Annotated in this window: 48 protein-coding genes (1 of these 48 running past the window's edge); 30 read left to right on the top strand and 18 right to left on the bottom strand. The window is 63.6% G+C overall.

Annotated elements, in window-relative coordinates:
- The first annotated feature begins 211 nt into the window (after window positions 1-211).
- Both JQ621_RS32600 and JQ621_RS32605 read left to right on the top strand, forming a co-directional pair.
- The gene (locus tag JQ621_RS32600) at window positions 212-1,108 is read left to right on the top strand and encodes a TauD/TfdA dioxygenase family protein (RefSeq protein ID WP_212241095.1); all 897 of its coding nucleotides are present in this window, start codon (window positions 212-214) and stop codon (window positions 1,106-1,108) included.
- The gene (locus JQ621_RS32605) at window positions 1,105-1,914 is read left to right on the top strand and encodes an N-acetylmuramoyl-L-alanine amidase family protein (RefSeq protein WP_212241097.1); all 810 of its coding nucleotides are present in this window, start codon (window positions 1,105-1,107) and stop codon (window positions 1,912-1,914) included. Before JQ621_RS32600 ends, JQ621_RS32605 begins: the two co-directional genes overlap by 4 nt.
- A gap of 27 nt (window positions 1,915-1,941) precedes the next feature.
- On the opposite strand, the gene JQ621_RS32610 is transcribed toward JQ621_RS32605, so the two are convergent.
- From JQ621_RS32610 to JQ621_RS32620, 3 genes are all read right to left on the bottom strand, one after another.
- Window positions 1,942-3,552, bottom strand: a complete 1,611-nt coding sequence (locus JQ621_RS32610; RefSeq protein ID WP_249125715.1) for a Na+/H+ antiporter — start codon at window positions 3,550-3,552, stop codon at window positions 1,942-1,944.
- A 48-nt stretch (window positions 3,553-3,600) separates the two neighbouring features.
- The gene (gene bla, locus JQ621_RS32615) at window positions 3,601-4,458 is read right to left on the bottom strand and encodes a class A beta-lactamase (RefSeq protein ID WP_212241099.1); all 858 of its coding nucleotides are present in this window, start codon (window positions 4,456-4,458) and stop codon (window positions 3,601-3,603) included.
- Between the two features lie 217 nt (window positions 4,459-4,675).
- Window positions 4,676-5,050: a nuclear transport factor 2 family protein gene (locus JQ621_RS32620; RefSeq protein ID WP_212241100.1), complete on the bottom strand. Its 375-nt coding sequence runs from the start codon at window positions 5,048-5,050 to the stop codon at window positions 4,676-4,678.
- Between the two features lie 394 nt (window positions 5,051-5,444).
- Here JQ621_RS32620 and JQ621_RS32625 point away from each other — a divergent pair, with 394 nt between their 5' ends.
- The 3 genes from JQ621_RS32625 to JQ621_RS32635 all read left to right on the top strand — a co-directional run bounded on the left by JQ621_RS32625 (window position 5,445) and on the right by JQ621_RS32635 (window position 8,995).
- A complete protein-coding gene (locus tag JQ621_RS32625; RefSeq protein ID WP_212241102.1) occupies window positions 5,445-7,220 on the top strand; it encodes a caspase family protein in 1,776 nt (591 codons plus the stop codon).
- A 193-nt stretch (window positions 7,221-7,413) separates the two neighbouring features.
- The gene (locus JQ621_RS32630) at window positions 7,414-8,328 is read left to right on the top strand and encodes a hypothetical protein (protein ID WP_212241104.1); all 915 of its coding nucleotides are present in this window, start codon (window positions 7,414-7,416) and stop codon (window positions 8,326-8,328) included.
- A 169-nt stretch (window positions 8,329-8,497) separates the two neighbouring features.
- Window positions 8,498-8,995, top strand: a complete 498-nt coding sequence (locus tag JQ621_RS32635; protein ID WP_212241106.1) for a hypothetical protein — start codon at window positions 8,498-8,500, stop codon at window positions 8,993-8,995.
- Between the two features lie 183 nt (window positions 8,996-9,178).
- Here JQ621_RS32635 and JQ621_RS32640 read toward each other — a convergent pair whose 3' ends face one another.
- Both JQ621_RS32640 and JQ621_RS32645 read right to left on the bottom strand, forming a co-directional pair.
- Window positions 9,179-9,856 carry a DUF1345 domain-containing protein gene (locus JQ621_RS32640; RefSeq protein ID WP_212241108.1) on the bottom strand — a complete coding sequence of 226 codons (678 nt, stop codon included), beginning with the start codon at window positions 9,854-9,856 and terminating at the stop codon, window positions 9,179-9,181.
- 177 nt (window positions 9,857-10,033) lie between these two features.
- Window positions 10,034-10,957 carry a polyprenyl synthetase family protein gene (locus JQ621_RS32645; RefSeq protein ID WP_212241110.1) on the bottom strand — a complete coding sequence of 308 codons (924 nt, stop codon included), beginning with the start codon at window positions 10,955-10,957 and terminating at the stop codon, window positions 10,034-10,036.
- 159 nt (window positions 10,958-11,116) lie between these two features.
- Here JQ621_RS32645 and mtgA point away from each other — a divergent pair, with 159 nt between their 5' ends.
- The 3 genes from mtgA to JQ621_RS32660 all read left to right on the top strand — a co-directional run bounded on the left by mtgA (window position 11,117) and on the right by JQ621_RS32660 (window position 12,939).
- Window positions 11,117-11,791 carry a monofunctional biosynthetic peptidoglycan transglycosylase gene (gene mtgA / locus JQ621_RS32650; RefSeq protein ID WP_212241112.1) on the top strand — a complete coding sequence of 225 codons (675 nt, stop codon included), beginning with the start codon at window positions 11,117-11,119 and terminating at the stop codon, window positions 11,789-11,791.
- 167 nt (window positions 11,792-11,958) lie between these two features.
- On the top strand, window positions 11,959-12,141 hold the full coding sequence (gene rpmF / locus JQ621_RS32655; RefSeq protein ID WP_007598106.1) for a 50S ribosomal protein L32: 183 nt from the start codon (window positions 11,959-11,961) through the stop codon (window positions 12,139-12,141).
- A gap of 153 nt (window positions 12,142-12,294) precedes the next feature.
- A complete protein-coding gene (locus JQ621_RS32660; protein WP_212241114.1) occupies window positions 12,295-12,939 on the top strand; it encodes a hypothetical protein in 645 nt (214 codons plus the stop codon).
- 91 nt (window positions 12,940-13,030) lie between these two features.
- On the opposite strand, the gene JQ621_RS32665 is transcribed toward JQ621_RS32660, so the two are convergent.
- A complete protein-coding gene (locus JQ621_RS32665; protein ID WP_212241116.1) occupies window positions 13,031-13,291 on the bottom strand; it encodes a hypothetical protein in 261 nt (86 codons plus the stop codon).
- A 218-nt stretch (window positions 13,292-13,509) separates the two neighbouring features.
- Here JQ621_RS32665 and JQ621_RS32670 point away from each other — a divergent pair, with 218 nt between their 5' ends.
- On the top strand, window positions 13,510-15,204 hold the full coding sequence (locus JQ621_RS32670) for a bifunctional diguanylate cyclase/phosphodiesterase (protein ID WP_212241118.1): 1,695 nt from the start codon (window positions 13,510-13,512) through the stop codon (window positions 15,202-15,204).
- 141 nt (window positions 15,205-15,345) lie between these two features.
- On the opposite strand, the gene JQ621_RS32675 is transcribed toward JQ621_RS32670, so the two are convergent.
- From JQ621_RS32675 to JQ621_RS32685, 3 genes are read right to left on the bottom strand one after another with little or no spacing between them, the layout of a single operon-like run.
- A complete protein-coding gene (locus JQ621_RS32675) occupies window positions 15,346-16,221 on the bottom strand; it encodes an acyl-CoA acyltransferase (RefSeq protein WP_212241120.1) in 876 nt (291 codons plus the stop codon).
- A 36-nt stretch (window positions 16,222-16,257) separates the two neighbouring features.
- Window positions 16,258-17,238: an amino acid--[acyl-carrier-protein] ligase gene (locus JQ621_RS32680; RefSeq protein ID WP_212241122.1), complete on the bottom strand. Its 981-nt coding sequence runs from the start codon at window positions 17,236-17,238 to the stop codon at window positions 16,258-16,260.
- Window positions 17,239-17,277: 39 nt separating this feature from the next.
- The gene (locus JQ621_RS32685; RefSeq protein WP_212241124.1) at window positions 17,278-18,495 is read right to left on the bottom strand and encodes an acyl-CoA dehydrogenase family protein; all 1,218 of its coding nucleotides are present in this window, start codon (window positions 18,493-18,495) and stop codon (window positions 17,278-17,280) included.
- Window positions 18,496-18,853: 358 nt separating this feature from the next.
- On the opposite strand from JQ621_RS32685, the gene JQ621_RS32690 reads away from it, so the two are divergent.
- From JQ621_RS32690 to mtnA, 3 genes are all read left to right on the top strand, one after another.
- Window positions 18,854-19,126: a phosphopantetheine-binding protein gene (locus JQ621_RS32690; RefSeq protein ID WP_212241126.1), complete on the top strand. Its 273-nt coding sequence runs from the start codon at window positions 18,854-18,856 to the stop codon at window positions 19,124-19,126.
- A gap of 273 nt (window positions 19,127-19,399) precedes the next feature.
- On the top strand, window positions 19,400-20,275 hold the full coding sequence (locus JQ621_RS32695) for an S-methyl-5'-thioadenosine phosphorylase (RefSeq protein ID WP_212241128.1): 876 nt from the start codon (window positions 19,400-19,402) through the stop codon (window positions 20,273-20,275).
- A gap of 30 nt (window positions 20,276-20,305) precedes the next feature.
- Window positions 20,306-21,415 (top strand): S-methyl-5-thioribose-1-phosphate isomerase, encoded by a 1,110-nt coding sequence (gene mtnA, locus JQ621_RS32700; RefSeq protein ID WP_212241130.1) that lies wholly within the window; start codon window positions 20,306-20,308, stop codon window positions 21,413-21,415.
- 91 nt (window positions 21,416-21,506) lie between these two features.
- On the opposite strand, the gene JQ621_RS32705 is transcribed toward mtnA, so the two are convergent.
- Window positions 21,507-22,142 (bottom strand): HAD-IA family hydrolase, encoded by a 636-nt coding sequence (locus JQ621_RS32705; protein WP_212241132.1) that lies wholly within the window; start codon window positions 22,140-22,142, stop codon window positions 21,507-21,509.
- 87 nt (window positions 22,143-22,229) lie between these two features.
- Here JQ621_RS32705 and JQ621_RS32710 point away from each other — a divergent pair, with 87 nt between their 5' ends.
- Together JQ621_RS32710 and JQ621_RS32715 are read left to right on the top strand one after the other, a co-directional pair.
- Window positions 22,230-22,988, top strand: a complete 759-nt coding sequence (locus tag JQ621_RS32710; protein WP_212241133.1) for a S1 family peptidase — start codon at window positions 22,230-22,232, stop codon at window positions 22,986-22,988.
- A 115-nt stretch (window positions 22,989-23,103) separates the two neighbouring features.
- Window positions 23,104-24,606, top strand: a complete 1,503-nt coding sequence (locus tag JQ621_RS32715) for a flavin-containing monooxygenase (RefSeq protein ID WP_212241134.1) — start codon at window positions 23,104-23,106, stop codon at window positions 24,604-24,606.
- A gap of 204 nt (window positions 24,607-24,810) precedes the next feature.
- Here the strand turns inward: JQ621_RS32715 and JQ621_RS32720 are convergent, their stop codons facing one another.
- Window positions 24,811-25,737: a response regulator gene (locus JQ621_RS32720; protein WP_212241135.1), complete on the bottom strand. Its 927-nt coding sequence runs from the start codon at window positions 25,735-25,737 to the stop codon at window positions 24,811-24,813.
- Window positions 25,721-29,092, bottom strand: coding sequence for a hybrid sensor histidine kinase/response regulator (locus JQ621_RS32725; protein ID WP_212241136.1), 3,372 nt, complete (start codon window positions 29,090-29,092; stop codon window positions 25,721-25,723). The genes JQ621_RS32720 and JQ621_RS32725 overlap by 17 nt, the downstream gene beginning before the upstream one ends.
- 177 nt (window positions 29,093-29,269) lie before the next feature.
- On the opposite strand from JQ621_RS32725, the gene urtA reads away from it, so the two are divergent.
- From urtA to JQ621_RS32770, 9 genes are all read left to right on the top strand, one after another.
- Window positions 29,270-30,529: an urea ABC transporter substrate-binding protein gene (gene urtA, locus JQ621_RS32730; protein WP_212241137.1), complete on the top strand. Its 1,260-nt coding sequence runs from the start codon at window positions 29,270-29,272 to the stop codon at window positions 30,527-30,529.
- Between the two features lie 134 nt (window positions 30,530-30,663).
- Complete coding sequence (urtB, locus tag JQ621_RS32735; RefSeq protein ID WP_212241138.1) at window positions 30,664-31,590, top strand: urea ABC transporter permease subunit UrtB; 927 nt, start codon at window positions 30,664-30,666, stop codon at window positions 31,588-31,590.
- Window positions 31,591-31,608: 18 nt separating this feature from the next.
- Complete coding sequence (gene urtC, locus JQ621_RS32740; RefSeq protein ID WP_212241140.1) at window positions 31,609-32,751, top strand: urea ABC transporter permease subunit UrtC; 1,143 nt, start codon at window positions 31,609-31,611, stop codon at window positions 32,749-32,751.
- A gap of 11 nt (window positions 32,752-32,762) precedes the next feature.
- The gene (urtD, locus tag JQ621_RS32745) at window positions 32,763-33,518 is read left to right on the top strand and encodes an urea ABC transporter ATP-binding protein UrtD (protein ID WP_212241142.1); all 756 of its coding nucleotides are present in this window, start codon (window positions 32,763-32,765) and stop codon (window positions 33,516-33,518) included.
- Window positions 33,519-33,710: 192 nt separating this feature from the next.
- On the top strand, window positions 33,711-34,400 hold the full coding sequence (gene urtE, locus JQ621_RS32750; protein WP_212241144.1) for an urea ABC transporter ATP-binding subunit UrtE: 690 nt from the start codon (window positions 33,711-33,713) through the stop codon (window positions 34,398-34,400).
- 28 nt (window positions 34,401-34,428) lie between these two features.
- Window positions 34,429-35,658, top strand: coding sequence for a formamidase (fmdA, locus tag JQ621_RS32755; RefSeq protein WP_018316778.1), 1,230 nt, complete (start codon window positions 34,429-34,431; stop codon window positions 35,656-35,658).
- Window positions 35,659-35,778: 120 nt separating this feature from the next.
- On the top strand, window positions 35,779-36,156 hold the full coding sequence (locus JQ621_RS32760; RefSeq protein ID WP_212241146.1) for an FmdB family zinc ribbon protein: 378 nt from the start codon (window positions 35,779-35,781) through the stop codon (window positions 36,154-36,156).
- A gap of 52 nt (window positions 36,157-36,208) precedes the next feature.
- Complete coding sequence (locus tag JQ621_RS32765; protein ID WP_212241148.1) at window positions 36,209-37,249, top strand: aliphatic amidase; 1,041 nt, start codon at window positions 36,209-36,211, stop codon at window positions 37,247-37,249.
- A gap of 315 nt (window positions 37,250-37,564) precedes the next feature.
- Window positions 37,565-40,417 carry an autotransporter outer membrane beta-barrel domain-containing protein gene (locus JQ621_RS32770; protein WP_312015469.1) on the top strand — a complete coding sequence of 951 codons (2,853 nt, stop codon included), beginning with the start codon at window positions 37,565-37,567 and terminating at the stop codon, window positions 40,415-40,417.
- A 3-nt stretch (window positions 40,418-40,420) separates the two neighbouring features.
- Here the strand turns inward: JQ621_RS32770 and JQ621_RS32775 are convergent, their stop codons facing one another.
- From JQ621_RS32775 to JQ621_RS32790, 4 genes are all read right to left on the bottom strand, one after another.
- The gene (locus tag JQ621_RS32775; protein WP_212241151.1) at window positions 40,421-41,254 is read right to left on the bottom strand and encodes an MlaD family protein; all 834 of its coding nucleotides are present in this window, start codon (window positions 41,252-41,254) and stop codon (window positions 40,421-40,423) included.
- Window positions 41,255-41,401: 147 nt separating this feature from the next.
- Entirely contained in the window at window positions 41,402-43,621 is a 2,220-nt protein-coding gene (locus tag JQ621_RS32780; protein WP_212241152.1) for an acetate--CoA ligase family protein, read from the bottom strand.
- Between the two features lie 144 nt (window positions 43,622-43,765).
- Window positions 43,766-44,335, bottom strand: a complete 570-nt coding sequence (locus JQ621_RS32785) for a class GN sortase (RefSeq protein WP_212241153.1) — start codon at window positions 44,333-44,335, stop codon at window positions 43,766-43,768.
- Between the two features lie 99 nt (window positions 44,336-44,434).
- The gene (locus JQ621_RS32790; protein ID WP_212241154.1) at window positions 44,435-46,708 is read right to left on the bottom strand and encodes a marine proteobacterial sortase target protein; all 2,274 of its coding nucleotides are present in this window, start codon (window positions 46,706-46,708) and stop codon (window positions 44,435-44,437) included.
- 185 nt (window positions 46,709-46,893) lie between these two features.
- Between JQ621_RS32790 and JQ621_RS32795 the strand changes: the two genes are divergently transcribed.
- Window positions 46,894-47,664 (top strand): helix-turn-helix domain-containing protein, encoded by a 771-nt coding sequence (locus tag JQ621_RS32795; protein ID WP_212241155.1) that lies wholly within the window; start codon window positions 46,894-46,896, stop codon window positions 47,662-47,664.
- Between the two features lie 85 nt (window positions 47,665-47,749).
- Here the strand turns inward: JQ621_RS32795 and JQ621_RS32800 are convergent, their stop codons facing one another.
- Window positions 47,750-48,970 carry an ABC transporter substrate-binding protein gene (locus JQ621_RS32800; RefSeq protein ID WP_212241156.1) on the bottom strand — a complete coding sequence of 407 codons (1,221 nt, stop codon included), beginning with the start codon at window positions 48,968-48,970 and terminating at the stop codon, window positions 47,750-47,752.
- Between the two features lie 75 nt (window positions 48,971-49,045).
- Window positions 49,046-50,596 carry an acyl-CoA synthetase gene (locus tag JQ621_RS32805; protein ID WP_212241157.1) on the bottom strand — a complete coding sequence of 517 codons (1,551 nt, stop codon included), beginning with the start codon at window positions 50,594-50,596 and terminating at the stop codon, window positions 49,046-49,048.
- A gap of 266 nt (window positions 50,597-50,862) precedes the next feature.
- Here JQ621_RS32805 and JQ621_RS32810 point away from each other — a divergent pair, with 266 nt between their 5' ends.
- From JQ621_RS32810 to JQ621_RS32835, 6 genes are all read left to right on the top strand, one after another.
- On the top strand, window positions 50,863-51,999 hold the full coding sequence (locus tag JQ621_RS32810) for an acyl-CoA dehydrogenase family protein (RefSeq protein ID WP_212241178.1): 1,137 nt from the start codon (window positions 50,863-50,865) through the stop codon (window positions 51,997-51,999).
- Between the two features lie 122 nt (window positions 52,000-52,121).
- Window positions 52,122-53,282, top strand: a complete 1,161-nt coding sequence (locus JQ621_RS32815; RefSeq protein WP_212241159.1) for an acyl-CoA dehydrogenase family protein — start codon at window positions 52,122-52,124, stop codon at window positions 53,280-53,282.
- A 63-nt stretch (window positions 53,283-53,345) separates the two neighbouring features.
- A complete protein-coding gene (locus tag JQ621_RS32820) occupies window positions 53,346-54,002 on the top strand; it encodes a glutathione S-transferase family protein (RefSeq protein ID WP_212241161.1) in 657 nt (218 codons plus the stop codon).
- 195 nt (window positions 54,003-54,197) lie between these two features.
- Window positions 54,198-54,998 carry a helix-turn-helix domain-containing protein gene (locus tag JQ621_RS32825; RefSeq protein ID WP_212241162.1) on the top strand — a complete coding sequence of 267 codons (801 nt, stop codon included), beginning with the start codon at window positions 54,198-54,200 and terminating at the stop codon, window positions 54,996-54,998.
- Between the two features lie 195 nt (window positions 54,999-55,193).
- Complete coding sequence (locus JQ621_RS32830) at window positions 55,194-56,060, top strand: beta-keto acid cleavage family enzyme (RefSeq protein ID WP_212241163.1); 867 nt, start codon at window positions 55,194-55,196, stop codon at window positions 56,058-56,060.
- Window positions 56,061-56,181: 121 nt separating this feature from the next.
- Window positions 56,182-57,671, top strand: the 5' portion of a protein-coding gene (locus JQ621_RS32835) for an acyl-CoA carboxylase subunit beta (RefSeq protein ID WP_212241164.1). Its footprint extends 127 nt past the window's final position; 1,490 of the gene's 1,617 nt are visible here — the first part of the coding sequence; its start codon is at window positions 56,182-56,184; its stop codon lies beyond the right edge, outside the window.

Genomic DNA, 57,671 nt, shown 5'->3' on the forward strand with positions numbered 1-57,671 from the left:
GCCCTCATTGCTGTCGCCAGGAAGCTGCTGACCATCCTCAACGCCATGCTGCGCGACCGAAAAATCTATAAGGTCGAACCATCAACATAACAGTTGCCGGATCTGCGCTTGCGCTTGTCCGGGACGACGAGTTGAGTTTTTGGCGCAGATTGCGCTTCCGACGCCAAGAGTTACGATGCCTCCCAATCAGCAACGATCGGGAGACGCATCCATGAGCTCACTCGCCGGCAAGCAGGGCCCGCGTTATCGCCACGCGGCTGAGGACGGCGCACCGTACGAGACCATCGCCGTCGAAAAGCTCACGCCCATCATCGGCGCGGAAATCTCCGGCGTCGATATCGGCGAGCTGGTCGAAGGCGATGCCCGCTCTATCAGGCAGATGGACGAGATCCACCGTGCGCTGGCCGAAAATCTCGTCATCTTCTTCCGCGACCAGACCATCACGCCGAAGCAGCATCTCGCCTTCGGCCGCAAGTTCGGCGAGCTGCATTTTCATCCGGCCGCGCCGCACGAGGATGAAGATCCGGCGCTGATGAAGATCTATGCCGACAAGAATTCGCCGCGCGCCAACGGCGAGGGCTGGCACTCCGACGTCTCCTGCGATCTCGAGCCGCCGATGGGCTCGATCCTCTACATCAAGCAATGCCCGCCGCGCGGCGGCGACACGCTGTTCGCCAACATGTATGCGGCCTATGAGGCGCTGTCGGATCGCATGAAGGCCTATCTCGATGGGTTGACCGCATTGCACGATGGCGAGCCGATCTATCGCGGGCTCTACGCGAACTACGGCGTCGCCGATCGCCCCTCCTATCCGAACGCCGAGCATCCGGTGGTGCGTACGCATCCGGTCACGGGCAAGAAGGCGCTCTACGTCAACCGCGGCTTCGTCCGGCACATCAACGGCATCCCGCGCGACGAAAGCGATGCGATGCTCGCCTATCTCTACCAGCACGCCGAGAACCCGCTGTTCCAGTGCCGCTTCCGCTGGACCGAGAATGCCATCGCCTTCTGGGACAACCGCTGCACCCAGCACCGCGCGATGTGGGACTACTGGCCGCACACGCGCTCGGGCACGCGCGTGACGGTGAAGGGGGAACGGCCGGTGTGAACATATCGTGGCGCATCACCGCCGCTATCGCTGCTGCGCTTTTTCCGCTCCTGGTGTCGTCAGTCGACGATGGCCAGGCGGCCGTGGCTCGCAGGGCCGCGCGGGCCATCAAGCCGCCCGCGCCCGAGCCGTGCGATCCGCGCAGGTTCAAGATCATCCTCGATGTCGGCCACACCTCCGAATCGCAAGGCGCGACCAGCGCGCGCAATGACGTGGAATTCGGCTTCAACCTGCAGCTGGCGAAGCTGATTGGCGAGAGATTGAAGGCGGCGGGCTTTGCCGCGACCCGCGTGCTGGTGACCGACGGCAAGGCGCGGGCAAGCCTGCTCAAGCGCGTCGGGACCGCAAATGACGCACATGCCGATTTCTTTCTTTCGATCCACCACGATTCCGTCCCGGACAAGATGCTGGAGACGTGGGAATTCGATGGTGCCAAGAGCTATTTCAGCGATCGATTCAGCGGCCATTCGCTGTTCGTGTCCGAGCGCAATCCGCGCTTCGCCGCCAGTCTCGCCTTCGCCAAGCTGCTGGGCCGGGAGCTGAAGGAGAAAGGCCTGCAATACGCCGGCCAATACGCATTGCCGGTGATGGGCCGTTATCGCCACGAATTGCTGGACAAGGATGTCGGCGTCTACCGCTATGACGGGCTCGTGGTGCTGTCGCAGACCCGAAGCGCCGCAGTGCTGCTGGAGGCCGGTTCCATCATCAATCGCGACGAGGAGATGGCGATGAACTCGCCGGAGCGGCGCGAGCTGATCGCGACGGCCGTGGTGACGGCGATGCGGAGCTATTGCGAGAGGCGGTAGTTTCCTTCACTCGCAATGACGAAAAGGCTACAGCGGCGTTCCCCGATACTCCCGGTTGGCCAGGCTCGCCTCTTCCAAATCCAGATCGCGTTCGATCCGCCGCCGCGTCTCGTCGGTGATCTGGCCGTCGCGCAGCAGGCCATGGATGAATTTACGCTCTGCGGCGATCAGCTCGCGGGTCAGCGCGGTGCCGGCGGCGGAGACGTCGTGGTGGGCTGGATCGAGCGAGTCCGGAAGCTGGTTGACGCGGATCTCGTGGCGGGCGCGGAGCAGCCGCATCACCTCGTCCGAGACTTCTTTCTCTTCGCTGAACGCATCCAGCGATTTCAGCGCGGCGTCGAGCGCCTGGCGCCGTGCGGCGATCTCGGCCTCGTGTTCGGCGACATGCTCGCTGCGGCCGGCTTCCGCGATGCCGAGCCAGCGCACCACCGGCGGCAGCGTCAGGCCGACGCCGATCAGCGTGATGAAGATGACGCCGAAGGCGACGAACAGGATCAGGTCGCGATACGGGAAGGCATCGCCATCGGGCAGCGTGAACGGCAGCGCCAGCGCGGCCGCCAGCGACACTGCACCGCGCACGCCGGTGAAGGCGAGCGCGAACGGCCATTGCCAGGGCGGCGACGGATCGCGCATGCGGAGCGACTTGCTGAGCATCCGCGGCAGATAGGTCGCCGGATAGAGCCAGGCGAATCGCGCCAGAACGATGACGACCATGACCACGGCGGTCGCGAGCATGATGTCGTCGAGCGGGAACGCCTTCGACTTCTCATAGAGCGCGCGCATCTGGAAGCCGGTGAGCAGGAACAGCAGGCCCTCGATCAGATAGATGATGAGGTCCCAGAAGAATATGCCCTGCAGGCGCGTTGCCGCCGAGATCCAGAGTGGCCCGTTCCAGCTGACATAAAGGCCGCAGGCGACGGTGGCGATCACGCCGGAGCCGCCGACATGTTCGGGCAGCCAGTAGGACACGTAGGGCGTGATCAGCGATAGCGTCAGCTCGACGCGCGGCTCGCAGGACCATTTGCGGAAGCGGAGCGAGAGCCAGCCGACGCCGATGCCGAAGGCGATCTCGCCGGCGACGATGAGGGCAAATTCGCCTGTCGCCAGCGGCATCGAGAAATGCCCGACCATGATCGCGGCCAGCGCGAAGCGGTAGAGGATCAGCGCGGTGGCGTCGTTGGCGAGCCCCTCGCCCTCGAGAATGACCAGCAGCCGGCGCGGCATGTTGAGCCGCCGTGCGATCGCGAGCGGCGCCACCACGTCGGGCGGCGCGACGATGGCCCCCAGCAGGAAGCCGACGCTCCAGGGCAGGCCGATCACATAATGCGTGGCCGCCGCGACCGTCGCCGCGGTGAAGATCACGGCGCCGACCGCAAGCAGCACGATGGGGCGCAGATTGTTCCGGAACTCGCGCCAGCTCATGGCGACGCTCGCCGAGTAGATCAGCGGCGGCAGCACCATCAGCAGCACCAGTTCCGGCGGCAGCTCCACCGGCGGCATGCCCGGCACGAAAGCGAGGCCGACACCGGAGAGCATCAGCAGAATGGCAGGCGCCATGTTGAAGCGCCGTGCGACCAGCGCGGTGCCGGCCAGCACCGCGAGCAGGATGAGAAAGGCCTGAAATTTCGCTGCGATCATGACCTCTGTCTTGGCCCGGAAGCGGCCAACAGGTCAATGCAGGGCGGCTTACACCAGCCGTTCAGCCACCATCCGCCCGACACGCGCGAACACGGCCTCGAGCTGCGCAGGATTCGGCGTGCCGCCCTGGGTGTAAGTGGCGATCAGGATCGGCGCATCGGGTTGGGGCCAGGCAACGGCGATATCGCCCGATGCGTCCTTGCCGTTGTTGCCGGTCTTGTCGCCGATCGTCCAGCTTGCCGGCAGACCGCCGCGCAGCCGGTTCGCGCCGGTCTTGCAGCCCACCATCCATTCGGTGAGCTGGGCCCTTGAAGCGGGCGACAGCGCCTCGCCGATCACCAACCGCTTGAGATTGCCGGCCATCGCAGCCGGCGTCGTGGTGTCGTGGGGATCGCCGGGGGGCGAGCGGTTGAGCTCGGGCTCGATATGGTCGAGCCGCGAGGTCGTGTCGCCAAGCGAGCGCCAGAACGCCGTCAGCGCGGCGGGCCCGCCGATCCGTGCCAGCAAGAGATTGGCGCAGGTGTTGTCGCTGAGCTCGACGCTCGCCTTGCATATGTCGGCAACGGACATCGTGCCGGCGGAGAGATTCTGTTTGGCGACCGGCGCGTAGTCCAACAGATCGTCCTTGCCGTAAGGAATCATGGCGGACAGCTTCTCTTCGCCGCGATCGACCCGCGCCAGCACACAGGCCGCGAGCGAAGCCTTGAAGGTCGAGCACATCACGAAGCGCTCGTCCGCCCGCCAGGCGAGTTTTGCGCCGGTGGCGAGGTTCTCCGCATAGACCCCGATCTTTCCACCGCTTTCGCGCTCGTAGGAATCCAGCTCGGGCGGCGCGTCCGCGGCGAGGGCGGGAGAGGCGGCGATCCAGCAGAGCGAGGCGAGCAGGGAACGACGGTCGAGCAGCATGGTGGACCTTTGGGAGGTGGGAGAGAGCAAAGCGACGAACGCGCCACACGCGCCGTCATTGCGAGCGAAGCGAAGCAATCCAGAATCCTCGGCTGTGGGATTCTGGATTGCTTCGTCGCAAGAGCTCCTCGCAATGACGTGTGGCGAGAGTTGGGCTCGCAATGACGGAGAATGGAGAGAGAGTGTGCCCGATTTCGGGCAGGCAAGACGCGCCCCCTCACTCCTTCAGGTCGTAGCGATACGATTTCGATACGATCTGCCAGCCGTCGGCGAGCTTCATCGCCACCAGATAGTCCGTGAAAAAACGCGGCGGCAGCTGGCATCTGACCTTGATGAAGGCGGTCTTGTCGTCCGAGCGGTCGATGGTGACGATGAAATCCTCTCGCGGCTTGCCCTCGGCCTTGGCGGAGGGACGCTTGCGTACCCAGGCGAGCCAGTCCGGCACGGTCAGGATCTTCAGCTCGCCCTTTTCAACCCAACGCAGGTCGGCGGACGGATGGAACGCCTCGGCCAGCTTGTCGGCGTCGCCCTCGTAAAGTCCGTCGAAATAGGTTTGCACGACCGCTTCAACGCTCGACCGGTTCTGGCTCATGAGGCATCCCCTTGAATGATGGCTGGGCGCGAACTTAGTCGCGCCCCTCAAATTGCGCTACGGGTGTTCCCAGCCCTTTGCGCGAGCCGTGGGAACCTTGGTCGATGCCGCTGCGGTCGCCCCCGTTTTCGTCCGCTTGGCGGCGCCGATGCACGACATCCCGGACAATCTGCCGCAGTACCGGGGGCATGTCGGGGATGCCCAGGGAGGAAAATCGGCCCGCGCGCATTTGGCGCCGAACCTGTAACGCGCTGCCGCGACTAACAAAAGGGGCTCCCTGGCCTCGTCACTAGTGCTGCTTTGGTGACCTCGATCACAGGTGCGGGCGGCGGATCTTGCTAAGGCTGCCCTTCAGGGTGTGAACTGCCCCCCCAAGCTTTTTGGAAGTCGTGCCATGCGCATTTTCTTCAGACTTTGCCCGTTGCTCCTCGCTGTTGTGCTGCTGTTCGGCGCCGAGCCCGCCTTCGCCGGAAAGCGTGTCGCCTTGGTGCTTGCCAACTCGGCCTATCAGAACGCGCCTTCACTCGCCAATCCCGTCAATGACGGTGCTGTGATGGCAAAGACGCTGAAGGACGCCGGGTTCGACGTCGTCGATTCCCGCCACGATCTGACCGCGCTCGAGACGCGGCGCGTGCTGCGCGACTTCGCCGATGCGACCCGCGATGCCGACATCGCCCTGGTCTACTATGCCGGCCACGGCATCGAAGTCGACGGCTCCAACTATCTGATCCCTGTCGATGCCAAGCTCGAGCGCGACACCGACGTCTATGACGAGGCGCTCTCGCTCGATCGCGTTCTGGTCGCGGTCGAGCCGGCGAAGCAGCTTCGCCTGGTGATCCTCGATGCCTGCCGCGACAATCCGTTTGGCAGGACCATGAAGCGCACCTTGGCCTCGCGCGGCATCGGCCGAGGCCTGGCCCAGATCGAGCCGGCCAGCACCAACACGTTGATCGCCTATTCGGCCAAGGCCGGCTTCACGGCGCAGGACGGCGACGGCGCCAACAGCCCGTTCACGATCGCACTGTCGAAGCATCTGACGACGCCGGGCCTCGACGTCCGCCGTGCCTTCGGCTTCGTGCGTGACGACGTGCTCCGGGCGACCGGCAACAAGCAGGAGCCGTTCGTCTACGGCTCGCTCGGCGGCGAAGACGTGCCGCTGGTGCCGGTCAAGGCCGCGCCCGTGACCGCGGCTGCACCCGCGAGGGATCCGCAGACCGATATGCGCCGCGACTACGAGCTCGCGCTTCAGGTCGGCAACAAGCCGGCGTGGGAAGCCTTCCTGGCCCAGCATCCGGACGGCTTCTATGCGAGCCTTGCCAAGCTCCAGCTCGACAAGATCCAGGCCGAACAGGCTCATGCCGCCGCGACCGAGAAGGCGAAGCAGGCCGAGGCCGAGCGGGACCGTCTCGCCGCGGCTGGCGCGCAGAAGGACGCGCAGGCCAGGGCCGCGGCCGATGCGCAGGCCGCCGAACAGGCCCAGCTTGCTGCGCAGAAGGCCAAGGAGCAGGCGCAACAGCAGGCGGCCGCTGCCGAGCAGCAGCGCACCAGTCTTGCCGCCGCGCCCGCCAGTACCGCGAGTCCTGCGGGTACGAACGTCGCCGCGCTGACACCAACGAGCACGCCGGCCGATCTCAGCCGCTCGGTGCAGACCGAGCTCGGCCGCGTCGGTTGTTTCTCCGGCCAGGCCGACGGCGTCTGGAACGCGTCCGCGCAGCGGTCGCTGTCGCAGTTCAATCGCTATGCCGGCACCAAGCTCGACGTGAAAGTGGCGAGCACCGATGCGCTGGACACGGTCAAGTCAAAGCAGTCGCGCGTCTGCCCGCTGGTCTGCGATCACGGCTTCAAGGCCGATGGCGATGTCTGCACCAAGATTGTCTGCGACGACGGCTATGCGCTGAACGACGACAATCAGTGCGAGAAGCAGCGTGCTGCCAAGCCGGCCAAGCCTTCAACTGACAAGCCCGCAACCGCCACTCGCGACGACAGTCCCGCCCGGCCGCGTCGTCAGTCGGGCGGCGCTGCTACCGCCGGCGCGGGGCGCGCCTCGGGCGGAAGCGGTCAGATCTTTTGCAACGATCTGCTCTGCCGTCCCGTCAGGCCCGGCTGCCACCTCGCCTATCGCGGCGGTGGCGGCCCGCACAATGATGCCAATTACGAAGTCTGCAACTAGAGTAGAGCGTTTTCTTGGAAACGTCAGCCTATCGATGCAATGCTGAAGTCTCCCGCGTTCAGCGTGATAGGCAGCTTTTGACCTGAGCGGTTATCTCGGTGCTACCTTGGCGCGTTAGTACCTTGTAGAGCACGCGATAGCCTCGGGAGATGATTTTGAAGCTTTTCATTTATACTTCTGCAAATGTGCAAGAATGATTTCGAGCAACGGAAGCCCCGCCTGGACGGCAGCGGTAATTGATTTTCTGTCTCGAAACCTCCTTGGCAGTCGCGAAGCAGGGGGATGGCAGCACCTTTTCGAGACAGCTCATCAAATCGGTTGCGAGGCTTTGGTCGCGCTGGGCCAAGCCGATGAAACCGAAGTGGGCGCAACACCCCGTGCGGACGCTCGACTACCGGACGAGTTGCCCCGTTGGGACGATCTGTGCGTTTCGGTACTCAGGTTGGCGGGGCAGAATAGCTTGATAACTTATTACCCCCCTGATCGCGGCGTGCCTTCGTCGGAGAGTGACCGGAACTCTCATGAGAGAAAATCGCGACCACTGCCGAACATCAGCTCTGCACACGGTCTTGGTCCTGCCCATGCAACGCCTGAGGTTTTCTCGGTCCTTGAGGCGCTAGGACTGCTTTCTGAAGGGCAATGGAGCCAGGTTGCCGAGACAGTGCTTTGGCGAGAACAGCCAATGGAATGGCGGCTGGATATTAGGTCCGACCCGCGTTTTGCGTATGCAGCCGAACAAGCTCTGGCTACAATACCGACCGATGTCGGCTCCGAAATGGACAAACTCATCGTCATCACGGATGAAGATGTGAAGACGATGATGACGCAGATGAACGAATGGGAAGAGGAGCAGCGCGCCAAGTTCGGGCCGAAAGTACAGACGTTACCGAGAACATCCGAAACGACTCGAAAGTCATTGGAGTTCAACTGTCGCTGCGACCTTGACTGGCTGTTCTTCCGCCGATGGCGTCTAGCTGACGGATGGCTCCTACCGAAAGATGCGAGCAAGGCACTGGGAATCTTTCACGACCCTCTCGCCATTTCTATGCGACGTGCAGTTACAAAACGGCGTTATCCTGAAGTGAAGTTTTTGGCTGATTTACCTTAGCCGGCGCAAAGCCGTTGAACGACTTCCGAGAGATGAGCCGACCAAGCAGAAGCAGCCCGCCGAGGGCAGCTTGTGACCAACCTCGAACCAGCGATTGGCAAAAGGGGGAACTGTCATACTTTGTCACTATGAATGTGTAAGTCGCAAAGCTCAGGGCGACTGAATTCTCATGCAACGTCTTTCACATTCGATTTCAAAAGTCCGGCTCGCTGCGATTTCTCTTACGGCTGCTGCGGGGCTACTCGTCACGGCCTATTTGGCCGGACTGGAGTGGAGATTAGGCTCAATGTGCCCCGAGTTTCGTAGCGTCGATTCATACGCGGCACAAAATCTCTGGTATATCTGCCCGTGGATTGTCATGCTGATTTGTCAATGCGCTATGATGCGCTGGACGAAGTCTGGAATAGCGTTCTATGCTTCGTTTGTTTTGTCCCTAATAGTCGTCTTAATAGAGATTGATGAGTTGGCTATTAGCGGGGTTCAAGGCGTAGGGCTCTGGATGCCGGATTGGGCATTTTGCGATCGGTGGATTGGGTTCGATTTAACTTTGTCTTTAGCGCTGCTTACAGGATACATCACTGCGCCCTTCGCGGGAGTGCTTGGGTTGGCCACGGTGATTGGACTTTCTTGGAGTTGGTTTGAGTCCAGTCGTCTGCACAGCGAGTGACGTCACGTGCGACAAGCTACTTTCGTAACAGCAATGCTGGTTCGTGTCCCATAGCCGACTGGTTTACGGCCAATTGGCCGTGTCCGGTGTTGAAGACTGATCGGGCTCAGCCTTGGCTTCCGCACGGGCTAATGTAAGGCGCGCCAGGCTCCCAACGACGTCCTGGCAAAAGCCAGGATAATATCAGTTCGAAATCGCGCTCGCCGCGATGTTCACCGTCAGCGCCAGCAGGGCCGTGTTGTAGATGAACGACACGATGCCGTGCGCGGTGGCGGTGCGGCGGATGGTCTTGTCGGTGATGCCGACGTCGGAGACCTGCGCGGTCATGCCGATCACGAACGAGAAATAGACGAAGTCCCAATAGTCGGCGTGGTCTTCCTTGTCGCCGCTGGGAAACTGCAATCCGCCGACCGGCGCGCGATAATAGTCATGGGCATAGTGCAGCGCGAAAGTGGTGTGTACGGCCGCCCAGGACAGCACGATGGTGGCGATCGCAATGGTCAGCTCCGCGGCGCCGCGATGGGCGCCGAGCTCGGCGACGATCGCAGCGATGCTCGCGAACGCGCCGATCGCGATCACCAGCAGGATCACGAAGCGACCGTCGTCCTGCATCGCTGCGCTGCGACGGATGTGCTGGTGGTCGTTGCACAGCATCATCGTGTAGACCAGCACGAGATAGACGGCGATCAGCGCATCCCAGCCGAACAACAGCCGCGTCACCAGCCGGTGCGAACCGGGAACGAGCAGGCAGACGAGAATGCCGACCGCAAGCGAGATGAAAGTCCGCGGCCGCGCGTAGATCAGCCGCATCGGCCGCGACATCTGGCGGAAGCGGGCGAGAACGGGGTCTTCCTTGTCCATGCAGATCGTCCGGTGAGGTCTTAGCCGCATCGTAGGTGCGCTCCCTCCCCCGCTCGCGGGGGAGGGTTGGGGAGAGGGTGTCCCCGCACGCGAGAACCCCCAAGAGGAGAGAACCCTCACCCGCGCCTTCGGCGCGACCTCTCCCGCAAGCGGGAGAGGTGAGGGAGCCCGGAGTTGCTAGTTTTTCCGCTCGGCGACGAAGTGTGCGGCGGCTTGCAGCACGGCGGCGCGATCGCCGAAGATCGAGATGGCGTTGTCGGCGCGCGCCAGCAAATCGCGCACGCGCTGCTTGGCGCCTTCGATGCCGAGCTGGGTGACGAAGGTGGTCTTGCCGAGCGCGGCATCGGCGCCGGCCGGCTTGCCGAGCGCGGCGGCATCGCCTTCGACATCGAGCAGATCGTCGGCGATCTGGAAGGCCTCACCGAGCGCGCGGCCGTAATCGTCGAGCGCCTGATATTCCGCCTTCGAGGCCTGGCCGAGGATGGCACCGGCGATGCAGCCAAAGCGCAGCAGCGCGCCGGTCTTCATCTGCTGAATGCGGGCGACATCGATCGGCTCGTTGCCGCCGAAGCGGCCTTCGCCGGCGAGATCGAGGATCTGGCCGCCGACCATGCCGCCGATGCCGGCGCAGCGCGCCAGCGCGCGCGTGAGAAGCAGCCGCACATTGGCGTCGCGATGAATCTCGTCGCGTGTGACGATATCGAAGGCGATCGTCAAAAGACCATCGCCGGCGAGGATCGCGGTGGCGTCGTCAGTCTGCTTGTGGAGGGTGGGGCGGCCGCGGCGCAGGTCCGAATTGTCCATCGCCGGCAGATCGTCATGGATCAGCGAGTAGCAGTGGATGCATTCGAGCGCGGCGCCGACGAGCAGGGCGGCTTCGCGGGGAACGCCGAACACGGCTGCGCTTTCCACCACCAGGAACGGCCGCAGACGCTTGCCGCCGTTGAGGCTCGAATAGCGCATTGCGTCCATCAGCCGCTTGGGGCGGGCGATCTCATCGTGCAGGATGTCGTCCGACAGCAGGCGCCCGAGCAAGGCTTCGGTGTCATCAGCGGTCTTGTCCAGACGTTTGGCGAAATCGGACGGGGACGTGCCGGTCATCAAGAAAGGCTCCAGAACCAAAATTCGGCGGACAATCCTTTATGCGCCCGCTCCAGTCAATCGTTTGGAAGGCCTAAAAAGTGCTGGAAAAGGCCCGAATTATCACAGACTTAATGCCGGGATCGTGGCCGCGTTTCATTTCCCGCTGGAAAGGTCGATTTGCGCATCGTCAAAATCCTGCTGGTAGCGCTCGCGGTCGTGGCTCTCGCGCCCTACGTGGTTGCGCCGTTCTACCGCACCGGTCATCCGGTTTCGACGCTGATGGCCTGGCGCTCGCTGACGGGCGCGCCGATGCACCGGGAATGGATCGATCTGGTCGAGATGTCGCCTTATCTGCCGCGCTCCGTGGTTGCGGCCGAGGACGCCCATTTCTGCAAGCATCACGGCATCGATTGGGGCGCGCTGCGCGAGGCGATCAACGATGCGCAGGAGGATGGCTCCGCCTTCCGCGGCGCCTCGACCATCACCCAGCAGGTGGCGAAAAACCTGTTCCTCTGGCAGGGACGGGATTTCGTCCGCAAGGCGCTGGAGTTTCCGTTGGCGCTCTGGATCGATTTCGTCCTGCCCAAGCACCGGATCCTTGAAATTTACCTGAACATCGCCGAGCTCGGCCCCCAGGGCCAGTTTGGGGCGGAGGCGGGCAGCGCCTATGCTTTCGGCAAGTCGGCCGCAAACCTCTCCCCCCGGGAGGCGGCCCTTCTGGCTTCGATCCTGCCGAATCCGGTCAAACGCAGTGCCAGGGTCCCGGGGCCGGGCGTCAGGCGGCTGGCCGGGACCTATGTGGCCAGGGCGCAGGCCTCCTGGCTTTTGACCTGCTGGCGGGACAATCGCTGATTTCGGGCCCTTTTCGGGCGTATTTTCCGGTCCAAGAGCCTAGCTTTACGGCCAACCTTCCTCTATAAGCCCGGCCTTGATCGGCATTCAGCTCGCCTCGTATTGCGGGTGCTGAGCCGTCCCTTGCGGACGATGCCTGGAAACACCAATCCCTAGAGGATAGCGAAATGGCCGTTCCGAGAAGAAAAACCTCGCCGTCGCGTCGTGGCATGCGCCGCTCGGCAGATGCCATCAAGAAGCCGACTTATGTGGAAGACAAGGACTCTGGTGAGCTCCGTCGTCCGCATCATCTCGATCTCAAGACCGGCATGTACAAGGGCCGTCAGGTCCTGAAGAAGAAAGAGTCCTGAAGACTCTTCTCAGGCGGAGTTATCCTCAATCAGGATGACGTGACCTGCCTGATTTCGGCCAATCCATGAGATATGACAATGACGGCGGCGGAGCGAATGCTTCGCCGCTGCATTGTTCTGTCTGGATATCTTGATCGAGAAGGCATTTCGCCGATGGTTGGTTTCCCGCTGCTCCTGATTCCGCTCGCGGTCTACAACATCATCGCCTTCCTGATGCCCAGCGTGTCCTTCTCGGACGTGCTGTTCAAGGTGCCGATGATCACGGGCGAGGCCTGGCCGGTCACGCTCTCCGATCTGCTGCTGGCGCTCGGCGTGCTGTTGCTGCTGCTCGAAGTGGTCAAGGGCGCACGGCCCGGCGCGAAATTCCTGATGGATCATCTGCTGTCGCTGATCATCTTCGGCGCGGCCGCCGCCGAATTCGTGATGTGGCCCAAATTCGGCAACTCCACCTACTTCCTGCTGGTGCTGCTTTCGATGGCCGATTTCCTCGGTGGCATCGCCCAGCGCACGCGCCGGCGCATCGCCTATGTGGCCGCAGAGACCGTGACGGTGCCGCGCAAGGCCAAGCGACGGTCCGAGCCGCCGGCGGATGAAACCGCATCCGAACCCAAGTTCGAACCGGTGCCCACACCACAGCCTGCACCCGTCCCGCCCGCGCCCTCGGCGCAGTCGGTCGCGGAATCCATTTTGATGGATCACCCCGCGCCAAAGCCTGTCATCGCGCCGTCGCCGGAAATTCCCTCGCCGCATTTGCAGCCGGGTAACGGCACGCCGGCCGCGCCCGAAGAGCCGCGCTAAGCGGCTTGCATCTGCGGCCGCACGGCCGGTGCGCTCCCTCGCCCCGCACGCGGGGAGAGGCGAGGACTGCCTCACGTCGTGTCTTGAATGGTCAAGCCACCTGCCGCGTGCGCGAGGTGACGCTGGGAAGCGGGCGCTTGCTGCCATAGGCCATGCGCGCGTCCTCGGACGAGCCGCGGCGCAGCCGGCTCGCCTGGGGCAGGTGCTCGGCATTGGCGATCAGCTGGGTGACGAAGCTGGGATCGGGGCGCGTCAAAGGCATCTTGCGGACCAGCTGTAAAACCGGCGTCAGCGGGACCAGCGCGGTACTGGCTTCCCGCGTTGTGTCTTCGATCTGGTCCACATTCACCATCGCATCACCGCTGATCCGGTTGACTGGCGCGTTTTGGGACGCTGGCGCCGGTGCATGTGATGGTCTCGCAAGGCCTATGCCGGCCGAGCCTATTCCGTTCCAGGGGGCTCGGGAACGTGGTTTCCAAATTGTTTATGAACTTTGCCTAGGGTCGGAGGCGAATCTGGCCGTATTCTGTGCCGGCTCAGGACTCCCCGCTGTCCCGAAACGAGGCGCTTTTGACCCCAGCATTGCCGCAAGCCTCCGAGATCCTGGCCGCCCTCGGCCAGGCCGTCTTCGTTTGGGATATCGCCAGCGACGCCATTGTCTGGGGCGAGCAGGCCAGCGCCATCTTTCCCGGCATTCCCGCCGAGCGGCTTGCGACCGGTGCCGAGTTCGCCAAGCTGATCGAGCCGGCGCAAGGCTTGCGGACCGCCGCGCTGGCCCAGACCTCCGCCGTGCACGGTGCCGACGGCACGCCCTACCGGGTCGAATATGGCGTGCGCCTGAGTGCGTCCGACCCCGTGGTCTGGATCGAGGAGACCGGCCGCTGGTTCGCCGGCGCCGACGGCCGCCCGATGCGCGCGATCGGCTCCGTCCGCATCAACAATGAGCGGCACGCGCGCGACGAGGAGCTGACCAAGCTTGCCCGGCTCGATCCGCTCACCGGCGAGCTCAACCGCTCACATCTGGTCGCGGCGCTGGCCGAAGCGATCGAGGAGACCACCCGCTTCCGCTCGACCGCAGCGTTCATGCTGGTCGGCATCGATCATCTCGCCCGCGTCAACGACGCCTTCGGCTTCGACGTTGCCGACGCCGTGATCCTCGACGTCGCCAAGCGGATTCGCGCTCGCCTGCGCGGCGGTGACGTGCTCGGCCGCTTCTCCGGCAACAAGTTCGGTCTCATCCTGAAGAACTGCACCGTCGACGACATGAACGTTGCCGCGGAGCGCTTCCTCGCCGGCGTCCGTGACGAGGTGGTGCCGACCAGATCCGGCCCGGTCTCGGTCACCGTCTCGATCGGTGCAGTCAGCCTGCCGCGCTATGCCCGCAATGCCGACGAGGCGATCAACCGTGCCCACGAGACGCTGGATGCCGCCAAGCGCCGGCGCGCCGGCGCGTTCGCCGCATGGCGTCCGGATGCGACCCGCGACGCGCAGCGCCGCGTCAATATCCGCGTCACCGACGAGATCGTCACCGCGTTGAACGAGCGCCGCATCAGGCTCGCCTACGAGCCGGTGGTGTCGGTTGCCACGCGCGAGGGCGCGTTCCACGAGTGCCTGGTGCGGATGGATCAGGGCGATGGCCAGGTGTTGCTCGCGCCCGACATCGTGCCGGTCGCCGAGCGGCTCGGCCTCATCCGTCTGGTCGATCATCGCGTGCTCGAGCTCGTGGTCGCCGAACTCGCCTCTGCGCCCGACATCCGCCTCAGCCTCAACATCTCGCCGGATACGACGATGGATCCCGATTGGTGGGCGGGAATCGAGTCGCTGATGCGCGCCCATCCGGGCGTTGCCGAGCGACTGATCGTGGAGATCACGGAAACCGTCGCGATCCAGGACATCGACGACGTTCGCGGCTTTGTCACACGCTTGAAGAATTTCGGCAGCCGCATCGCCATCGACGATTTCGGCGCCGGCTACACCTCGTTCCGCAACCTGCGCAAGCTCGGTGTCGACATCGTCAAGATCGACGGCGCCTTCGTGCAGAACATCACCCATTCCGCCGACGACCGCGCCTTCGTGCAGACCCTGATCGATCTCGCCCGCCGCCTCGACATCAAGACCGTCGCCGAATGGGTGCAGGACGAGGACGCCGCCAGCATGCTGCGCGACTGGGGTTGCGACTACATCCAGGGCCGCCTGATCGGCCTCGCGTCGGCCGAACGCCCGTGGGCCTCGGCGCCGGACAACGTGCTGCCTGCGGCAAGCTGAGGCATCGCAAATGGAGATCGGGGGCGCGCCGCGAGCGCCGCGATTTTCCCTTTGAAATCAACGGCGTTCTACTGTGCATGGGGTTGTTTTCGCGACCCCCGCGAGGAGATCGGGCCGAAGGAGCGCGCCGGGCCCGCGCCTTCACGGCCCGTACAGCACGAGCTCCGTATCCGTGAGATCGCCCAGATGCGGCCGATGCGGGCCCTTGAAATATTTGCGGCCGCGGCGCTCGGTATAAACACCGACGAGGCCGGGGATGGGCTCGTTGGAATCAACGATCACCGAGATCTTGCCGAGGCGCAGCAACAGGCGGCCGATGCGACCGGCGCAGGCGACATATTCGGCGGCGCTGCGGCAGTAGATCAGCTGCATCGCCGGCGGTGCGATGAAACCCCGGCGGATGCGCACCGGTTGCAGGATGAAGGGAAAGACGCCCTTCGGCGTGCGACAAACCAGGCTGAGGCAATTGTAGCGCGCGTGCCGCGTCAGCAGCTCGGTCTCCGCCTCGGACAGGCCATCGATCGTTTTCGTGTGCTGGGAAATGACCTCGATCCTGCTCCAGCGCGGCGCGCGCGACAGCGCCGGGACCGAGAAGAACAGGCCACGGCAATAGGCACGAAAGCCCTGCGTCTCGATGATCGGCCAGGTCCAGATCGCCGGGCTGATGTTGAGATAGGTCACGTGCTTATGGCGCTGCGCGATCTTGGTCAGCAGTGGCGCGTAATTGCGGTAAGCGGGCTCGACATACCAGCTCGAGAGGTTGCACTGGATGGCGGTTTCCTCGCCATCCTTGCGCGTGGTGTAGATGAGCAAGAGCACGCCGACGGGTTCGCCGTCATTGTCGAGCATGTAGCCGAAGCGCGGATAGCCCTCCGGCACCGGCCGGAAAGCCTGCCGGCGCAGGCCCTGGATCCAATAGTTGCGCGACCGGCCGACGAAGCCGCGCGTCAGCAAGTCCGCGATGGCTTCAACATCGGACTCGGTAATCTCGTGACATCGGACCTTGGTATGGATCACGCTCGTCTTGCCTGTAGAAATGATCAGCCTCGTGTCTTAGCGCCAGCCTTCGCCGTGAGCGTCGGCCGCGACGTGCGGCTGGAGGCCCAGCATGTCCCGCACCTTGGCGGGCCAGGCGGAGAGATCGGTGCCGTGAGTGTGGAACATCGCGACCGCCAGCCGATCCATGCCGAAGGCGACGCAGCCGGTGTGGGCGGGCTCGCCATTGGCGTCCTGGATGCCCCAGGTCGTGCCGAAATGTTCGCGGTGATAGTTGAAGCTCATGCAGGCCGTCGGCTGCTGTTCCGAACGCAGCGGGATCAGGAGCTCGAACTTCAGCTGCTGCTGCTTCTGGCTCACCGCCTTCATCTGACCGACGCGGCCGAAGAAGGGATCGCTGGCATAGTCGACGCGGAAGGTCAGGCCGAGATCGGTGGCGATCGCCTGGGCCCGCACCATCCAGCGCTCGCGAAAATCGGCGACGTCGTCGGGCGTGCCGATGCAGACATATTCGCGCATGCGGAACGATTGCAGCCTGTCGAGGTGCTTCGACGGCTCGCGGCGGAAGCAGTCGGCGGCGACGTCGAAGCGCAGGCCGCCCTTCGGCAGAGGTCCGCGGCTCGCCGCGATCGGATAGACCGGGTAGCAGGCGGCCGGTGACAGCACGAGATCGGCCGGCGAAAGTGACGTGGTCCAGTCGCCGCCGGCATCGAAACGGCTCACCGCCGCGTTGATCTCGCGTTCGGTACCATGCAGCCCGCAGACGCAACCGAGCAGGTTCGGAAAGCTCTTGAGATAGCCGGACTTCTCCAGCTGGGCGCGGCTCATCACCGGTGGGAAGCGCATCGCCTCGGTGCCGGCCTCGCGGTGGCTGGTGATCAGCGCGGCGAGCTTCTCCACGACGCCCTCATAGAGCGCGGTGCGCGCATAGACGCCGTCGGCGCCCATGCGATGAAACAGCTTGTCGGCGAGATGATCGAGCGGATCCGCGATCTCAGGCGCGGTCTCGGGCGAATCGGGGAGGACGGCAATGTTCATGGTCCGATGTCCTGCTATTTCAAAATTGTTCTTGTTGATCTAGTCGCGAAGGCTCGTCGGGACGCCGCTCATCAGCGTGGAGGTTGCGGCATTGGCCAGGATGCGGTCGTTGTTGATCATGATCGGCGAGGACAGCACGTCGCGCAGATGACGGCCCATCGTGAACTCGCCGTCGTTGCGATAGCCGGAAAGACCGGCGGTACGCATCGCATGCATCACGGTTTCGACCGCGAGCTCGGAGGCCTGAACCTTCAGCAGCGTGATCGAGGACTGGAAGTCGAGCGAACCGAGCGCTCGCTCGTCATGCTCGGCGCGGGCGAACGCGTCCAAACTGGCAGCGATCACGGCACGCAGTTTCGCCAGTGACATCTTTGCGGCGGTAAAGTGCGCGGCAGCCGGCGGCATCTGACCTCCGGAGCTGCGGGCCGCCTTGCGCACGAAAGCCTGCGCACGCGTGACCGAGGCGGCGGCGATGCCGGCCCAGGTCGACGACCAGCACAGATGTGCGAACGGCGTCATCGTCTGGGCGTGGATCTTGTCGTAAGCTTCCGGGAAGACGCGATCGGCGGGGCAGTCGACCTTCAGCTCGAAGCCGGTCGAGCAGGTGCCGCGCATGCCGAGCGTTTCCCAGCCCTGCGTCTGCTTCAGCGAATAATCGTCCCTGGCGAGTGCCAGCAGCACCTGATCAGAGGCGGCGGCCTCCGTAGCGCGGCGAGCGATGGTGACGAGCCCGTCAGCCTGGGCGCCGTAGGAGATCACGGTGGCGTCGCGCACCAGCGAAACGGTATCACCGGCGTGGTCGACCGCGGCCGCGCTGGCGCGAATGTTGCCGCCGTTCTGGCCTTCGGTGGTGGAGGACGCGAGCAGCCACTGGTCGCGGGCGACCCGGCGCATCATGGTTTCCATCCAGGGAATGCCATGGCCGTGCCTGACGATGCAGGCGACCTTGGTCTGGTGCATCGCATAGATCATCGCGGTCGAAGCGCAGGCGCGTCCCAGCGTGTAGCAGATGTCGGTGACGTCGTAGATCGAGGCGCCGAAGCCGCCGAACTCGACCGGGATCATGACGCCGAGCAGCTTCTGCTCACGCGCTGTGTCGAAAGCCTTGTGGGGAAAGCGGGCGTCGCGATCGACGCTATCGGCATCGGCCGCGGCCACGGCGGCGGTGCGGGCCGCACGCTCGATGAGGGAGGGGCCCCTCTCGAGGAGGCCCGGCTGCGTTTCGTCGACCGTGATGACTGCTTCACGCACGTTCATGCTCGTCCGCCTCCGCTTCGTCGTTCAGGATCGCCGGCATCATTCGCGATGTCGTGCAAGCGATCCTCCGACCATCTTGGCTTGTGAGATGAGGCTACGGATTTAATTCAAATTCGTCGATGAAATAGAGGGTAAACGAACCGCAATTCCAAGCGAACAGTTAAGGTCCGGTTGTTTGCATGGTGCGAATTTCCGCGATCCCATTAGGGTTCTGGAAGACGTCGGGATTTCGGACAATCTGAGTCATCGTTTACTAAGAAACGCGAAGTAATGATGCCACCCATTGCAGGATCGGCTCGCGGTGCCCATCGTACCCGGCAACCGGTCCTACCGTTTTTAGACAGATGGGAATTTAACCATGCAGGGCTTCGACACCGATGTGCGCGCTCGCATCATCAAGCTGGTGAAGGGCATCCTCGAGCAGAACTCCCTCACTGCTGACGTCACGCCGCAGACCAGACTCGTGGATGCAGGCCTGACCTCGATGGATATGGTCAATCTGATGCTGGGTGTCGAAGCCGAATTCGACTTCACGATTCCGCAAACCGAAATCACGCCCGAGAATTTCCAGTCCATCGCGACGCTGGAGCGGATGGTGGCGACCCAGCTGCAGCCGGCGACCGCGGCTTAGTTCGGACGCACGACCTCCTCCCCTTGGGTCGTCCTGGCGAAAGCCAGGACCCATTACCCCAGGGAGCAGTTTGTCGAAGATTGGTCGTCATGCGGGACCGGTACCGCCCATCATCGATAGATTCCGCGGTATGGGTCCTGGCTTTCGCCAAGGACGACACCGAATGTGCGGCAAGCGTGTCCTCCGACACGCCCTCACCACCCGGTTTCAAAACCGCCGTAAAGCTGGCATAGCTTAACCATGTCGCAGGTTGCGGACATGGGGTGAGCAGGCATGACACAGGCGGTACTGGGCATCATCGGCGGCTCCGGCATCTACGATCTGCCGGGTCTCGAGGGCGCGCGCGAAGAGGTGATCAAGAGCCCCTGGGGCGAGCCGTCGGCGCCGGTGCGGCGCGGCACCATCGCGGGCCTGCCGATCGTATTCCTGCCGCGACACGACAAGGGGCATCGGCTGTCGCCCTCCGACATCAATTATCGCGCCAATATCGACGCGTTGAAGCGCGCCGGCGTCACCGACCTGATCTCGCTCTCGGCCTGCGGTTCCTTCAGGGAGGAGATGCCGCCCGGCACTTTCGTTCTCGTCGACCAGTTCGTTGACCGCACCCACAAGCGCGAAAGCTCGTTCTTCGGCAAGGGTTGCGTCGCGCATGTGTCGATGGCGCACCCGGTCTCGCCACGCCTGCGGATCCATCTGGCCGCGGCTGCAGAGGCCGAGGGCATCGCGATCGCGCGCGGCGGCACCTATGTCTGCATGGAAGGACCGCAATTCTCGACCTATGCCGAGAGCATGACCTACAAGACGCTTGGCTATTCCGTGATCGGCATGACCAATATGCCTGAAGCCAAACTCGCCCGTGAGGCCGAGATCTGTTACGCGACTGTCGCGATGGTGACGGACTTCGACTGCTGGCATCCCGATCATGACGCCGTCACGGTGCAGGACATCATCCGCGTGCTGACATCGAACGCCGACAAGGCAAAGTCACTGGTGGCGCGGCTCGCCCGGGATTTCCCGCGCGAGCATGAGCCGTGTCCGATCGGCTCGGATCGCGCGCTCGACACCGCACTGATCACGGCGCCGGAGGCGCGCGATCCCGAGCTTCTGAAGAAGCTCGACGCGGTGGCCGGGCGCATCCTGCGCGGTTGAGGCGCAAGAGGAACGAAAAGGCATGACGCCATGAAGGTCGACGGCAAGCATTTCCGCAGCATCTGGCGCGAGCGCGACGGCTGGTCGGTCGGCGCGATCGACCAGCGCCGGCTGCCGCACGAGTTCGTCGTTGCGAAACTGACCTCATGCGAAGCTGCAGCGGTCGCGATCCGCGACATGCTGGTGCGCGGTGCGCCGCTGATTGGCGCGACTGCGGCTTATGGCATGGCGCTCGCGATGCGCGAGGACGCGTCCGATGCCGGCTTGAAGCGCGCCTACGAGACGCTGGTCGTGGCGCGGCCGACCGCGATCAACCTGAAATGGGCGCTGGACGAGATGCGCGCGACGCTCACGCCGATCGATCCGATCGAAAGGGCGGAGGCGGCATACGCGCGCGCCGACGAGATCGTCGAGCAGGATGTCGAGATCAACCGCGGCATTGCCGCCAACGGTCTTGCGCTGATAGAGGCAATCGTGGCCAAGAAAACGCCAGGCGAGACGGTCAACGTGTTGACCCATTGCAACGCGGGCTGGCTCGCCACCGTCGATTGGGGCACGGCGACCGCGCCGATCTATCTCGCGCATGAGCGCGGCATCAAGATCCATGTCTGGGTCGACGAGACCCGTCCGCGCAATCAGGGCGCTTCGCTCACCGCCTGGGAGCTCGGTCATCACGGCGTGCCGCACACCGTGATCCCGGATAATACCGGCGGGCATCTGATGCAGCACGGCATGGTCGATCTCGCCATCGTCGGCACCGACCGCGTCGCCGCCAATGGCGACGTCTGCAACAAGATCGGCACCTATCTGAAGGCGCTCGCAGCCCACGACAACAACGTGCCGTTCTACGTCGCGCTGCCGTCGCCCACGATCGATTTCGCGGTCAATGACGGCATCAGGGATATCCCGATCGAGCAGCGCAGCGGTGCGGAAGTCACCGACATGACGGGCCGCACGGCTGATGGTCGGTTGGAGACCGTGCGGATCGTGCCGGAAGGCTCGCCGGTCGCGAATTACGCTTTTGACGTGACGCCGGCGCGGCTCGTGACTGGCCTGATCACCGAGCGCGGCGTGCTCAAGCCGGATCGCGCCTCGCTGGCTGCGGCTTTTCCCGAACGGATTGCTGCTGCGGCGGAGTAGGTCTCGTGGAGTGGGAAGGCGCGAAGCACCGTGCCCACCATATGCTTATGGTGGGCACGCTTCGCTTTGCCCACCCTACGGGACTTGCGAACTAACCCAGCTTCATCCCCGTCGCCGCCTCAAGCTCCGCAATCGCCTGGGCGCCACTCGCAACCTTGATCGTGGTCATGCCCATCTCGCGCGCGGGCTTCAAATTGACGCCGAGGTCATCAAGATAAACACAATTGCCCGGATCCACATTCAGCGTCTCGACCATCAGCTGGTAGATCCGCGGATCCGGCTTGCGCAGGCCGATTTTGGCGGACTCGATGACGTGATCGAACAGCACCATCACCTCGGCGACGTAGAGCGAGCGTCCGGTCATGCTGCCGATCGCGTTGGCAGGCAGATTGTTGGTGATGCAGCCGGTCTTGAACTTCGCCTTGATGCGCTTCAGCGCCTCGACCATCTCCGGGCGCAGATCGCCCTGCAGCAGCGGCAGCACCTCGCGCCCGCGTACCTCGGCACCGAGCGCGAGCGACTCCGCCGCGAACAGCTTGTCGAACGTATCGACATCGACTTCGGCGCGCTCGAACTTCGCCCAGGCATTTTCGAGATGATTGGCGGCGTTGGTGCGCCGGATGATGTCGGCAGGCAGTCCACGTTCCCGCTCGAATTGCGCGAACGCCTCGAACGGCGAACTCGTCAACACGCCGCCAAAATCAAAGATCACAGCCTCGGTCGTCACTGTCCCGTCCTCGTCAATTCCTTTCCAAGAGGGCTAGCATGCGCTATCGGCAAGAGCCAGTCCTGCCGAGGATAGAAGCGTGTTCCCATGAAGAAGCCTGCAACTCTCGTCGCAGCCGCGCTGCTGCTCGTCTCGCCGGCCCGAGCCATTGTCGGCGGCGGCACGCCGCAGACCGATGGCGTTGCGCGCGCGGTCGTCACCATCGTCGGCTCGCGCGGCAATTTCTGCACCGGCAGCCTGATCGCACCGAAGCTGGTACTGACGGTCGCGCACTGCGTGCAGCCGGGCGCCGATTACAAGATTGTCGATCGCGGCGTCGACGGTCAGCCGCAACTGCTGAACGTGCGATCGATCGCGATTCATCCGAGCTTCAACATGCAGGCCATGCTGGCGCATCGCGCCACGGCCGACGTTGCGTTGCTGCAACTGGAAATTCCACTCAAGGGAAAATCGACGGTGCCGGTCGGCTCGCCCAACATTCCCATTCAGGTCGGCAGCCGCTTCACGATCGCCGGTATCGGCGTCACCGTGCGCGGCGATGGCAAGAGCGGCGGTGCAACTCGCGTTGCTGGTCTCGTTGCCACCGGCCAGCCTGGCACGTTCCAGATCCGTTTGGTCGATCCCGTAACCAACGGTGTTCGCGACGGAATCGGCGCCTGCACCGGTGATTCCGGCGGTCCCGTGTTCGAGGACAAGCCTGGTGGCGCCGTGCTCGTCGGCGTCATCAGCTGGTCGACGGGGCCAAACGGGGCTGCCGGCTGCGGCGGATTGACCGGGGTCACGCCGCTGACGCTCTATCGCGACTGGATCTTGCAGACCGCGCGGAGCTGGGGCGCGCCGCTTTGACTTGATCGCGACTTGATCTATGTCATTTTGCAAGGCAAGCGCGATGGGCGACCATGTCCGTTGCGGAGGAAACGCGCCGCCATCAAGGCGGCCTGAACAAGGCACAGAAGCAACAATGAATGTCGCTGTTCGCAGTCACGCCACGACCAAACAGGCCACGGAACATTTCGATGTGCTGATCGTCGGTGCCGGCATCTCCGGCATCGGAAGCGCCTATCACATCGAAAAGCAGCTTCCGGGAACGAGTTACGTGATCCTGGAAACGCAGGCGACGTTCGGCGGCACCTGGAGCACGCATCGCTATCCGGGCATCCGCTCGGACAGCGACCTGCACACCTTCGGCTACAGCTTCAAGCCCTGGGTCGGACCGCCGATCGCGACCGCCGATGAAATCCTCGCTTACATGAACGAGGTGATCGACGACAACGATATCGCCCGCCACATCCGCTACAAGCACAAGATCGTCTCGGCGAGCTGGTCGAGCGAGCAGAATCTGTGGACCATCGAAGCGGTGACGACGGACACCGGTGAGGCCAAGACCTTCACCGCCAACTTCCTCTGGATGTGCCAGGGCTACTATCGCCATTCCGAAGGCTATACACCGCAATGGAAGGGCATGGACCGCTTCAAGGGCCGCATCGTCCATCCGCAGACCTGGCCTGACGACATTGACCTCAAGGACAAGAAGGTCGTGGTGATCGGCTCGGGCGCGACCGCGGCGACGCTGGTGCCGAACATCGCGGACGACTGCGCGCATGTCACCATGCTGCAGCGATCGCCGACCTATTTCCGCCTGGGCCGCAACGCCATCGAGATCGCGGAGGAATTGCGCCGGCTCCAGGTCGACGAGGCCTGGATCCACGAGATCGTCCGCCGCAAGATCTTGTTCGAGCAGGACGCGTTCACGAAGCTCTGCCTCGCCAAGCCGGAACAGGTGAAGAAGGAGCTGATCGGACAGATCAGTGCCGTGCTCGGTCCTGATTACGACGTCGAGAAACACTTCACGCCGACTTATCGGCCATGGCGCCAGCGTATCGCCTTCGTGCCGGATGCCGATCTGTTCAAGGGCATTGCCAGCGGCAAGGCCTCTGTCGTCACCGACGAGATCGAAAGCTTCGTCGAGAACGGCATCCAGCTCAAGTCAGGCAAACTGCTCGAGGCTGACGTCGTCGTCACCGCGACCGGCTTCAACCTCTCGGCGCTCGGCGACATCGCCTTCGAGATCGACGGCAAGCCGCTCGCCTTCGGCGACACCGTCACCTATCGCGGCATGATGTTCACCGGCGTGCCGAACATGGTCTGGGTGTTCGGCTATTTCCGCGCCAGCTGGACGCTGCGCGTCGATCTCGTCGCGGACTTTGTCTGCCGCCTGCTTGGCCACATGAAGGCGAAAGGCAAGAAGAAGGTCGAGGTGCGCTTGCGCCCCGAAGACCACAATATGCCGATCCTGCCATGGATCGATCCGGAAAACTTCAACCCCGGCTACATCATGCGCAACATGAACCTGCTGCCCAAGCGCGGCGACAAGCCGGAATGGCAGCACAGCCAGGATTACTGGACCGAGAAGGACGAGATCCCGAAGACGGATCTGGATGATGCGGCGTTTGTGTATGGGTGAGGTTGTTGTGCACGAGTGAGGGGCGACAGAGAGCGCCACACATTCCAGTGTCGTCCTGGCGAAAGCCAGGACCCATTACCCCATGGAGAAGTTGCGGCGCGCGCCGGTAACCGCGAGCCTTTGCCAAACGACGTCCTGTGGTGATGGGTCCTGGATCTGCGCTCCGCTTCGCTGCGCTTGTCCAGGACGACGGCGGTGTAAGCGTCAGGAGTTCCTTCGCGTCGCATTCGCTGCAATGGCTGCCGCCGCGGTCCGGTTCTCCACGCCGAGCTTGGCGTAGATCTGCTCCAGATGCTTGTCGACCGTGCGCGGGCTGAGGCCCAAAATCTGCGCGATGTCGCGGTTGGTCTTGCCCTTGCTGAGCCAGGCCAGCACCTCGCCTTCGCGGGTGGTAAGGCCGAGCTCGCTGGTGAACTCGGGCGGCAGCTCAGTGCCGGCTTCTTTCGATAGCCGCAGCAGAAACTCGTTCGGCGCGGTCTCGCCCATGTAATAGAAACGGAGCTGCGGATTGTCGGGCAGGGAGGCTGCCTGGGACTTCGCGCTGCCTCTCCCTTTCGCCTGTTCCAGCCATTGCAGCAGTGGCGGCGGCAGCACGAAATCGTCGGCCTGAGCGCCGTGGTGATCGGCGAGCAGCTTTTGCGCCTGAGGCGTCGCCCAGAGGACGTGGCCCTGACGGTTCACCGCGAACAGGAAGCGGCCGGAGACGTCGAGCGCGGTCCGCGCGCTCTGGGTCAGCCGGGCATTGCCGAGATGGACGCGGATGCGCGCCAGCATCTCCTCGATCACGATCGGCTTTGTCACGTAGTCGACGCCGCCGGCATCCAGTCCGCGCACGATGTGCTCGGTCTCGGCGAGGCCCGTCATGAAGATCACGGGGACATTGGCAAGGCCGGCGTCGCGCTTGAGCCTCCGGCACGTCTCGAAGCCGTCGAGACCAGGCATCACGGCATCGAGCAGCACGATGTCGGGGGTGATCTGGTCGACGATGCGCATCGCGCTGGCGCCGTCGAGCGCCACCATCACGGTCATCCCGGCGCCGTCGAGCGCGTCGGTCAGCAGCCTCAGCGTCTCCGGCGAGTCGTCGACAACCAGCGCGACGTCGCGCTTTTTCGGCTCAATGCTCATAAGCATGCAGGGTTTTCAATGTTGTCATGTATTGGTCGAGGTCGAAGCGCTCGACCAGCGATCGCATTTCGGCGACGAAATCGGCGTGCTCGGGATGATCGCTGCCGATCTCGTCAAGCTTCAACTGGATGGCCTTGACGTAACCGATCTGACCGAGCCCGATCAGGGCCTCGATGTGCCTGACCGGCGGCCGCGAGCCGCTCTCCGGCCGCCATAGCGGCACGGCCGTCTCCTCGGAGCCGTATTGCCATTCGATCTTGAGCAACTGCCTGATGGTCTCGAGCAGTCGCGGAATGTCGATCGGTTTCATCAAATAGCCGTCGTGGAACGGCTGGGCGAGCGGTGCGCCATGCGCTTCCAGCGCGCTTGCCGACACCATCAGGATGCGAGCCTGGTGATGGCCGGCCGCGCGCAGCTGCTCCGCGACGGTCCAGCCGTCCATGCCCGGCATCGAGATGTCGAGCAGGAACAGATCAGGCCGGCAATGCTGCGCCAGTGCGAGGCAGCCGGGGCCGTCGGCCGCGCTGAGCAGGATGAACCCGAGCGGCGTCAGCACCTCGCGCAGGAGATCGCGGTGCACGGGATCGTCGTCGGTGATGAGGATGGTCTTGCGCGCACCATGATAGCCGGAGATCGGTGCTTCCACCGGCGCAGTGCGCCTCGGGTTGGTGACCTCCGACAGCAGCATCTTCACCTTGAACGTGCTGCCGCGGCCGACGGTGCTGGAGACCTTGATGTCGCCGCCCATGACGCCGGCGAGCAGCCGGCTGATGGTGAGGCCCAGTCCCGTCCCCGTCTGTGGCTGCGAGACACCGAGCGCGCCGCGCTCGAACGGGGCAAAAATACGCTCGAGATCGTCGCCCTGGATGCCGGGCCCGGTGTCGATCACCTCGAACTCGGCGACCGGGCTGCGATAGTGCACGACGAACTGCACGCTGCCGGTCTGGGTGAACTTGATCGCGTTGGAGAGCAGATTGATCAGCACCTGTCGCAGCCGCTTTTCGTCGGCATAGACCACGAGCGGCAAATGTGCCGGCCGCCTGAACACGAAATCGATACCCTTGGCGCTGGCCTGCAGGCGGAACATGCCGACGAGCTGATCGAGGAATTCGCTCAAGCGGACTTCGTCGCGGGAGAGATAGAGCCTGCCAGCCTCGATCTTGGAAATATCCAGAATGCCGTCGATCAGGCCGGAGAGGTGATCGGCGCTGCGGCGGACGACGCGGACCTGGTCGCGCGGCTTGGTGCTCAGCGTCGTATCCTGCTCCAGCAGCTGCGCGTAGCCGCTGATCGCGTTCAGCGGCGAGCGCAGCTCGTGGCTCAGGCCGACCACATAGCGGCTCTTGGCGAGGTTGGCTGACTCGGCGACCTCCTTGGCGCGCTGGAGCTCGGCGTCGGTGCGCTTGTGTGCGTCGATCTCCTGGATCAGCAGCGCAGTCTGCCGCCGTGTCTCGGCTTCCGCGGCGCGGCGGCTCTGCTGCGCCAGCACGAACAGCCAGGCGACCACGCCGATGATGATGCTGAGCGAGAAGAACACCTTCCAAAGCACATTGGAGACGAGCGAGATCTCGCCATGAACGCTCGCCGATGTCTGCAGATAGATCAGCCCGAGCACCAGCGCGACGAGGCCGGCGGAGACCACGAACACGCCGATATAGTGCCCGAACTGCGAGTTGATGCGCTGATAGATCGGCTGCGGCAGGATCCTTCCGAGCGCTTCGGAGAACTGCACCTGCGCGCGCCCATGCGGCTTGCAGAGATCGTGGCAGCGCGCATCCAGCGAGCAGCACAGCGAACAGATCGGACCCGCATAGGCGGGGCAGGACGTCATGTCCTCCGGTTCGAAACTGTGCTCGCAGATGCAGCACTGGATCGCCTCGATATTGGCCCAGCTCCTTTTCGGCTTGCGGGCGATGTAATATCTTCCGTCCGTGAGCCAGGCGATGATCGGCGCGGTGACGAAGGCGACCGTCAGCGCGACGAAGGCAGCCAGCGCCTTCATGGTCGGGCCGAACAGGCCGTAGAACGCGGCGATCGAGACGATGATCGCAAGCGTCATCGCGCCGACGCCGACCGGATTGATGTCGTAGAGATGCGCCCGCTTGAATTCCATTTGAGGTGGACGGAGTCCGAGCGGCTTGTTGATGACGAGGTCGGACACCAGCGCGCCGACCCAGGCAATCGCGACGTTGGAGTAGAGCGCGAGCGTTTGCTCCAGCGCCTTGTAGACGCCGATCTCCATCAGGAGCAGCGCGACCATCACGTTGAAGACCAGCCAGACCACGCGTCCGGGATGGCTGTGCGTGAGGCGCGAGAAGAAGTTCGACCAGGCGATCGAGCCCGCATAGGCGTTGGTGACGTTGATCTTGAGCTGCGACAGCACCACGAAGAAGCCGGTCAGCGCCAGCGCGAGGTCCGGATCCGACAGCACGTAGCGAAACGCCACGAGATACATATGCGCGGGCTCGGCCGCTTCCTCGGGCGGAACGCCGTGGCTCAGCGCAAAGAAGGCGAGGAACGATCCGGCAAGAAGCTTCATTGCGCCGAGCACGATCCAGCCCGGGCCCGCGCTCATCAGCGCGATCCACCATGATGCCCTGGAGGTGCGACGGTCGCGCGGCAGAAATCGCAGGAAGTCGACTTGCTCGCCGATCTGCGCGATCAGCGAGAACACCACGGAGGAGGCGACACCGAACAGCAGCAGATCGAAATGGCCGCCGGGGTCGCCGTGTTCGCCGGCGAATTTGTGCCATTCCGTGAAGGAGTGCGGATTGGCCCAGGCGATCGCGGCAAAGGGCAGGATGTGCAGGATGACCCAGAGCGGCTGCGTCCAGAGCTGGAAACGGCTGATCAGCGTGATGCCGTACGTCACCAGCGGAATGATCGCGACCGCGCTGATGAGGTAGCCGATCGGGCGCGGAATCCCTAAGCACATCTCCAGCGCGGTCGCCAGGATCACGGCCTCGATTGCAAAAAAGATGAACGTGAAGGAGGCGTAGATCAGCGATGTAACCGTCGAGCCGATATAGCCGAAGCCGGCGCCGCGAGTGAGCAGGTCAATGTCGATGCCGCATTTGGCGGCATAATAGGCAATCGGAACGCCGCAAAAGAAGATGATGGCGGAGACGACGAGGATCGCGGTCGCTGCGTTGGTGACGCCGTAATTGAGGGTAATGGTGCCGCCGATCGCCTCGAGCACCAGGAAGGAAATTGCGCCGATGGCGGTGTTGGCGACGCGGGCGGCGGACCAGCGCCGCGCGCTTTTGGCGGTGAAGCGCAGCGCGTAGTCTTCCAGCGTCTGGTTGGCGACCCATTGATTGTACTGGCGCCTGACGCGGTCTATCCGCTGCCGCCCTGCCACTTAAACCCCACTCCCGAACCCGTCCGAACCCTTCGCGACCTCGCAAATCCCGTACCAAAAGCCTACGTCGGTATTTTGCGGTGCAGTATACGCGATCTTGCGTATGCTTGCGGTGCACAAATTCGAGCCATCCTCACGGCACCAATCGCGTGTCCTCGAACAAACAGTGGGGTGCTCATGTCAGACGAAACCAACAAGGGCTTGTTGTCGCCGCTTCGGCGCAAACTATTGATGGGAATGGCGGCCGTCCCGGCCATCACGATGCTGCCGCGGACGTCCTTCGCGCAGGCCCCCGCGACTTCGGCGGTCAACACCACCGGTCTTGCGGTGACTGACACCGAGGTGACCGTCGGCATCCTGCACTCCGCAACCGGCACCATGGCGATCTCCGAAACCGGCTCGATCGAAGCCGAGAAGCTGGCCATCGAGCAGATCAACGCGGCCGGCGGCGTGCTCGGTCGCAAGATCAAGTTCATCCAGGAAGACGGCGCCAGCGACTGGCCGACTTTCGCCGAGAAGGCGAAAAAGCTGCTCGTGAACGACAAGGTTGCGGCGATCATGGGCTGCTGGACCTCGGCCTCGCGCAAGGCGGTGCTCCCCGTGGTCGAGCAGTACAACGGCATGCTGTACTACCCGACCTTCTATGAAGGCCTCGAGCAGTCCAAGAACGTGATCTACACCGGCCAGGAAGCGACCCAGCAGATCCTCGCCGGCCTGAACTGGATCGCCAAGGAGAAGGGCGCGAAGAGCTTCTTCTTCATCGGCTCCGACTACATCTGGCCGCGCACGTCGAACAAGATCGCGCGCAAGCACGTCGAAAACGTGCTGAAGGGCAAGGTCGTCGGCGAGGAGTACTATCCGCTCGGCAACACCCAGTTCAACTCGGTCATCAACAAGATCAAGCTGACCAAGCCCGACGTGATCTTCACCGACGTCGTCGGCGGCTCCAACGTCGCCTTCTACAAGCAGCTCAAGGCTGCCGGCATCGACCTCGCCAAGCAGCCGCTGCTGACGATCTCGGTGACCGAGGACGAAATCGACGGCATCGGCGGCGAGAACATCGCAGGCGCCTATGCCTGCATGAAGTACTTCCAGTCGCTCGACAATCCGAACAACAAGGCTTTCGTGCCCGCGTTCAAGAAGATGTGGGGCGAAAAGACCGTGATCGGAGACGTCACCCAGGCTGCCTATCTCGGCCCGTGGCTGTGGAAGTTGACGGTCGAGAAGGCCGGCTCCTTCGACGTCGACAAGATCGCCGCGGCCTCGCCCGGCGTCGAGTTCAAGGGTGCGCCGGAAGGCTATGTGCGGATCCACGAGAACCATCACCTCTGGTCGAAGACCCGCGTGGGCCGCGCCAAGCTCGATGGCCAGTTCGAGCTGATCTACGAGACCGCCGATCTGGTCGAGCCGGATCCGTTCCCCAAGGGCTATCAGTAAGAAGCGCGGCGACCGCCGCGATTTCTCCCCAGGCTCAAGCAGCTCCCTGGCGTGGATTGCAACTCCATGCCCAAGACTCCCGCGTCGCGAATTTGCTCGCGACGCGGGACCCTCATTCCTGACGGAGGACATCGATGTTCGGCGACTATTCGCTTGGTGATCTTGGCTCCATCTTCGTCATGCAGGGTTTTGCAGGACTGATCCTGTTCTCCGTCTACGTGCTGATGGCGCTCGGTCTTGCGATCATCTTCGGCCAGATGGGCGTCATCAACATGGCCCATGGCGAGTTCATGATCCTCGGCGCCTACGTCACCTGGATGACCTCCAATCTGTTCCAGACCTACATGCCGAGCCTGTTCGGCGGTTACTTCTTCCTCGCCATGATCCTCGCCTTCCTCGCCTCGGGTGCGCTGGGAATGCTGGTGGAATGGGCTTTGATACGGCACCTCTACAAGCGCCCGCTCGACACGCTGCTCGCGACCTGGGGCCTCAGCCTGATGCTGCAGCAGGCCTACCGCTCCGTGTTCGGTGCGCGCGAGGTCGGCGTCGAGCTGCCGCAATGGATGCTCGGCTCGTTGCAAGTGACCAGCAGCATCGAGGTGCCGATCAACGGCGTCTTCGTGATGTGCCTGACCGTGCTGATCACCATTGGCGTTGCCTATGTGATGTACATGTCGCGCTGGGGCCGCCAGGTGCGCGCCGTCGTGCAGAACCGCATCATGGCCGGTGCGGTCGGTATCAACACCGAGAAGGTCGACCGCTACACGTTCGGCCTCGGCTGCGGCATCGCCGGCGTCGCCGGCAGCGCCTTCACCATGATCGGCTCGACCGGGCCGACCTCGGGCCAGCTCTACATCGTCGACACCTTCCTTGTCGTCGTGTTCGGCGGCGCCGCGAGCCTGCTCGGCACCATCGCTTCGGCCTTCTCGATCTCGCAGACGCAATCCACCCTCGAGTTCTTCATGTCGGGCTCGATGGCCAAGGTGCTGACGCTGCTCGCCGTTGTCGGAATCCTGATGCTGCGGCCGCAAGGGCTGTTCGCCCTCAAGGTCCGCAAGTGAGAATGTGAGGCTGATGCAATGACCGACAACAGGTTCTTCAATCGATCGGAGCTGATCGGGATTCTGGTGCTCGCCGTGTTCCTCGTGGTGGTGCTGCCGCTCACGCTCGATGTCTTCAGGCTCAACCTTGTCGCCAAATATCTGACCTATGCCTTCGTCGCGCTGGGGCTGGTGATCTGCTGGGGGTATGGCGGCATCTTGAGCCTCGGCCAGGGCGTGTTCTTCGGGCTCGGCGGCTACTGCATGGCGATGTTCCTCAAGCTCGAAGCATCGAGCGTGGAGAACACCAAGATCCAGTCGACACCAGGCATTCCCGATTTCATGGACTGGAATCAGATCACGGCGCTGCCGCTGTTCTGGAAGCCCTTTCACAGCCTTACCTTGACCATCGCAGCCATCATCCTGGTGCCCGGCATCTTTGCCCTGATCATCGGCACCGCGATGTTCAAGCGCCGCGTCGGCGGCACTTACTTCGCCATTATCACCCAGGCAGTCGCGGCCATCCTCACAATTCTGATCGTGGGACAGCAGGGCTACACCGGCGGCATCAACGGCATGACCGATCTGCGGACGCTGAAGGGTTGGGACATCAGGCCCGACCACGCCAAGATCGTGCTCTACTTCTTCGAGGTCGGCTGCCTGTTCGTCTGCATCATGATCGCGCAGTTCGTTCGGCACTCCAAGCTCGGGCGAATCCTGGTCGCGATGCGCGAAAAAGAGGACCGGGTCCGCTTCTCCGGCTACAGCGTCGCGAACTTCAAGATCTTCGCTTTCTGCATCGCAGCCGTGTTCGCCGCGATCGGTGGTGCCATGTTCGCACTCAATGTCGGCTTCATGTCACCGTCCTTTGTCGGCATCGTGCCTTCGATCGAAATGGTGATCTACACCGCGGTCGGTGGCCGACTCTCCATCCTCGGCGCGATCTATGGCACGCTGCTGGTCAATTTCGCGAAGACCAGTCTCTCGGAGACGTTCCCCGAATTGTGGCTGTTCGGCCTCGGTGGATTGTTCATTGCCGTGGTCCTCGCATTCCCGAACGGCCTTGCCGGGATCTGGGGCGACTATGTGCAGCCGCGCATCGATCGCCTGATCTCGTCGCGCAAACCGAAACCTGAAGGCTGGACCGACGGTTCGGTCGCCGACGGCGCCCCGGCGGAGTGAGGAGGTAGATCATGCTCATAGGACACCAGCCCAAGGAATTCCTGCTCGCGGTCGAAGCCCTGACTGTATCGTTCGACGGCTTCAAGGCGGTCAACGATCTCTCCTTCTACGTCGACGAAAACGAGATCCGCGTCATCATCGGGCCCAACGGTGCCGGCAAGACCACCGTGCTCGATCTGATTTGCGGCAAGACCAAAGCGACGTCGGGCTCGATCCAGTTCCGCGGCAAGGAGCTGACGCGGATGAAGGAGAACGAGATCGTCAAGACCGGGGTGGGGCGCAAATTCCAGAACCCGTCGATCTATGACGATCTCACCGTGTTCGAGAATCTGGAGATCTCCTATCCGCGCGGCCGCTCGGTGTTCGGTGCGCTGACCTTCACCCGCGACGCCGCCGTGCGCGACCGCGTGCACGAAGTCGCTGAAATGATCTTCCTGAAAGACAAGCTGAACATGAGCGCCGATCTTCTCAGCCATGGCCAGAAGCAGTGGCTCGAGATCGGCATGCTGCTGATCCAGGACCCCGACCTTCTGATGCTGGACGAGCCCGTCGCAGGCATGAGCGTCTCCGAGCGCGCCAAGACCGCCGAGCTCCTCAATCGCATCATCAAGAACCGTTCGGTGCTGGTGATCGAGCACGACATGAAGTTCGTCGAGGACATCGCCCACAAGGTCACCGTGCTGCATCAGGGCCAGATCCTCTCCGAGGGGACGATGGAGAAGGTGCAGAACGATCCCAAGGTCATTGAAGTTTATTTGGGGCATTGACGATGGCGAGCAACAGGCGAGCAAGTGCGGCGATCTCCGTCCACCTCTCCCATAGGGAGAGGTGGAATGGCGCAGCCATTCGGGTGAGGGGTTCCGCTCCCTCCTGGGACCTGCGCCCCCTCACCCGGCGCTCCGCGCCGACCTCTCCCCGGTGGGGAGAGGTGAAGAGTCACGGAGCCTAGGAGCACGACCATGCTGGCAATTTCAGATCTCCACGTCGCCTACGGCCAGAGCGAGGTTCTTCACGGGCTCAACGTCAAGGTCGCGCCCAACGAGATCGTCGCGATCATGGGCCGCAACGGCATGGGCAAGACCACGCTGATGAAATCGTTGATGGGCATCCTTCCGACGAAGAGCGGATCGGTGAACATGGACGGCGCGGAGCTGGTCGGCTTGCCCAGTTACGAGCGCGTCGCCAAGGGCCTCGCCTATGTGCCGCAGGGCCGCATGATCTTCTCCACCATGACGGTGAAGGAGAACATCGAGACCGGGCTCGTGGTCTCCGGTGGCTCCGAGGTGCCGAGCGACATCTATGAGCTGTTTCCGGTGCTGCTGGAGATGAAGGGCCGCCGCGGCGGCAATCTCTCCGGCGGGCAGCAACAGCAATTGGCGATCGCCCGCGCGCTCGCGACCAAGCCGAAGGTTCTGCTGCTGGACGAGCCCACCGAAGGCATCCAGCCGTCCATCATCAAGGAGATGGCGCGCACCCTGAAGCGCATCCGCGACGAAAAAGGGCTGTCGATCGTCGTATCCGAGCAGGTCCTGAGCTTCGCGCTCGATATCGCCGACCGCGTGCTGGTGATCGAGAACGGCGAAATCGTGCGCGACGATCCGCGCGACGCCGTCGATGCCGCGCAGGTCTCGAAATATCTGTCCGTCTAACCAACCGTAGTAAAAGGGGAGCATCTCGATGCCAGAGACACTGATCAAGGTCGATCTCACCAAGTCGGCCTATGAAAATGACATGGTGCACAACCGCTGGCACCCCGACATCCCGATCGTGGCCTGGGTCAATCCCGGCGACGATTTCATCATCGAGACCTATGACTGGACCGGCGGCTTCATCAAGAACAACGATTCCGCCGACGACGTGCGCGACATCGATCTGTCGATCGTGCACTTCCTCTCCGGCCCGATCGGCGTCAAGGGCGCCGAGCCCGGCGACCTCCTCGTCGTCGACCTGCTCGACGTCGGCCCGATGAAGGAGAGCCTCTGGGGCTTCAACGGCTTCTTCTCCAAGCAGAATGGCGGCGGCTTCCTCACCGACCACTTCCCGCTGGCGCAGAAATCGATCTGGGACATCAAGGGCCTCTACACCTCGTCGCGCCACGTGCCCGGCGTGAACTTCGCAGGGCTCATCCATCCCGGCCTGATCGGCTGTCTGCCAGATCCCAAGATGCTGGAGACCTGGAACAAGCGCGAGGCCGAGCTGATCTCGACCAACCCGACCCGCGTGCCCGGTCTGGCCAATCCGCCGTTCGCGGCGACCGCGCATGGCGGCCGTGCCAAGGGCGATGTGAAAGCCAAGATCGGTGCGGAAGGCGCGCGCACCGTGCCGCCGCGGGAACACGGCGGCAATTGCGACATCAAGGATCTCTCGCGCGGCTCGAAGATTTACTTCCCGGTCTATGTGCCGGGCGCGGGTCTGTCGATGGGCGACCTGCACTTCAGCCAGGGCGACGGTGAGATCACCTTCTGCGGCGCGATAGAAATGGCCGGCTGGCTGCATCTGAAGGTCGAGGTCATCAAGGACGGCATGTCGAAGTACGGGATCAAGAACCCGATCTTCAAGCCGTCGCCGATCACGCCGAACTACAAGGACTATCTGATCTTCGAGGGCATCTCGGTCGACGAGGCCGGCAAGCAGCATTATCTCGACGTTCATATCGCCTATCGCCAGGCGTGCTTGAACGCAATCGAGTACCTGAAGAAGTTCGGCTACTCCGGAGCCCAGGCCTATTCGATCCTCGGCACCGCGCCGTGTCAGGGCCACATCTCCGGTGTGGTCGACGTTCCCAATGCCTGCGCCACGCTGTGGCTGCCGACGGAGATCTTCGACTTCGATGTGATGCCGTCGGCGGCGGGGCCGATCAAGCACATCACCGGCGACATCCAGATGCCGATCTCACCGGACAAATGACGTAGCGCTCCCTCTCCCCGTTCTTACGGGGAGGGGGAGCGGTGAGGGGCCTCTCTCCACACGTGAGGTGGTCGCGGCTCCTGTACCCCCTCACCCGGACCGAACGCGAAGGGAGACAAGATGCCGGTCTATGAATATCTCTGTGACGATTGCGGTCCGTTCAAGGATCTGCGCCCGATGGCGGAATGCGACGATCCGCAAAACTGTCCGCATTGCGAGGCATCGGCGCCGCGCGTGATCCTGACCGCGCCCAACTTCTTCTGCATGCCGGCGGACAAGCGCAAGGCGCACGCCGTCAACGAGCGCAGCACGCACGCGCCGCAGACGCTGGCGCAATACAAGGCCTCGCATGGCCCGGGTTGCGGCTGCTGCTCGTCGGGCAAGACCATGAGGGACAAGGACGCGACGGAGAAGAAGAAGCCGGCGCGGCTGGTGACCAAGACCAAGAGCGGCGCAAAGGGTTTTCCGACGGCGCGGCCCTGGATGATCAGCCACTAACGATCGCCTGACCGGCGGCAATCTCAAACAAGAAGAGACAGGAGCGTCCACCATGCTTCACGGCGATATTTCCTCAAGCAACGACACCGTCGGCGTCGCGGTCGTCAACTACAAGATGCCCCGCCTGCACACCAAGGCGGAGGTGCTCGACAACGCCCGCAAGATCGCCGACATGCTGGTCGGAATGAAGGCCGGCCTGCCCGGCATGGATCTCGTGATCTTCCCGGAATATTCCACGCAAGGCATCATGTACGACTCCAAGGAGATGTACGAGACGGCCTCTGCCGTGCCCGGTGAGGAGACCGCGATTTTCGCCGAAGCCTGCCGCAAGGCGAAAGTGTGGGGCGTGTTCTCGCTCACAGGCGAGCGCCACGAAGAACATCCGCACAAGGCGCCCTACAACACGCTGATCCTGATGAACGACAAGGGCGAGATCGTTCAGAAATATCGCAAGATCATGCCTTGGGTCCCGATCGAGGGCTGGTATCCGGGCAATTGCACCTACGTCTCCGAAGGCCCGAAGGGGATGAAGGTCAGCCTGATCATCTGCGACGACGGCAATTTCCCGGAGATCTGGCGCGACTGCGCCATGAAGGGCGCCGAACTGATCGTACGCTGCCAGGGCTACATGTATCCGGCCAAAGAGCAGCAGGTCCTGATTTCCAAGGCGATGGCGTGGGCCAACAACGTCTATGTCGCGGTCGCCAATGCCGCCGGTTTCGACGGTGTCTATTCCTATTTCGGCCACTCCGCGATCATCGGTTTCGACGGCCGTACGCTCGGCGAATGCGGCGAGGAGGAGTACGGCATCCAGTACGCCCAGCTGTCGAAACATCTGATCCGTGACGCGCGCCGCAACGGCCAGTCGCAGAACCATCTCTACAAGCTGGTCCATCGCGGCTACACCGGGATGATCAATTCCGGAGAGAGCCCGCGCGGCGTTGCGGCCTGCCCCTATGATTTCTACAAGAACTGGATCGCCGATCCCGAAGGCACACGCGATATGGTCGAGGCCATGACGCGCTCCACCGCGGGCACGGCCGAATGTCCGATCGACGGCATCCCGAACGAGGCCGCACCGAGCAATTACTAGGGCTTGGTCGCTGCTGCGAGGCCGTGAGGTCGCGCAAGAGCATGCAGGGGTATGCAAGGCTATGAATGGCCGTCCATATGGTTGGCCATTTTGTCGCGGCATCGCATGCACGAATTGCGCGTCCGTCGTGTCAAAACGTGTCGCGACGGCAACATCAGTTGCTGATTCAGCCTATGTCGCCGACTCCGTGGTTCCACGGACAAGCCTGGTCACCTAATTTGCCGGCGGCGCCGCTACGAGCGGCGGACTGAGGGCATTTGGGTGGGAATTTGGTCGCCATCGAGCGCGCGGGTCGGGCTACGAGTTGGCGCGACCGTGACGTTTTTTGCCGCTGTCGTTGCCAGCCTGACCCTCCTGGTGACATCGGCGCGCGCGGACTGTCAGCCCGACGCTGCCGTGAGCGGCCAGACCGTCACCTGTCGCGGTACCGATTCCAACGGCTTTGCGGCCGGCGGCGGCGTCAACGGCCTGACCGTCAACGTCCTGCCCGGCGCGACCGTCAACGACAATGGCGCCAGCGCGATCGGCATCAACGATTCCAGCACCGTCACCAATGCCGGTGCGCTGTCGGTCGGCGGTTCGCGCACCGGCATTTTCGCCGGTCAGAACGACACGATCACCAACGCCGCGACCGGCACCATCACCGGTGTCGACAGTTCGATCGGGATTTACGCCGCCGGCGGGGCCACGATCGTCAACGCGGGCGCGATCACGGTCGGCAATTCCTCCGGCTTTACGGGCGGCATCATCACCATCAACGCCAGCAACAACGTCACCAATGCGGCGACCGGGACGATCTCGGTCGGGCAGGACGCAGCCGCCATTTTCATGCAGGGGCAATTCCAGACCGCGAGCAATCTCGGCACCATCTCTGCGGGGAATAACGGGGCCGGCATCGTCGTGCAGGGCAACGATGCCCAGATCACCAATGGCGGTTCGATCACGACCGGCGACAACGGGTCCGCGGGCATTTCTGCGCAGGGCCAGCGGATTGCCGTGAACCAGAACGGAACGATCAGCGTCGGGCTGGGCGGACTAGGTGTCTCGGTGGCCAGCTTCTCCTCCATGATCATCAACACCGGCCGGATCACAGGCGGCGAATCCGCACAAGGTCTGTTCGTGTTCGGTGATGGCAATGCCATCCTCAATAGCGGCACGATCAGTGTTGGTGCGTCGGGCGCGGGCATCGCCGTGAACACGCTGAGCACGACGAACCAGATCCTCAACACGGGGACGATCACCGTCGGACCGGGCGGCGTTGGCATCAGCCTCACCAACGACGGCACTGTCTTCAACGCGGGGACGATCAATGCCGGTGCGCTGGGCGCCGTGGCGATCGACCTCTGCAGTTGCGGTTCGAGCAGTCTCACACTCGCTCCCGGCAGCGTCATCATCGGCAAGGTGGTGGCCTCCAGCGGCGATCTGTTCCAACTCGGCGGCACCGGCAAGGATACGTTCAACCTCGACCTGATCGGCACTGGTCTGCAGTATGACGGCTTCTCGATCTTCAACAAGATCGACAGCTCGACATGGACCGTCACGGGCACAGGCCATCAGGATTGGAACGTGCTGGGCGGCGCGCTCATTCTCGCTGGTAACATCAACGGCAGTGTAAACGTTGCGACCGGCGGTACGTTCAGTGGTGTCGGCCATGTCAACGGGATCAACGTCAATGGCGGGACAGTGGCGCCCGGCAGTCCGACGGGGACGCTCGACGTCAACGGCAATCTCACCTTGACGACGGCGTCGACATACATGGTGCAGGTATCGGGTAGCGGCAATGGTATCGCCGTTGTCACCGGGATATCGGCGCTCAATGGCGCGACTGTCCTGGTGGTGCCGGTCGGTACGATCTCCAATCATTACAAGATCCTGACGGCGGGAACGTTGCCCGACACGTTCAATCCGGTCGTGACCGGTCTGTCGCCGAACCTGCACTCGACGCTGAGCTACGATCCCAACAACGCGTATCTCGATCTCGTTCTCGGCTACGGCGGCGGCCTCAACATCAACCAGCGGAACGTCGCCAACGTCCTGACCCGCATCTTCAACAATGGTGGTAACCTGCCCGTGGCGATGGCGAACCTGACGCCCCAGGGTTTGGGCCAGGCGTCGGGTGAATCCGCAACGGGATTGCAACAGACGACGTTCAACGCGATGAACCTGTTCATGAGCCTGTTGACCGACGTCTTCGGCTCCGAACGCAGTGGCACAGCGGTTACGACGCCTTATGCCGACGAGACCAGCGCGACTGCCCATGCGTCGGGCAAGCGTCCCACCGAAGCCTTCGCGTCGATTGAACGCAAGGCGCCGCCGCCAGCCTTCGAGCAGCGCTGGGACGTCTGGGCGGCCGGCTACGGCGGCTCGCAGACCACGGCCGGTCGTGCGGCACTTGGCTCGAACAACACCAACAGCAGCCTTTACGGTAGCGCGGCCGGTCTTGACTATCACGTCTCGCCGTCGACATCAGCGGGTTTCGCGCTCGCCGGCGGCGGCACGGGCTTCGGCGTCAACGGACTGGGTTGGGGCCGTTCGGACCTGTTCCAGGCCGGTGCTTTCGTTCGTCACAACGCCGGGCCCGCCTATATCACCGCGGCGCTGGCCTATGGCTGGCAGGATGTCACGACGAACCGCATCGTTACCGTGGCCGGCAGCGATCAGCTGAGGGCGCAGTTCAACGCCAACGCTGTTTCGGGCCGCATTGAAGGCGGCTATCGCCAGGCGACGCCATGGATCGGGCTGACGCCTTATGCCGCGCTGCAGGCGACGATGTTCAGTCTGCCGAACTATTCGGAATTCGCCGTAGTCGGCAACAACAATTTTGCGCTCAACTATGCGGCCAAGGACGTAACCAGCACGCGCACCGAGTTCGGCCTGCGGGCTGACACATCATTTGCGGCTGCCGGCGGCGTGGTGACGCTGCGCGGCCGCGGCGCCTGGGCCCATGATTTCAACCCGGATCGCACGATCGGTGCGGTGTTTCAGGCGCTGCCGGGTTCGGCCTTCGTCGTGAACGGCGCCGCGCTGTCGCGCGATGCCGCGTTGACGACGGCCGCCGTGCAAATGAATTGGCTGAACGGCTGGTCCGCGTCGGCGACCTTCGAGGGCGAGTTCTCGAACGTCACGCGCTCCTACGCCGGCAAGGGCGTCGTGCGTTACACCTGGTAGGTTCTACCGTTTCTGCTGCGCCGGCTTGCGCGGCGGACGCGGGGCGGCGGCGGTGGGTGCGGACGCTCCGCTCATCTTGTTGGCGGCTTCGCTGACATCGAGCAGCGAGCGGCGCGTCTCCTCGAGGAAGTTTGCCGATTTCTTCTTCATGGTGTCGGCGAGCTCGTGCAGTCCCTTCACCTTCTCGAACAGTTCGTCGGCTTTGCCGTCGACGAAGCCCGGCACCACACCCTCGATCTTCGTGACCGCCTTGTCGAAGCCGGCAAATGCATCGTTCACCTTGAGCATCACCGCGTCGATCTCGTCACCCTTGTGGCTGAGATCGCCGGTGTAATTCTCGAACGTGCGCAGACCCTCCTTGATCGCCGGTGCGTTGCTGACGATCGTGCGATCGACGCCGTGCAGCGTATCGACGATGGACTCGGCATCGCTGAGGTCGGCGGTCAACACGGGGATGCCATCCGAATCCAGCGGCACCGGCGGCGCGGAGGGGGCGCCGCCGATCAGCGAGACTGCGGCGATCCCGGTAAGCCCCTGGAATTCGATGCCGGCCACCGTGTCCTTGCGAAGCGGCGCGGCGTTGTCGATCGACACCAGCGCCACAACCTTGCGCGGACTCTCCAGTTTGATCGACAGGATCTGGCCGGCGGGCACGCCGTCGAAATTAACCGGACCGCCGCGACGCAGACCGCTTGCGGAACCGCCTTCGAACACGACGCGCAACTGGCTGCGGCTCTGGCTGGCGCGCCATTTCTGCACGCCAAGCAAGCCGCCGAACGCGACGGCAATGACCGTCAGCGTCGCCGTTCCAATCACCAGATTGCTCGCGCGTGCCATGAAGTCGAGTCTACGGCCAATGCTTCGAAGTTGGAAGGAGGCAGTCATGGTACGCAGGGCGGGTTAGCGAAGCGTAACCCGCCATTGCTTGGCGCCTTTGTCCCTGGAAGCGGCGGATTACGCTGCGCTAATCCGCCCTACGCGACATCAATGCCCGGCAGCGCGCTTGGCCGCGGCATTGTTCAGTACGATCAGCGCATCGACAGCGACGCCCGTCCTGGTGTTGATCAGGAAAGGATTGACGTCGATCGAGGCGATCCGGTCGCCGGCATCGGCGATCAGGTTGGACAGGCCAACCAGCGCTTTCACGGCGGAAGCCTCGTGCAAGGCCGGCTTGCCGCGATAGCCGCGCATCTTGATGCCGGCCTTGGTGCGGCCGATCAGGAGCCGCGCCTCGGCCTCGTCCAGCGGTGCGCCGGCAAGCGCCACGTCCTTCATCAGCTCGATGTCGATCCCGCCTGTTCCGAACAGCACGACGGGTCCCATCTCGGCGTCCAGCGAGGCACCGACCACGAGCTCGAGATCCGCCTTGACCTGCTGCGCGATCAGGATGCCATCGAGATCAGGCTTGCCCTTCAGCTTCTTCACGCGGGCCGTGATGTCGGAAAATGCCTTCTTCACCTCAGCTGTGCTGTTGAGATTCAGCACCACGCCGCCGATGTCGGATTTGTGCAGGATATCGGCGCTGACGACCTTCGCGACCACGGGAAAGCCGATCTGCTTGGCGATCCTGGCGGCTTCCGCAGCCGTCCGGGCGATTCCCTCTTTCGAGACCGGGATGCCGTAGGCCTTGAGCAGCTTCTTCGAGGCGACTTCGTCGAGCGCGGCGCCGCTTGCCGACTTCAAAGCCTTCTCCAGCACGGCGCGCGCGGCCGGCTTCGAGCTCGAGACGATGTCGGGCACCTCCTTGCGCAGCTTCGAATAAGCGAGCAGCGACTTGATTGCGGTCACCGCGCGGTCCATGCCCTGCATCACCGCGAGATGCGGCAACGATTTGCGCAAGCCCTTGGTGAACTCGGTGAAGCCGATCGACATCGCGCTGACATAGATCACCGGCTTTGACCCCTGGCGCGCCATCTCGTCGACGATGCGCAAATTGCGCTCGCGCAGCTCATGCGGTGCCTTTGGAAATTCGGCATCGATGATGACGATGTCGATGTCGGGATCGTCAATCATCAGCTTGATCGACTTCATGTAGACGGACGGATCGACCACCGCCGCGAAGCCGGCATCGAGCGGATTGCCGACGATCGAGCCCGGTCCGAGCATCTTCCCCAGCTCGCGGCTGACATGCGGGCTGAGCGGCGCAAAATTCAGGCCTTGCGCATGGAAGGCATCGATCAGCATGCCGCGCTTGCCGCCCGATAGCGTCACCGCCGCAAGCCGGTCGCCCTTGGGTACGGCGGCATGGACGAAGCATTCGGTGGTCTCGATCAACTCGTCGAGCCCGGCCACGCGGATCACCCCCTCGCGCGTTGCGATCGCGTCGAAGGTCTCGATCGAGCCCGCGAGTGCGCCGGTGTGTGCCATCGCGGCGGCCCGACCACCCTCCGACGATCCGAGCTTGAGCGCGATCACCGGCTTGCTTGCGGCCCGTGCGGCCTTGCAGGCGTCGCGGAACGCCTTGGTGTTGCGCACGCCTTCGAGATAGACCACGATCACCTTGACGCTCGGATCCTCGGCGAAATAGCGCATCAGGTCCGGCGTCTCGAGCCCGGCCTCGTTGCCTGTTGTCACCATATAGCCGACGCCAACGCCGCGATCCTCCAGCGCTTGGCGGATCGCCATGACGATGGCGCCGGATTGCCCGGCGATCGCCACCTCGCCCTGTTCCATGGTGACCGCGCGGTCGTCGATATTGGTGAAGAGCTTTTCGCCGGCGCTCAGATTGCCAAGGCAGTTCGGGCCGGTGACGGCGAGTCCCGTTTCGCGCACGGCCTGTTGCAGTTCGGCGGCGAGCTTCTGGCTTTCCGCGTCCTGCAGCTCGCTGAAGCCTGAGGTGACGATGGTGGCCGACCGCGCACCGGCCGCGGCCGCGTCGCGGATCACCTGCACGGCAAAGCGCGCGGGCACCAGAACCAGAACATGATCGGGCTTTTCAGGGAGGCTTGCGAAATCCTTGTAACAGGGCACGCCCCAGATGGTCTCGCGCTTGGCGTTGACAGGATAGAGCCCGCCCTCGAAGCCGTATTTGACCAGATTGTTCCAGATACGCTCTGCGTAGTTGCCCGGCTTGTCGGTCGCGCCCACCAGCACGATGTTGCGCGGATGCAGCATGGCGTGGATGCCCTTGACGACATCGCCCGCATCGCGAGACGGCGACCATGGGCGGACAGGAACCGACGTGGTTGAGACCTGAGCTTCCATGGGTGACCTCACCTGTTGTTCTTCTTGGCAACGCGTCGCCCGATCGTATGGCGAGTTGCGCGGAGTGGCAACCAGCGGGGCTGCATGCCGCATGGCGGAATGCGCAAGCGGATCAGAAGCGAAGCCTTCAATCGCGGGCCGTGGCTATTTGCGATTTCCGATCAAGGTGGCATGCAGAAGGTAACGTTCGGGACCGGACGTGACGGCGTCGAACGGCCAGCAAGTCGCAAGCACAAGCTCGAAATGCGTAGCTGCGGGATCGATGCCTGACGCGTCGAAGCGGACAATCGTGGAGGAATCCGCGCGATAGCGAAAACGTCTGCCGTCATTGCGGGTGACATCGATGATGTCGCCAATGGCGACATTCCGCAGGAAGCGAAAATGGGTATCGCGATGCGCCGCATAAACCGCGACGCCGCGCTCGCCGGCCTGCACCGTTTGATCGAGATGACCGGGTCCGAAGGCAAGGGCCTGGCCGCTGGTGCCGGCGAGGACGATAGCGCTGGCACCGATCCGCTTCACCTCGATCCGTGCCACCGGCCAGGTATCGGCCCAGGACCATGGCTTGACGGGTTGGCCGGTCGCTATGCTCCTGTCGAAGGCGCGCTCCAGCAGCGCCTGCGCGAGCCATGCCTTGGCGTGGATGTAGGCGCCGTCGCCGAACAGGATGACGCCGATCAGCGCGAGCGCCAGGGGCGAGATGAGGCGAGGCATTGGTTCCACCAATGACGAGACGAAAAATGCGCGCGCGGCCGTTGATACGGGACGGGCAGCCGCGCGCGCCAAGGAAGAGGAGTTCGGGGTGCTCCTCTCTCAAGCGGCGTCAGCGAGCAAGGTCTGACGCCGTTTGAACACGAACAGGATCAGGGCGAGCACGATCATGATCAGGCCTGCGATCATCTCGAGCTCGGCCGAAGTGGCCGTCTTGGGCAAGCGGATCGCATCTGGCGTGACCGGGGCCGGCCGCCTCGCCGTTGGCTCACCCGCATCGGCGCGGCGATCGCGCAACTGTGCCGGCGGCTGCTGCGGCCGTTCGCCGAATATCTTGGCGAAGTCCCAGCCGGCCGGCAGGTTGATCGGAAGCTGGCTGAGCTTGAGCGGTTGGCCTTCGGGGCGACTCGGGGTCTTGTCGACGGCGACAAGGCTGGTCAGCCGCGTGACGATCTGGTGATCGAGCGCCAGCGCAAGGATCGTCTTGTCGGTATCCTCCGGCGTCCTCTCGCGCAGCGTGCGCGCCACCTCCGCATCGCCGATCTTGCGCCTTGCCCAAAGCTTCGACAGGCCCTTGCCTTCGGCGGCATTTTGCAGCGGCAGCGTTACCGACCACGGGCGGTCGCCGACACGACCCTTGATCTCCAGCGAGCCCGCGAGCTTGTCGAGTTTCGCGGCAAGCACCAGCGGTTCGCCGCGATAGAGGTCCGGAATGATCGCCGGCGTGACGTCGGCGTTCGCTTCGGAGAATTTCGCGGTGAGGCCGGTCACGGCAGGGTTCTCCAGCTTGGCGAACAGGCTGCGCATGCGCTCCTCGACCTGCTCGACCGAGCCGATATGGGTGAAGGCGCCGCGGCCGAGCTCGGAGGCGCGTGTCATCAGATAGGTATTGGGGGCCGAGCCGATGCCGACCATGAAGATGCGCGAGCGGCCGCGCATCGCGGTGATCGTCTCGAACAATTGCTGCTCGTTGCCGATCGCGCCATCGGTGAGGAAGACGATCTGGCGAACCATGTTGGTATCACCGAGCTTGTCGGTCAGCGCTGCACGCATCGCAGGCACCATCTCCGTGCCGCCGCGCGCCTGCAACGCGCTGACGAAGGACGTGGCCTCGCCGACATGCGCGGCGTCGGCCGGCACCGAGGTCGTAAACAGCACGTCCATGGTGTCGTCGAAGCGGATCACGTTGAAACGGTCGTTCGGCTGGAGACGGCCGAGCGCATAGAGCAGGCTCGCCTTGGCCTGCTCGATCGAGGTGCCGCCCATCGAGCCGGAATTGTCGATCACGAACACGACCTCGCGCGGCAACGGCTTCTGGATTGCCTGCTCGGCGGCCGGCGGTGTGACGAAAGCGAGCTGGTAGTCCGCATCGCCGAGATGCTCTCGAAACAGGCCGACCGACGGCGCCTTCTCGGCAGTCGGCTTCCAGGTCAGCTCGAAGTCGCGATCGGCGGGCACGGTGCCGTCGACCAGCGTCACGACGCGCGTCATGTTGTCTGGGCTCTCGATCTTGACATTGTGGTGGTGGCTCTTCACCTCGCCGAGCGCGAAGCCGGCCTTCAGGTGCACGGTGATGCTGGTCGGGTTGACCGGCGCGCTTTTGGCGGGATCAAGCACAGGCGAAGAGATCCGGTCACGATCGGGCACCGGGTCAGAATTGGTCGCGCCCCAGCCGGAGTTGTCGTTGCGGAAATCGACGCTCTGCACGATTGGCGCCGGATTGTAACGAGGCCCGACGACGAGCGGAACGCGCAGCGAATATTCGTTGCCGGCCTGATGCACCGGCTCCTGATATTCGATTTGCACCAGCACGGTTTCGCCGGGGCCGATATTGGCCACCGAGTTGGTGAAGATGTTCGGCCGCTCCTGCTCGGTGAGCGCGGCCTTCTGCCCGGCGCGGCGCGCCTGCTCGTAGATCACGCGGGCCTGCTGACGCTCCTTGATGTCGCCGACGATGACGCGATCGCCGACCACCATCTTCAGCGTGTCGACGGCGCCGTCGCTGGCCAGCGGATAGACGTAGGTTGCCTCGACCCAGTCCCTGGTCGGGTTGCGAAAGATCTGCGTGACGCGCGTGCGCAGCGTCGGACCCGATACCGTGATGTCGACGTCTGTCCCGAGACGGATGGCTTCGGTGGTGGCGCCGTCCTCCTTCAGGAGCAGGCTGCCGGATTTGGCATCGCCGGGCTGGAGCAGGCTGGCCTGCTCCGTCGTCGCCGACCAGGATGTCTCGAAGCTCACCAGCAGGGCCACGAAGCTGACCAGGAGCACGGCAATGCTTTGCGCCAGAAGGAACAGCCCGACCTTGATCAGCCCGCCGAGCCAAGGGTGTTCATCAGGGTGTTCGTCGCTGTCGACCGTGTCGTGGTGATCCATTTGACCTGCTCCCGAAAGCTGCTTGACGACCTGAGCATCGGTCGGGAAGGCCTGATTTCGCGAGCAGAATGATCGGCAATGTTCCGCCGCGGCCGGCCTGAGCCAGCCGCCAATCTGGCGGCCATGTCCGGTTTTGTGCTGACTTGTCCGCCCTGCTAGACTGCGGCCGTGGAACGGGGTTAACGATGCAGACGCAAGACAGGCTCTCTGACAAGCAGCTTTCGGACGAGCAAAGCCGCGAGGTCGCGGAGACGATCCGCGAGGAAATCGCCAGGCGCCGGATCTCGCGGCAAGCACTGGCCGAGCAGGCCAAGCTCAGCCTGTCGACACTGGAGAAGGCGCTCGGTGGCCGCCGCCCGTTCACGCTGGCGACCACGGTCCGGCTGGAGCAGGCGCTGGGCGTCTCGTTGCGCAAGAACCCCGTCGCGCCGCCGCCTGCGGCCGGCAACGATGTCGCGCCTGACAGCCTCGGCTCCTATTCGCATCGCGCGGTGACGTGGCTCGAGGGAGCCTACATCACACTGCGTCCGTCCTTTGGCGACAGGGATGCGATCTTCGCCTATCGCACCGAAATCGTCTGGGAGCCGAAAGTCTCCTCGCTGGTCTTTCGCGAGGGCGAGCGAACCGATGCGGCCTATGAGCACACCGGCGAGGTTGCCGTGCCGCACCAGTCAGGCTTCATCTATCTCGTCATCAACAAGCACGGCCAGCATCGCGTCATCACGGTCTCGCGGCCGACCGTGACAGGCGCGATGTACGGCATCATCTCGACGCTGCGCGCCGGCGCCGGCTCGCAATTGACACCGGTCGCCGCGCCGATCGCCTATGTGCCGCTCAAGAATGTCCCGACGCCGTCACTGGGGCGGGTCGCGCCTGGCGAGCCAAACCATGCGCTCTATCGCGATCATTTGCGTCGCACGGTCGACGAATCGTTCGCGCTTTTGCTCCCGGGATAGCTGGTCGCCGCGGCCTGCATAAAGAATAGCGGCCCCGGTGGCCGCTATTCAGCGCATATGTGCATATGTGCGCGTTCGTCGCGAACTAGCCGCCAACCTCGGCGCTGATGATGTCGCCGAACAGCTCCCACTGGCCGCCCTTGAACCGCCACATCTTCAGCTGCTCGATCGGCGCAAAATCGTTGGCCGAGGTGTTGATCTTGATTCCCGGGATCAGCGTATCCGGGACAAAGTCCTTCAGGCTCGCGGCCTGCTTCATCACATTCTCGCGCGTGAGATTGTCACCGGCCTGCTTCAGCACCTGCACCATGGTCTGGGCCGCGGCGTAGCCGTAAACCAGATTGGTGTCCGAGATGTTGGCGCCGGGCATGTACTTGTCGATGAAGGCCAGAAACTTCTTCATGCCCTCGTTGTCCTTCCACTGCGGATCGGACGCGTCCATCAGATAACCGGCCGACAGCACGCCTTCGGAAGCTTCGAGGCCCGCCGGCTTCATCACCGAGCCGATCGACACCGAGACGTCGGTCATCAGATGCATCGGCTTCCAGCTGAGTTCGGCGATCTTCTTGATGGCCTGAGCCGCGAATTTCGGGGTCGAAATGTTCACGAAGACGTCGGCGCCGGTGTCCTTGAGCTTGACGATATGGGCATCGATCGATGGCTCGGACGTCTCGTAGCTCTCTTCCGCCACGATCAGCTTCGAGGCCTTGTCGCCGAACACGTCCTTGATGCCGGCAAGGTAGTCCTTGCCGAAATCATCATTGGCGTAGAAGATCGCGACCTTCGCGTCCGGCTTCTCCTTCAGAATGTACTTGGCGAAGATCCGCGCCTCGACGCGGTAGCTCGGCTGGAAGCCCATGGTCCAGGGGAAGTTCTTCGGGTCGTTCCACTTGCTGGCGCCGGTGGCGACGAACAGCTGCGGCACCTTCTTGGAGTTTTGATATTTCTGCACGGCGGTCTGGGTCGGCGTGCCCAGCGCGTTGAACACCAGGAAGACCTCGTCACTCTCGATCAACTTGCGGATCTGCTCCACCGTCTTCGGCGGCGAGTAGCCGTCGTCGTAGGAGATGAAGTTGATCTTGCGGCCGTTGATGCCTCCCTGCTCGTTGATCATCTTGAAATAGGCTTCCTCGGTCTTGCCGATGATGCCGTAGGCGGACGCCGGGCCGGAATAGGCCTCGACATTGCCGATCTTGATCTCGGTGTCGGTGACACCGGTATCGTACGCCTTCTGGGCGAAAGCACCCTGGGTCGAGAGCAGTGCCAATGCGGTTGCTGCGGCAATCAGGGAGAGTTTCTTGTTCATGAAAATTCCTTGCGATTCTTCTGGGTTGGAGCAGGGACGTCGAAAACAAAAAGCGCCCCGCGAGGGGCGCCTTGATCAGGCGTTGGCGACTTTCTTGTCGACTTCGGAAGCCACCGAGAATTCCTTGCGCAGGGTGGGCTTGTGGATCTTGCCGGTGGCGTTGCGTGGCAACGCGTCGACGAAGCGGATCTGCCGAGGGCATTTGAAGCGCGCGAGATTGGCCGCGCAATGGGCAAAGACATCGGCCTCACTCAGCCGCTGCCCCTGTTTGACCGCGACGATTGCGAGGCCCACTTCCCCCCATTGCGCATCGGGAATGCCGATCACCGCGGCTTCCGCGATGGCGTTGAGCTGATGCAGGACGTTCTCCACCTCGGCCGGATAGACATTCTCGCCGCCGGAGATGTACATGTCCTTCCAGCGGTCGACGATGTAGTAGAAGCCTTCTTCATCGACGCGCGTCGCATCGCCGGTGTGCAGCCAGCCGTCGGTGAACGACGACTTGTTCGCTTCCGGCCTGTTCCAGTAGCCCGGCGTGATGTTCGGACCCTTGACCCAGAGTTCGCCGAGTTCGCCGACATCGGCATCGCTGCCGTCCGGGCGGACGATACGGACCTCGGTATGCAGCACCGGCTTGCCCGCGGAGCCGGCCTTGCGTGCGGCGTCCTCGCGGTCCAGCACCAGCACGGCCGGCGAGGTCTCCGTCATGCCGTAGCCCTGCTGAAGCGCGACGCCGCGCGCTTCCCACGCTTTCAGCAGCGGCACCGGCATCGGAGCACCGCCGACACCGCCGACGATCAACCGCGACAGATCGGTCGTTGCAAAGGCCGGATGCTGCGCCATGAACTGGTAGATCGCGGGCACGCCGAAGAACACGTTGATGCCCTGCGCGGGATCGCCGATCAGGCTGAGCGCCGTGCCGGGATCGAACGCGCGCATGATCATCACCGTGCCGCCGGCATGCAGCACGGGATTGGTGTAGCAATTCAGCCCGCCGGTGTGGAACAGCGGCAGCACGGTGAGCAGCACCGAGGTCGGCCCGATGCAGGCGGGCCCGCCGAGATTGACGCAATTCCAGAAGGTCATGCCATGGGTGATGGTCGCGCCTTTCGGGTGCCCCGTCGTGCCCGACGTGTACATGATGGTCGAGATATCATCGAGCGTGACTGGCTCAATGCAGTCGAGCGGCTTGGCCGATGCGATTGCGGCCTCATAGGGGCCTCCGGGGCCAAGCCGCAGGCTCGTCGCGACGTTGCAGAGCTTTGCAACAGCGAGGGCCGTCTCGGCCAGATCAGCGTCGTGGATCATCACTTTCGGTGCGCAATCGCCAGTGATGAACTGAAGCTCGGGAACGGTGAGGCGGGTGTTCAGCGGCACGAAGACGGCGCCCAGCCGTCCGCAGGCGAACTGCACCTCCAAAGTATCGGTCGTATTCAGCGCCAGCACGGCGACGCGATCGCCGCGCGAAACCTTCAGCGTGTGGCGGAAGAACGAGGCGAGGCCCGAGATGCGCGCGTCGAACTGCGCGTAGGTGAAGCGGCGTTCGCTGGAAAGATCAATGGCCGCGACCTTGCCAGGCGCGCGGCGCGCATGATGAGCGATCCAGTCGTAGTAACGAACGGCCAACAATCCCTCCCTCGGCGGCTTTGGGCCGCCCGACTTTATTGCCGTGCACCATGCCCGGCGTGGCCCTGGGAGGCCAGCCGGAGTTTTGTGCCGCAGTCTTTTTTTGATCGGGAGTTGGCCTGCGAGGGATGAAAACCGTCTTGCGTTGAGTTGCTAGGCAAGGGCTTGCCTGAGTGGGCCTTTCGGGCCAGCCACTCCGCGCAAGTGAGCCGCCGATGTTCCAGCCATGGTGGAACGAGAAGAGAGTCGTCGAAGGCGCGCATGCCATGAAGAGCCCGTTCTACACCGCCGAGCACGAGGCCTTCCGCGAGGTGATGCGCCGCTTCGTCGACAAGGAAATCGCTCCGTTTGCCCATGAATGGGATGAAGCCGGCGAATTCCCCCGCATTCTTTATCGCAAGGCGGCGGAGATCGGGCTTCTGGGGCTCGGATTCCCAGAGGAATATGGCGGGATTGCCGCCGACCAGTTCATGAAGATCGTCGCGAGCCAGGAGCTGGCGCGGGCAGGTGCCGGTGGCGTCAGCGCCAGCCTGATGAGCCACACCATCGGCTCGCCGCCGATCGCGCGAGCCGCGCGCGCCGAGGTGAAGGCGCGTGTGCTGCCGCAGGTGCTCTCAGGCGAGAAGATTTCGGCGCTCGCGATCACCGAGCCCGGCGGCGGTTCTGATGTCGCAAACCTCCGGACCAAGGCGCGCCGCGATGGCAATCACTACGTCGTGAGCGGCGAAAAGACCTTCATCACCTCGGGCGTCCGCGCCGACTATCTGACCGTTGCTGTGCGTACGGGCGGCGAGGGCGCCGGTGGCGTCAGCCTGCTCCTGATCGAGGGCGATACGCCCGGCCTGTCGCGCACGAAGCTGAAGAAGATGGGCTGGTGGGCCTCCGACACAGCCACATTGCATTTCGACGATTGCCGTGTGCCGGCCGAAAACCTGATCGGCGAGGAAGGTCACGGCTTCAAGATCATCATGCTGAATTTCAACAGCGAGCGTATGGGCATGGCCGCGGGCTGCACCGCCTTCGCGCGCGTTTGTCTCGACGAAGCGGTCGCCTACGCCAGGGAGCGCCAGACGTTTGGCAAGCCGCTCGCCCAGCACCAGGTCATCAGGCACAAGATCGTCGACATGGCGCAGAAGGTCGCAGCGTCTCAGGCAATGCTGGAGATGCTGGCCTGGCGGCTGGAGCAGGGCGAAAGCCCTGTTGCCGAAATCTGCATGATGAAGAACCAGGCGACGCAGACCATGGCATTCTGCGCCTCGGAAGCCGTACAGATCTTCGGCGGCGCCGGCTTCATGCGCGGCATCAAGGCCGAGCGAATCTACCGCGAGGTCAAGGTCAACGCCATCGGCGGCGGCACCGAGGAGATCATGAAGGATCTGGCGTCGAGGCAGATGGGGTTGTGATGCAGGCTGTCGTTCCGGGGCGACGCGAAGCGTCGAACCCGGAACCCATCGGGCTGCAGACGCTGTAGAGGAATGGATTCCGGGTTCGCGCTACGCGCGCCCCGGAATGACGAGAGGACAAAATGCTGTTTACCACCGACCACGATGACATCCGCCGGAGCTTGCAAAGATTCATCGCGGGCGAGATCAACCCTCACGTCGATGAATGGGAGAAGGCCGGCATTTTCCCGGCGCATGAGCTGTTCAAGAAGATGGGCAGCCTCGGCTTTCTCGGGCTGAACAAGCCGGTGGAGTTCGGAGGCTCGGGCCTCGATTATTCCTACGCTCTCATGATGGCGGAGGAGCTGGGTGCGATCACCTGCGGAGGCGTGCCGATGGCGATCGGGGTGCAGACCGACATGGCGACGCCGGCACTGGCGCGGTTTGGCTCCGATGAGGTGCGGCGCGAATTTCTCAGCCCATCCATATCAGGCGATTACGTCGCCTGCATCGGTGTCTCCGAGCCGGGCGCGGGCTCCGACGTTGCTTCGATCAAGACCACCGCGCGCTCCGACGGCGATGACTACCTCATCACCGGCGGAAAGATGTGGATCACCAATGGCACCCAGGCCGACTGGATTTGCCTGCTCGCCAATACCGGCGATGGACCGGTTCATCGCAACAAGTCGCTGATCTGCGTCCCCATGAAGAGCAAAGGCGTCACCGTCGCCCGCAAGCTCGACAAGATGGGCATGCGCTCCTCGGATACCGCGCAAATCTTTTTCGACAATGTCCGCGTGCCGAAGCGCAACCGGATCGGCGAGGAGGGCAAGGGCTTCACCTACCAGATGATCCAGTTCCAGGAGGAGCGGCTCTGGGGAGCGGCGGCCTGCCTCAAGGCACACGAGTACATCATCAACGAGACCATCGAATACACGCGAAATCGCAAGGCCTTTGGTCAGAGCATCCTCGACAACCAGGTCGTCCACTTCAAGCTCGCGGAGATGCAGACCGAGGTCGAGCTGCTGCGCGCGCTGATCTATCGCGCCGCCGAGCAGCTCGTCGCCGGCGAGGACGTCACGAAACTCGCGACCATGGCCAAGCTGAAGGCCGGCCGGCTCGGGCGCGAGCTGACCGACGCCTGCTTGCAATATTGGGGTGGAATGGGCTTTACCAACGAGACGCCGGTCAGCCGCGCCTATCGCGACAGCCGCCTGACCTCGATCGGCGGCGGCGCCGACGAGGTCATGCTGATGGTCCTGTGCAAGATGATGGGCACGTTGCCTGGGAGTCGTAAAATTTGAGCCTGATCTTGTCGGAAGACCGCTTCACACTTTTCCGGATCATGCTCTAGGGGGAAGACATTCATGATCACGCTCTATCATTGCGACGCCGCGCGCTCGTTCCGCCCGCTCTGGATGCTGGAGGAGATGGGGCTGCCCTACGAATTGAAGATGTTGCCGTTCCCGCCGCGGGTCTTCGCCAAGGAATATCTCGCGCTCAACCCGCTGGGCACGATTCCCTTCATGGTCGACGGCGAGACCAAGATGACGGAATCATCAGGCATCTGCCATTATCTCGGCGTCAAATACGGCCCAACGCCATTGATGGTCGGTCCCGAGGATCCCGCCTATGGCGCATTCCTGAACTGGATGTATTTCAGCGACGCCACGTTAACCTTTCCGCAAACACTGGTGCTCCGCTACACCCAGCTCGAGCCGGAGGAACGCCGCAATCCGCAGGTCGCCGCCGACTACGCGAAGTGGTTCCTGGGGCGGCTGCGCGCCGTCGAGACAGCAACGGCGAATGCCGAAACCTTGTGCGCCGGTCGCTTCACCGCCGCCGACATCGTCATCGGTTACGCGCTGCGGCTCGCCGGCAATATTGGGCTCGCCAAGGAATTCGGACCGAATGTCGCAGCCTATTGGGCACGCCTGCAGCAGCGCGACGGGTTCAAGCGCGCGGTTGCTGCGGAGCAGAAGGCCGGCGCCGACCAGAACATTGCGCCGCGCGTGAGGGCGTAAGTGTAGCTGTCATTCCGGGGCGATGCGCAGCATCGAACCCCGGAATCTCGAGGTTCCGGGTTCGGTCCTTGAGGACCGCCCCGGAACGACGGCCCTTGTTCTAATGACAGCGCTATCGCGTCGTGACAGCGCCCAAATTTCCGCTAAGGTGACCCCCGTCCGCAGCGGCCATAGAGCCGCGCGAGGAGGATCCCCATGGAAGACAAGGGTCGCGAATCCGACCATTTGATGCTGATCACGCCGGAGCGGGTCTTCTATGCCGGCTTGCTCGGCAGGCCCCGCAAACGGACCCCCGGCTGCTCCCACGTCTATGTCGCGGTGAAAGGCAGCCTGCATTTGACCATCGATGACGTCCTCGCCAGCGGCGAGCTGTTCGTCACGATGCCGAACCAGCGCCATTCCATTGCCAGCGATTATCGCACCGCCATCAGCGTTACGCTCGAGCCGGAAAGCGTGCCTGACGGAGTGCTGGAAGATCTCGCCAGGCGGCTGATGGGACCGGACCGTGCGATCTATGCCCGCAAAATTCTCGCCGCCTACGCGCTGCTGCGCGAGCGTCGCTACGGCGACATCGCCACCGCCGAGTTCGACGAGATGTGCTTTGGCGAGGCGCTGCCGCGCCGCGTGCTCGACCCCCGCGTCAGGCGCGCTGTCGCCCGCATCGAGCGCTTCTCCGGCGAGCCGGTGACGGCTGATACCTGCGCAGCCGAAGCGGGCCTCTCAGCCTCGCGCTTCCTGCATCTGTTCAAGGAAGAGACCGGCATCTCGTTCCGCTCCTTCCGCGCCTGGAAGCGCGCGCGGCATCTGTTGCACTTCGCCAACCAGGACCTCAACCTCGCCCATCTCGCGCAGGACATCGGCTATCCCGACTCGACCCATTTCAGCCATTCGATCCGCCGCTTCTACGGATTGAAGCCGCGCGCAATCTTCGTCGGATCGCGCGATCTTGCGATCTATCGCAGCAGCGAGACGGTGCGGCTCGCGGAGGCGAGCTAGGCTCCTCGTAGGGTGGGCAAAGGCGCACTTGCGCCGTGCCCACCACCTCTCGGTATCTGGCAAAGATGGTGGGCACGCTACGCTTTGCCCACCCTACGATAGCCGTTCCTTCCCAGCTTCTCCGCGCAAGAAGCCGCATGCCCCGCATCACATGATCGCCAACGTCGAATTCTCGACGTGCGAGACATCAGTGGCATGAGCGACAAAGCCGTTATCACCTGCGCGCTGAACGGCGTGCTCACCGACCCGAAGCAGCATAATGTCCCCGTGACGCCCGAGCAGATGGCGCGCGAAGCCAGGGCTGCCTTCGATGCAGGTGCGTCCATCATGCACATCCACCTGCGTCAGCAGGCACCGAACAAGGGCCATCTGCCGTCCTGGGAGGTCGCCGTCAGCAAGGAGATTCAGCAGGCGATCCGCGAGGCCTGTCCCGGCGTCATCATCAACCACACTTCGGGCGTGTCGGGGCCGAACTACTCCGGCGCGCTCGACTGCATCCGCGAGACCAAACCCGAGATCGCCGCCTGCAACGCCGGCTCGCTGAATTATCTGAAGGTGAAGGCCGACAACAGCTGGGCCTGGCCGCCGATGATGTTCGACAACGCGGTCGAGAAGGTGAAGGACTATCTGGACGTCATGAACGCGGTCGGCACCATCCCCGAGTTCGAATGCTTCGATGTCGGCATCGTCCGCTGCGTCGGCATGTACCACCAGGTCGGCATGTACAAAGGTCCGCTCGAGTATAATTTTGTGATGGGCGTGGCCTCCGGCATGCCTGCTGATCCCGACCTGCTGCCGATCCTGATCAAGCTGAAGCGGCCCGAGGCGCATTTTCAGGTTACCGCCATCGGCCGCGAAGAGATCTGGCCGCTGCATCAGCGCTGCGCCGAGCTCGGCGGGCATCTGCGCACGGGGCTGGAGGACACCTTCTATCTCGCCGACGGCAAGAAGGTGACGTCGAACGGCCAGCTCATCGAAGCTATCGCCGCCTGCGCCCGTCGTGCCGGCCGCGAGATCGCGAGCCCCGCCGAGGCGCGGAAGATATTTGGGACGAACAGGTAGTCACACACTCCGTCATTCCGGGATGGCCCGAAGGGCCAGACCCGGAATCCATAACCACGATCGGGAGTATGGATTCCGGGCTCGCGCTGCGCGCGCCCCGGAATGACGGGCAGGAGCTTTGATGTCCATTCTCGAAAACACCATCTCCCCAGCCAGTGCCGCCTACCACGCCAACCGCGACGGTATGCTCGGCCTGATCGACCGCATGCGCACGCTGGAAGAGCGGACGCGTGCAGCGTCGGCCGCAGCAAAGGATCGCTTCCACAAGCGCGGCCAGTTGCTGCCGCGCGAACGTGTCGCGCTGGTGCTCGATCCCGGGGCGCCTTTCATCGAGCTGTCGACGCTCGCCGGCTACATGTTCGACGTGCCGGATGCGAGCAAGAGCGTGCCCGGCGGCGGCGTCATTGCCGGCATCGGCTTCGTCTCCGGCATCCGCTGCATGGTCAGCGCCAGCGATTCCGGCATCGATGCAGGCGCACTGCAGCCGTACGGCCTCGACAAGACGCTGCGGGTGCAGGAGCTCGCGCTTGAAAACAAGCTGCCATATGTGCAGCTCGTCGAAAGCGCCGGCGCCAATCTCTTGCGCTACCGCGTTGAGGATTTTGTCCGTGGCGGCAACATCTTTCGCAACCTGGCGCGGCTCTCGGCGGCCGGCCTTCCGGTCGTCACCGTCACGCATGGCTCGTCGACCGCCGGCGGCGCCTATCAAACGGGCCTCTCCGACTACATCGTCATGGTTCGCGGTCGCACCCGCGCCTTTCTCGCGGGGCCGCCTCTCCTGAAAGCTGCGACCGGCGAGATCGCCACCGAGGAAGAGCTGGGCGGCGCGGAGATGCACACGCAAATCTCCGGCCTCGGCGATTACCTCGCCGAAGACGACCGCGATGGCTTGCGCATCGCGCGCGAGATCATGGCGGCGCTGGAATGGGAGCGGCCGGGTCGAGTGGCTCCGCAGTTCAGACCGCCGCGCTACGATCAGGACGAGCTGCTCGGCATCATGCCGATGGATCACAAGCGCCCGGTCGACATGAAGCAGGTGATCGCGCGAATCATCGACGATTCCGATTTCACCGAGATGGCGCCGAATTACGGCCCCGCCACCGTCTGCGGCCATGCCCGGATCGAAGGGCAGGCGATCGGTATCGTCACCAACAATGGCCCGCTCGATCCGGCAGGCGCCAACAAGGCGACGCATTTCATCCAGGCCTGCTGCCAGACCCGCACGCCGATCCTCTATCTGAACAACACCACCGGCTATATGGTCGGCAAGGCTTATGAAGAGGCCGGCATGATCAAGCACGGCTCGAAGATGATCCAGGCGGTGACCTCGGCGACGGTGCCGCAGATCACCATCTATTGCGGCGCCTCGTTCGGCGCCGGCAATTACGGCATGTGCGGCCGCGGCTTCCATCCGCGCTTCTGCTTCTCCTGGCCGAACGCAAAAACCGCCGTGATGGGCGGCGAGCAGGCCGCCGAGACCATGGCGATCGTGACCGAAGCCGCCGCCGCCCGGCGCGGCAAGCCGGTCGAGAAGGAGAAGCTCGACGCCATGAAGGCGCAGATCGTCGGCGTGTTCGACGGCCAGATGGATGTGTTCTCGACCAGCGCCCG

This window comes from Bradyrhizobium manausense (assembly GCF_018129685.1).
In the GTDB taxonomy this organism is placed as follows: domain Bacteria; phylum Pseudomonadota; class Alphaproteobacteria; order Rhizobiales; family Xanthobacteraceae; genus Bradyrhizobium; species Bradyrhizobium manausense_D.

What these genes read in the sequence shown, in the direction of transcription:
- JQ621_RS32800 (WP_212241156.1), bottom strand. Translation starts at nt 48,970, where the DNA reads ATGAACAAGAAACTCTCCCTGATTGCCGCAGCAACCGCATTGGCACTG.
- JQ621_RS32620 (WP_212241100.1), bottom strand. Translation starts at nt 5,050, where the DNA reads ATGAGCCAGAACCGGTCGAGCGTTGAAGCGGTCGTGCAAACCTATTTC.
- JQ621_RS32775 (WP_212241151.1), bottom strand. Translation starts at nt 41,254, where the DNA reads ATGGCACGCGCGAGCAATCTGGTGATTGGAACGGCGACGCTGACGGTC.
- JQ621_RS32825 (WP_212241162.1), top strand. Translation starts at nt 54,198, where the DNA reads ATGGAAGACAAGGGTCGCGAATCCGACCATTTGATGCTGATCACGCCG.
- bla (WP_212241099.1), bottom strand. Translation starts at nt 4,458, where the DNA reads ATGCTGCTCGACCGTCGTTCCCTGCTCGCCTCGCTCTGCTGGATCGCC.
- JQ621_RS32665 (WP_212241116.1), bottom strand. Translation starts at nt 13,291, where the DNA reads ATGGTGAATGTGGACCAGATCGAAGACACAACGCGGGAAGCCAGTACC.
- JQ621_RS32630 (WP_212241104.1), top strand. Translation starts at nt 7,414, where the DNA reads ATGATTTCGAGCAACGGAAGCCCCGCCTGGACGGCAGCGGTAATTGAT.
- urtB (WP_212241138.1), top strand. Translation starts at nt 30,664, where the DNA reads ATGTTCGGCGACTATTCGCTTGGTGATCTTGGCTCCATCTTCGTCATG.
- JQ621_RS32780 (WP_212241152.1), bottom strand. Translation starts at nt 43,621, where the DNA reads ATGGAAGCTCAGGTCTCAACCACGTCGGTTCCTGTCCGCCCATGGTCG.
- JQ621_RS32790 (WP_212241154.1), bottom strand. Translation starts at nt 46,708, where the DNA reads ATGGATCACCACGACACGGTCGACAGCGACGAACACCCTGATGAACAC.
- JQ621_RS32600 (WP_212241095.1), top strand. Translation starts at nt 212, where the DNA reads ATGAGCTCACTCGCCGGCAAGCAGGGCCCGCGTTATCGCCACGCGGCT.
- urtD (WP_212241142.1), top strand. Translation starts at nt 32,763, where the DNA reads ATGCTCATAGGACACCAGCCCAAGGAATTCCTGCTCGCGGTCGAAGCC.
- urtA (WP_212241137.1), top strand. Translation starts at nt 29,270, where the DNA reads ATGTCAGACGAAACCAACAAGGGCTTGTTGTCGCCGCTTCGGCGCAAA.
- JQ621_RS32820 (WP_212241161.1), top strand. Translation starts at nt 53,346, where the DNA reads ATGATCACGCTCTATCATTGCGACGCCGCGCGCTCGTTCCGCCCGCTC.
- JQ621_RS32720 (WP_212241135.1), bottom strand. Translation starts at nt 25,737, where the DNA reads ATGCTTATGAGCATTGAGCCGAAAAAGCGCGACGTCGCGCTGGTTGTC.
- rpmF (WP_007598106.1), top strand. Translation starts at nt 11,959, where the DNA reads ATGGCCGTTCCGAGAAGAAAAACCTCGCCGTCGCGTCGTGGCATGCGC.
- JQ621_RS32715 (WP_212241134.1), top strand. Translation starts at nt 23,104, where the DNA reads ATGAATGTCGCTGTTCGCAGTCACGCCACGACCAAACAGGCCACGGAA.
- JQ621_RS32695 (WP_212241128.1), top strand. Translation starts at nt 19,400, where the DNA reads ATGACACAGGCGGTACTGGGCATCATCGGCGGCTCCGGCATCTACGAT.
- urtC (WP_212241140.1), top strand. Translation starts at nt 31,609, where the DNA reads ATGACCGACAACAGGTTCTTCAATCGATCGGAGCTGATCGGGATTCTG.
- JQ621_RS32815 (WP_212241159.1), top strand. Translation starts at nt 52,122, where the DNA reads ATGCTGTTTACCACCGACCACGATGACATCCGCCGGAGCTTGCAAAGA.
- JQ621_RS32690 (WP_212241126.1), top strand. Translation starts at nt 18,854, where the DNA reads ATGCAGGGCTTCGACACCGATGTGCGCGCTCGCATCATCAAGCTGGTG.
- urtE (WP_212241144.1), top strand. Translation starts at nt 33,711, where the DNA reads ATGCTGGCAATTTCAGATCTCCACGTCGCCTACGGCCAGAGCGAGGTT.
- JQ621_RS32640 (WP_212241108.1), bottom strand. Translation starts at nt 9,856, where the DNA reads ATGGACAAGGAAGACCCCGTTCTCGCCCGCTTCCGCCAGATGTCGCGG.
- JQ621_RS32830 (WP_212241163.1), top strand. Translation starts at nt 55,194, where the DNA reads ATGAGCGACAAAGCCGTTATCACCTGCGCGCTGAACGGCGTGCTCACC.
- JQ621_RS32660 (WP_212241114.1), top strand. Translation starts at nt 12,295, where the DNA reads ATGGTTGGTTTCCCGCTGCTCCTGATTCCGCTCGCGGTCTACAACATC.
- JQ621_RS32810 (WP_212241178.1), top strand. Translation starts at nt 50,863, where the DNA reads ATGAAGAGCCCGTTCTACACCGCCGAGCACGAGGCCTTCCGCGAGGTG.
- JQ621_RS32680 (WP_212241122.1), bottom strand. Translation starts at nt 17,238, where the DNA reads ATGAACATTGCCGTCCTCCCCGATTCGCCCGAGACCGCGCCTGAGATC.
- JQ621_RS32685 (WP_212241124.1), bottom strand. Translation starts at nt 18,495, where the DNA reads ATGAACGTGCGTGAAGCAGTCATCACGGTCGACGAAACGCAGCCGGGC.
- JQ621_RS32710 (WP_212241133.1), top strand. Translation starts at nt 22,230, where the DNA reads ATGAAGAAGCCTGCAACTCTCGTCGCAGCCGCGCTGCTGCTCGTCTCG.
- JQ621_RS32785 (WP_212241153.1), bottom strand. Translation starts at nt 44,335, where the DNA reads ATGCCTCGCCTCATCTCGCCCCTGGCGCTCGCGCTGATCGGCGTCATC.
- JQ621_RS32760 (WP_212241146.1), top strand. Translation starts at nt 35,779, where the DNA reads ATGCCGGTCTATGAATATCTCTGTGACGATTGCGGTCCGTTCAAGGAT.
- JQ621_RS32795 (WP_212241155.1), top strand. Translation starts at nt 46,894, where the DNA reads ATGCAGACGCAAGACAGGCTCTCTGACAAGCAGCTTTCGGACGAGCAA.
- JQ621_RS32610 (WP_249125715.1), bottom strand. Translation starts at nt 3,552, where the DNA reads ATGATCGCAGCGAAATTTCAGGCCTTTCTCATCCTGCTCGCGGTGCTG.
- JQ621_RS32765 (WP_212241148.1), top strand. Translation starts at nt 36,209, where the DNA reads ATGCTTCACGGCGATATTTCCTCAAGCAACGACACCGTCGGCGTCGCG.
- JQ621_RS32625 (WP_212241102.1), top strand. Translation starts at nt 5,445, where the DNA reads ATGCGCATTTTCTTCAGACTTTGCCCGTTGCTCCTCGCTGTTGTGCTG.
- JQ621_RS32635 (WP_212241106.1), top strand. Translation starts at nt 8,498, where the DNA reads ATGCAACGTCTTTCACATTCGATTTCAAAAGTCCGGCTCGCTGCGATT.
- JQ621_RS32645 (WP_212241110.1), bottom strand. Translation starts at nt 10,957, where the DNA reads ATGACCGGCACGTCCCCGTCCGATTTCGCCAAACGTCTGGACAAGACC.
- mtnA (WP_212241130.1), top strand. Translation starts at nt 20,306, where the DNA reads ATGAAGGTCGACGGCAAGCATTTCCGCAGCATCTGGCGCGAGCGCGAC.
- fmdA (WP_018316778.1), top strand. Translation starts at nt 34,429, where the DNA reads ATGCCAGAGACACTGATCAAGGTCGATCTCACCAAGTCGGCCTATGAA.